This is a genomic window from Micromonospora endolithica, assembly GCF_003626595.1.
Classification (GTDB): Bacteria; Actinomycetota; Actinomycetes; order Mycobacteriales; family Micromonosporaceae; genus Micromonospora; species Micromonospora endolithica.
This window is the reverse complement of the sequence record NZ_RBAK01000014.1, coordinates 55,773-113,443: the sequence shown is the minus strand read 5'-3', so window position 1 is coordinate 113,443 and position 57,671 is coordinate 55,773. Positions and strand designations below refer to the sequence as shown.

Below are 57,671 nucleotides of genomic sequence, written 5' to 3'. Positions count from 1 at the left end.
CCGAACCGGAGCCCGACGAGGCCGTCGACGGCGAGGAACTCGGCTGGATCGACGACCTTCGGACGGCCAAGCAGGACCGCACCGACCTGGGTCCCGGTGGCGCGCCGCCGCCCGCCGGTCCGCCGTCGTCCGAGCGGTCCGGCCAGCGGGGTCCCGGTCCGGCGGCGTCGCCCTCGGTGCGCCGGGGCGACGGGGAGTCCCGCCCGCGCCCGGTCGACGGGCCGTGGCCCGGCGCCGCCGAGCCGTCCGGCCCGGTCGCCCGCCCGCCCGCGCCGCGCCCCGGACCGGCGGGTCCCCCGGCACCCGGCGCCGCCCCCGGCACGCGGCCCCGACCGACGCCGGCCGCCGGCTGGCCGCAGCCCGGCCCGGACGGCGTGGACCGTCGACCGGGACCGGTGTCCGGTCCGCCCGCCTCCCCACCGGCCCGCCCGCAACCCGGTCACCCGGCCGGCCCGCCCGCCGGGGCCGTCCCGCCCGTGCCCGCCGGCCCGCCCCGTGGCGCGGCACCCGGCGGCCCGCCGGTCGCACCCCCGCCGGCCCGCCGGGAAGCCCGCCCGCCGAGCCGGGGCGACCACCCCGATCCGACGGATCCCCGGTCCGGTGACCTGAGCGGTGCCGCGGGCCGCTTCCGGGTGCCGCAGCCGGGTGCCCAGCCGCCGCCCGCCGGCCCGGTCGACCGGGCCCCGACGGGCCGGCCGCGCCGCGCCCCGGCCGGTCCCGGCGTGCCCGACCAGACTCCGCCGCCGGCCGGCGCCGGCCCGGACCGACGTCCGCCGGCCGGCGCGCCGGACCCGGCCGGCCGTGGCCGGACCAGCGCCGGTCCCGGCGCCCGGCCGGACGGTCCTCCCGGCCGTCCGCCGGTGGCCGATGCCGGACCGCCGATCGTGCCGCGCAGCGGCAACGCGCCGCCGGTGCCCGGACCGGCCGACGTGGAGCCGGTGTCCGGCGCCGGGCGCCGCTGGGGGACCGGGGACCACCCGATGGTGCCGCGTGGCGACGCGCCCCCGGCCCCGGCCGGCCCGCCCCGGGGACGCCGGACGGCGCCGGACGGCGACGGACCCACCCGCGCCCGGCGAGCCGCGGACCCGACCGACCCGGGCGTGCGGGGCCGCCGCCCCCGCCCCGACGACCCGGTGACCGGGCCGCAGGGCCGCCCCGGGCGGCCGGCCGAGGCCGAACCACCCGGGCGGGGCCGCCGGTCCCGCCCCGACGACCCGCTGACCGGGCCGCAGGGCCGCCCGGGTCCGCCCGGCGCCGAGACCGAACCGCCCGCACGGGGCCGGCGTTCCGCCGAGGAAGGGGAGACGACCGGGCGGGTTCGCCGCGCGGCCGACGACGGCCCCTCCGGCCCGCAGCGGCGCCCCGCGCCCCCCGACGACCCGGGCGCGCCCCGGCGGGACCGGCCGGACCGCCCCGCCGACTGGCTGCGGCAAGCCGGCCGCGGCACCCACACCGACCCCGGCCTGCCGGTGGTGACCCGGCGCGGGAGCGCCGCGCCGACGACCGGCGCGCCGGCGGCACCCGGACCGGCGGGCCGGCCGGACACTCCCGGCGCGCCCCGTCGCGGCAACGCCGACCCGGCCGCCCGTCCACCCCAGCCCGGCGTCGACGCCGGCCGGCCACCGGCCGGCCGGGCCCGCCCCGCCGACGGCCCGCCCCGGCCGGGTGACGCGCCGACCGCGGTGCCTCCCGCGCCGCGCGGCGCCGCCCGACCGGTGCCGCCGCCCGGCCCGGCGCGCGACCCGCGTGCGCCCGGTCCGGGTCTGGACCCGCGGGTCGGCGGCCCCGGTGCCGATCCGCGTGCGGGCGGTCGGGTCCGCCCCGCTGGTCCGCCCGACGGGCCGCCCCGGGGTGCCGCCCGGCCGGACACCGGCCCGATCCGCGCGGGGGTGGCCCCACCCGGCGCCCCCCGCACCGACGGCGCGCCGGCCGGCCCGCCCGCCGGGTCCGCCCGGCCGGGCGACCCTCGCTCCGGCCCGCCCCGGCCGCAGGCGAACGAGTCGAGCGCCGGGGCCGGCCCCCGGCCGGCGCCACCCGGGCAGCCGGGCGTCGCCCGGGTGCCCGCGCCCGGTCCGCCGGTCGACCGACCGGCCGGACGCGCCGCGCCGCCGTCCCGCGAGGCGGGCCGGCCCGAACCGTCCGGGATCTCACCGGTCCCGCCCCCGGACCGCCCGAGCGAGCCGGCGGTGGCCCGGGCCGCCGTCGCGCCCGCCGGCGCGCCCCGCCCCGCCCCGCAGGCCGGTGACCCACCCGCGTTGCGCCGGGCCGCCGGTGCGGCCGCGCTGGACGACGACGGGCCCGCCGAGGGCGGCGCCCGCGACCAGCACCGGCGGGTACGCGAGCGGCAGCGGCTGCGGCTGGGCGTACTCGTCCTGGTCAGCGTGCTGCTGCTGGGCGCTGTCCCGGTCTTCTTCGGCCTGCGGACGTTCAGCCGCGACCCGGTGTTCGACACCCTCGACGCGCTGGACGTGCCCGGTTGGGCCGCGGCGAAGACGGTCGACGACGTCAGTGGCAGCCGCTGGTGTCTGCTGGACTGCCGGCTGCGCGAGCGGACGGTCACCTCGGAGCGGTCGCCGCAGGAGACCGCCCAGGCGTACGAGGCGGCGCTGGCCCGGGACGGGTGGCAGCGCTGGCAGGTGGCCCGGTGCCCGGAGAAGGAGGAGAAGGGCACCTACAACTGCTGGCGGCGCGACGAGCTGACCCTGGACCTCTGGGTACGGGCGCCGGCCTGCGTACCGCCGCCGGTGGACGGCGAACCGGCGGTGGTGCCGACGCCGGAGGAGTCGGCCGCAGCGCAGGAGTGCGCCGGCTCGTTGGTGTCGGTGAAGGTGCGCAACGCGATCGACGACGAGCGGACCCGACCACAACCGAGTACGGACCCGTCACTCACCGGTGAGGATCCCTACCCGACACTCAGCGGGGATCCGTTGGGTGAGTTGACACCCTCACCGTCGTGAGCCGGTTTCCATCACGGACGGTAGGGTCTGGTGCTGGCAGGCCCGCCTGCTCCCGCTGACCCGGTCCGGGTCGCCGAGCGGTGCCAGTGCACGACACGGTCACGTGATCCGGCAAGCCCGGTGGCGCGTGACTCTGCTTGAGGAGGACAGGCGTGGAGTTTGGAGAGGTCGCGGCGCTGATCGCGGCGATCGCGTTCGCGATGCTGGTGTTGATCCTGACGCTGCCCATCCTGCGGCTGCGGCACACGGTGGACGCCGCCACCCGCATGATCAACGACCTCAACGACCGCACCGCCCCGCTGCTCGGTGACGTCAACACCACGGTGAAGAACGTCAACGTCGCGCTGGAGCAGGTGCAGACCTCGCTGGACGGGGTGAACCTCCAGCTGGCCAAGGTCGACACCATGACCAGCCACGCGCAGAACGTCACCGCCAACGTCGCCAACCTGGCCACCGTCGTGTCGGCCGCCGCCGCGAACCCGCTGGTGAAGGTTGCCGCGTTCGGTTACGGCGTACGCCGTGCCGCCGCGTCCCGGAAGAACGCGGAGACCGAGCGCGAGGTCCGCGACACCATCAAGCAGCAGCGCCGGGCCGCCCGGCGCGGCAACCGCTGACCCGCGCGGCGAGCAGGAGGTACGACCATGAGGCGACTGTTCTGGCTCGGCATCGGGCTCGCGGCCGGTGTACTGGTGGTCCGCAAGGCGACCCGCACCGCGCAGTCGTACACCCCGGCCGGCATCGCCAGCACGGTCTCGCAATCCGCTGGCGGTCTGCTCGAGGAGCTGCGTAGCTTCGTGGAGGACGTCCGGATCGGGATGGCCGAGCGCGAGCAGGAGATCCATGCCGCGTTCGCCCAGGGCGAGGCGTTCGACGACCAGTTCGCCGAGCTGCGGGAGGACCCGCGCATCGGCGACCGAGAGATCTTTCCGGAGGAACACCAGCGATGAAGACGGCGGAGATCAAGCGGCGGTACCTCGCGCACTTCGAGGCGAACGGCCATGCCGTGGTGCCGTCCGCTCCGCTGCCCGCCATCAGCGACCCGAACCTGCTGTTCGTCAACGCCGGCATGGTGCAGTTCGTGCCCTACTTCCTGGGGCAGCAGACGCCGCCGTACCGCCGGGCGGTCAGCGTGCAGAAGTGCATCCGGACGCCCGACATCGACGAGGTGGGCAAGACCAGCCGCCACGGCACGTTCTTCCAGATGAACGGCAACTTCTCCTTCGGTGACTACTTCAAGGACGGGGCCATCCCGCTGGCCTGGGACCTGGTCACCAAGTCGCAGGACCAGGGCGGGTTCGGCCTGGACCCGGAGCGGATCTGGCCGACGGTCTACCTGGACGACGACGAGGCGTTCGAGATCTGGCGCTCCGTCGGGGTCCCGGCGGAGCGGATCGTCCGCCGGGGCAAGGCCGACAACTTCTGGTCGATGGGCATCCCGGGACCGTGCGGCCCGTGCTCCGAGCTGTTCTACGACCGGGGCCCGGAGTACGGCCGCGACGGTGGCCCGGCGGTCGACGAGGACCGCTTCATGGAGTTCTGGAACCTCGTCTTCATGCAGTTCGAGCGGGGTCCGGGCAGCGGCAAGGAGGACTACCCGATCCTGGGTGACCTGCCGGCGCAGAACATCGACACCGGCATGGGCCTGGAGCGGATGGCCTCCATCCTCCAGGGCGTCGACAACCTCTACGAGATCGACGAGGTGCGCCCGATCCTGGACCGGGCGGCGGAGCTGACCGGCAAGCGGTACGGGGCCCACTCCGGTCACGTGGCCAGCGAGTCGCACCCGGACGACGTCCGGCTGCGGGTGATCGCCGACCACGTGCGGACCGCGCTGATGCTGATCGGCGACGGGGTGACCCCGAGCAACGAGGGCCGTGGCTACGTGCTGCGCCGGATCATGCGGCGCGCGATCCGGTCGATCCGGCTGCTCGGCTGGCAGGAGCGGGCACTGCCCGAGCTGCTGCCGGTGGCCCGGGATTGCATGTCGCCGTCGTACCCGGAGCTGGCGACCGACTTCGACCGGATCGCCGACTACGCGTACGCGGAGGAGGACGCGTTCCTGTCCACGCTGCGCGCGGGCACCACGATCCTGGACACCGCGATCACCGAGACCCGCACCGCCGGAGGGCGGGCGCTCTCCGGCGAGAAGGCGTTCCAGCTGCACGACACGTACGGCTTCCCGATCGACCTGACCCTGGAGATCGCGGCCGAGCAGGGGCTGACGGTCGACTCCGAGGGCTTCCGGCGGCTGATGGCCGACCAGCGGGCCCGGGCCAAGGCCGACGCGCAGGCGCGCAAGACCGGGCACACCGACCTGTCGGCGTACCGGTCGGTGCTGGACGCCGGCGGCCCGGTGACCTTCACCGGCTACGGCGAGGTGTCCCGGGAGGCCACGGTGCGGGCGGTGCTGGGCACCGACGGCCCGCGTCCGGCGGCGGTCGAGGGTGACACCGTCGAGCTGGTGCTCGACGCCACCCCGTTCTACGCCGAGGGCGGTGGGCAGCAGCCCGACCTCGGCATGATCACCCTCGGCGGCGGGCAGGTCGAGGTCTTCGACGTGCAGCAGCCGGTGCCGGGGCTGATCGTGCACCGGGCCCGGGTGGTCCGGGGCGAGGTGCGCGCCGGCGAGACCGGTTATGCCGAGATCGACACCAGCCGCCGGCGGGCGATCTCCCGGTCGCACACGGCGACCCACCTGGTGCACCAGACCATGCGCAACTTCCTGGGCGAGTCCGCCACCCAGGCCGGTTCGCTGAACGCGCCGGGCCGGCTGCGGTTCGACTTCAACACCCCGACCGGGGTGTCGCCGACCGTGCTGCGGGACGTGGAGCAGCAGGTCAACGAGGTGCTCCTGGCCGACCTGGAGGTGCACGCCTTCATCACCTCGCTGGAGGAGGCGCGGCGGATCGGCGCGATGGCCCTCTTCGGCGAGAAGTACGGCGAGGAGGTGCGGGTCGTCGAGGTCGGGGACTACGCCCGCGAGCTGTGCGGTGGCACCCACGTGTCCCGTTCCGGCCAGCTCGGTCTGGTCAAGATCCTCTCCGAGGCGTCGATCGGTTCCGGGGTCCGTCGGGTCGAGGCCCTGGTCGGCATGGACGCGTTCAACTTCCTGGCCCGGGAGCACCTGCTGGTGTCCCGCCTCGCGGAGATGTACCGGGTGCCCAGCGAGCAGGTCGCCGACCGGGTCGAGCAGACGGTGACCCAGCTGCGGGACGCGGAGAAGGAGCTGGAGAAGCTGCGCGCCCAGCTGGTGCTCGGTGGCGCGTCCGCCCTCGCGGCGCAGGCCAAGGACGTGCGTGGGGTCGCGTACGTGGGCACCGAGGCGCCGGAGGGCGCGGCCGGCAACGACGTCCGGACCCTCGCGCAGGAGATCCGGGGTCGGATCGACCCGGCCCGGCCGGCGGTGGTCGCGGTGGCCGCCCGCGCCAACGGCAAGGCGTCGCTGGTGGTGGCCGTGAACCAGGCGGCCCGCGGCCGGGGCCTGGCCGCGTCGGACCTGGTGAAGGCGGCCTTCTCCGGGCGCGGCGGGGGCAGCCCCGACCTCGCCCAGGGCGGCGGCCTGCCGGCGGCGGAGGCACCCACCCTGCTGCTCACGGTCGAGAAGGCGATCGCCGAGGCGTGACGCGACGACGGCGGGAGACCAGGGCGGACCGCACGGTCCGCCCTGGTTCGTCATGGGGGGAGGTGACGGTGGGTGACTGAACCGTCCCACGGCGTGCGGCTCGGCGTCGACGTCGGCCAGGTGCGGGTCGGGGTGTCCCGGTCGGATCCGCACGGGGTGCTGGCCACCCCGCTGGTCACCCTGGCCCGGGATCTCACGGCGGCGCCGGACGCGGTGCCGACCGACCTTGCCCAGCTCGCGGCCCTGGTGGCCGAGCACGAGGCGGTCGAGGTGGTGGTCGGCCTTCCGGTCAACCTCGCCGGCAAACACGGTCCCGCGGCGGTCGGTGTGAAGGCGTACGCTGGCCAACTGGCCGATGTGATAGCGCCGGTTCCGGTGACGCTTACCGACGAGAGGATGTCCACGGTCGTGGCTTCTCGTAGGCTGGCCGAGCGAGGCGTCCGAGGACGACGACAACGTGCGGTGGTCGACCAGGCCGCCGCGGTGGAGATTCTGCAGAGCTGGCTGGACGCGCAGCGGAGGCGGACACGATGATCGACGAACTCGACCTGGGCTTCGACGAACAGGATCGGGGTGAGAAGGGCCGGCACCGGCGCGGCTACGTGCGCAAGCGCAACGGCGGCTCCGGTGGCGGCCGGGGCCGGACCGTGCTGGCCCTGCTGCTCGCCCTCGTCCTGCTGGGTGGCATCGGCGGTGGCGCCTTCTACGGCTTCGACCGGGTGCAGAGCTACTTCGTCACCCCCGACTACGACGGGACCGGCACCGAGCAGGTGCAGGTCGAGATCAAGGCCGGTGCCTTCGTCGCCGACATGGCCGTCACCCTCTACGAGGCCGACGTGGTGAAGAGCACCAAGGCGTTCCTGGAGGCCGCCGAGAAGGACTCCCGGGGTGAGAACATCCAGGCCGGGACGTACCGGTTGCGCAAGCAGATGAGCGCCGAGAGCGCCGTGGCCGCGCTGCTCGACCCGAAGAACAAGGTCACCAACGGGGTGACCATCCCCGAGGGGCGCACCGCGAAGAACATCTACAAGCTGCTCTCCGACTTCACCAAGATCCCGGTCAAGGACTTCGAGGCGGCGGCCAAGGATCCGCTCGCGTTGGGTGTTCCGGACTGGTGGTTCAAGCGCGACGACGGCAAGCAGGTCAAGCCGTCGATCGAGGGCTTCCTCTACCCGGACACCTACGAGATCCCGCCGAAGGCCACCGCCGAGTCGATCCTCAAGCAGATGGTGAACAACTTCCTCACCGTCGCCGGCGAGCTGAAGTTCGCCGACAAGGTGCAGAGCGACCTGGGCGGGGTGACCCCGTACGAGGCGTTGATCGTGGCGTCCCTGGCCCAGGCCGAGGCCGGCACCAAGAAGGACCTCGGCAAGGTCGCCCGGGTCGCCTACAACCGGGTCTTCAAGGGCAACTTCGACTGCGGCTGCCTGGAGATGGACGTCACCGTCAACTACTACCTGGAGCTGACCGGTCAGAAGACCAAGAGCTCCAAGGAGATGACGAACGCCGACCTGGACAACCCGAAGAACCCGTACAACCGCAAGCTGCGCGGCCTGGTGCCGACGCCGATCAACAACCCGGGCAAGGACGCGCTGGCCGGTGCGATGGCCCCGCCGAAGGGCGGCTGGCTCTTCTTCGTCGCGGTCGACCGGCAGGGCAACTCCGAGTTCGCCGAGACGTACGAGGAGCACCAGCGCAACGAGGACAAGGCCCGGGAGGCCGGGATCATCTGATGGTCGCGCACAGGGCGGCGGTGCTGGGCAAGCCGATCGCGCACTCGCTCTCCCCGGTGATCCACAACGCCGGCTACGCCGCGGCCGGCCTGACCGGCTGGTCGTACACCCGGATCGAGTGCGCCGCCGCGGAGCTGCCGGACCTGGTCGCCGGCCTCGGCCCGGAGTGGGCCGGGCTGTCGGTGACGATGCCGGGCAAGGAGGCGGCGCTCGCGGTGGCCGGGCAGGCGTCGCCGGTCGCCGCCGCCGTCGGCGCGGCCAACACGTTGGTACGCCGGCCGGACGGCTCCTGGTACGCCGACAACACCGACGTCGGCGGCATGGTCGAGGTGTTGACCGAGGCGGGCGTACGCCCGGGTGCCACGGTGACCGTGCTGGGTGCCGGCGGGACCGCGCGGGCGGCCGTGGCGGCGGCGGCGTCGCTGGGCGCCCGGGCGGTGACCGTGGTGGCCCGCCGTGCCGTGGCGGTCGACGAGTTGCGCCCGGTGGCCCGCGCGGTGGACGTGCCGCTGACCGGCGCCGGGTGGGACGAGGCGGTCGCGCACCTGCGCGCCGACGTGGTGGTGTCCACGGTGCCGAAGGGGGTCGCCGACTCCCTGGTGGACGCGGCACCGGGCTGGTCGCCGGCGACGGTGGTGTTCGACGCGCTCTACGACCCGTGGCCGACCCCGCTGGCCGCCTCGGCGCGGGCGGCCGGCTGCCGGATCGTCTCCGGCCTGGACCTGCTGCTGGCGCAGGCGGTCGGCCAGTTCACCCAGTTCACCGGGGTTCCCGCGCCCCGGGCGGCGATGGCCGCCGCCCTCGCCGCCGCCCGGGCCCGCTGATCGGCCGACCAGGCCGGGGCCGTCCTCAGTGGTCACTTCGGGCATCCTTAGGCGACGGTTAAGACGCGCTTAGGTCGGGCTGTCCTGCGCACGTCGGACCGCGTCCGTCGATACGCTGCCCACAGTTACCGCAGCAGACACAGGGAGTTTCCGTTGAGCAGGCACGGAGTGCACCGCCTCACCTGGTACCAGGGTCCACGGCGCAAGGCCGTGCTCCTCGGCGCCCTCGGCACGACCGTCGCGCTGGGCCTGGGGGCCACCGTGATGCCGCTGCTGGCCGCCGACGACCTGTCGATCCGCGCGACCGCGGACACCACCGCCACCACGGTGCCGCAGGACGGCGACAACGGCGCGAAGACCACCCTCGCCACCTGTCCCGCCCGGTGTGACGGCAACCCGCGCGGCGCGCGCGACGCGGTCGTCCAGTTCGCGGTGACCACGCTGCCGACCAGGGCGGTGAACATCCGGGCCACCCTGCGGGTGCACTCCTGGAAGAAGGTCGGCGCGACGGTGACGGCGCACGCGTCCACGGTCGACGCCACCGCCGCCCGCCCGGCCCCGGCGCCGGCCGGCGCCGCCCTGGCCTCGGTGAGCGAGGTGCGCGCGGGTTTCAACGAGTTCGACGTCTCGGCGCTGGTGAAGGGGAACGGCACCGTCACGGTGTCGCTGGCCCAGACCGGCCTGGAGACGCGGGTCTACTGGGCGTCGTCGGAGAACCGCAACACCGACCTGCGCCCGCGGCTGGAGATCAGCTACGACATGGGCAGTGCGCCGGCGGCACCGGCGACCCGTACGCCGGTGCCGACCCGGAGCGCGGCGCTGCCGTCCCCGCCGGCGCGGCCCACGCCGTCGCCGAGCGTCAGCCCCACCAAGGCGTCACCGCGCCCGTCGGCGAGCCCCAGCCCCAGCCCCAGCCGGCCGGCCGGCTGCGGCCAGGTGTCCGACCACCTGGTGCCCTCCTGCGGTGCCTGGTGGGGGATGTACGCCCCGTCCGGGGCGGGCGACGGCTGGGACCACGGCGCGGCGGTCGCCCGGGTGGAGGCGCAGGTCGGCCGGAAGTTCGACGTCGTGCACCGCTACCACGACTTCTCCAACGCCGGCAGCAACGGCGCCTTCCCCGACGCCTACCAGCAGCAGCAGATGCGCGAGGGACGGCTGATGTTCTTCGCCTGGGAGTCGCGGATCTTCTCCTCGGGCACGGTGCTGAAGTGGTCGGACGTCTACAGCGGCCGGCACGACGGCACCATCGACGCGGTGGCCGGCCGGATCCGCGCCACCGGGGTTCCGGTGTTCATGGGCTTCGACCACGAGCCGGAGGACGAGCCGGGCAAGGGCAGTGACGCCGAGTTCGTCCGGGCCTGGCGCCACGTGCACGACCGGTTCGCCGCGGCCGGCGCGCACAACGCTGTCTGGGTGTGGACGATGATGGGCTGGTCCGGCCACTACGACCGGTACGCGGGCCTGTACCCCGGGGACAAGTACGTCGACTGGGTGGGGTACGACCCGTACAACTTCCACGTCTGCAACGGCAGCACGGTGTGGAAGAGCCCGGCCACCACCGTCGGCGGGTTCTATCGGTGGCTCGACGAGAACGGCATCGGTGCCGGCAAGCCGCGGATGCTCGCCGAGTTCGGCACCAACTTCAACTCCGCCGACCCGGACGCGAAGCGACGGTGGTTCGAGGAGTTCCCGGCGGCGTTGAAGGCGCACCCGAAGATCAAGGCGGCGATCTACTTCAACTCGGCGGGAATGACCACCCGGACGAAGACCTGTGACATGACGATGAACCATGACGCCTCGGCGCTGGCCGGGTTCACCCGAGCGGGACAGGATCCCTACCTGCGCCAGCCCACCGGAGGCGCCAGCTGACCTGAGGTAGTCGAAAGGTGACGGTCGGTGGCCTCCGGGTCGGTCGGACATCCGACTCGGGGGCCGTTCCGTCACCGTCGGACGTGAGACCGCCCAATCGGCGGATGCGCCAAACAGGGTGGACAAGGCACGCTACGCGGGTTCTCATCCATCTTGGAGGCGTAGCGTGCCCGAAGTCTCGCTTTCTTGGCGATCCGCCGGTTTCCGCATCCGTGCGGCGGCAGTCACCCTCGTGACCGCCGCCACCGTGCTGGCCGTCCCGTCGGCGGCCTCCGCCGCCGTGGTCCCGGCCCCCGAGACGGCGACCCTGGTCTCGGCCAACCCCGCTGACAGCACCCCGCACGCCCGCGACGGCGAGACCCGCGCGTTCGCGCAGGTCGGCTCGACGGTGTACGTGGGCGGCAGCTTCACCCAGATCCGGCAGACCGCCACCGCGGCCTGGACGACGCAGCGTTACCTCTTCGGGTACGACCGGACCACCGGCACGATCTCCACGACCTTCCTGCCGGTGCTCGACGGCGCGGTCAACTCCCTCATCGCCGGCCCGAACAACACGCTGATCGTGGGCGGGGCGTTCAAGACGGTCAACGGGGTGAGCCGCAAGAACCTGGTGGCGCTCAACCCGAGCACCGGCGCGATCGTGGACAGCTGGGTCGGCCGCTCCGACGGCGGCACGGTTCGTGACCTCGCGCTGCACGGCAACTGGCTCTACGTGGGTGGCGCCTTCAGCTGGCTCAACGGCACCGCCCACACCGGGCTGGGCCGGCTCAACGCCACCACCGGCGCGATCGACCCGACGTTCAACATCAACGCCACCGTCGGCCGGCACACCACCTCGTCGTACGTCTGGACCATCGACGTCTCCCCGGACGGTGGCACCCTCGCCGTCGGCGGCAACTTCACGCTGGTCAACGACCTGGCCCGCAACCAGATGGCGCTGGTCGACCTCACCGGCACGCCGACCGTGCTGGACTGGAGCACCGAGAAGTTCGTCCCGCCGTGCGCCGCACCCGCGACGTTCGTCCACTACGTGCAGGACGTGAAGTTCGGCGGCGACGGCAGCTGGTTCGTCGTCGGCACCAACGGCGGCGGCGGCTGGCCGGCCGCGTACTGCGACGCGCTGGTCCGGTTCGAGACCGCCGCGCGGGGCACCGGGCAGCTGGGCACCTGGGTCGACTACACCGGTAACGACACCATCACCTCCGTCGAGGTGGCCGACAACGTCATCTACCTCGGCGGGCACTTCCGCTGGCTGAACAACCCGAACGCCAGCGACCGGGCGGGCAACGGGGCGGTCGACCGGCTCGGCGTCGCCGCCGTCACCCCGGCCACCGGCATGCCGGTCAACTGGAACCCACGGCGCAGCGGCAGCGCCTCGATGCCCGCCGGCACCAGCGGCTGGGGCTCCTCGGTGCCGGTGCTGTGGCGGGGCAGCGACGGCCTCTACTTCGGGCAGAACTCCGACGGCATGGGCAACGAGTACCACGGCCGGTTGGGCATGTTCCCGCTGTCCGGCGGACGGACCATCACCCCGAAGAACCCGCCGACCGAGACCACCGGCAACCTCTACCTCGGCACCACCGACGGCGAGGTGGCCAAGGTGCCGTTCGACGGCACGGCGCTGGGCACCCCGGCCACGGTGAGCCAGCCGGCCTACACCGGCGCCGGCGCCACCTGGCGGGTCGCCGACCGGATCTACTGGGCGCACACCGTCGCCGGCACCCCCTCCGGCAGCCGGATCGACATCTCGCTGTTCAACGGCGGCGCGATCGGCTCCCCATGGGAGGCGTCGGGCTACAACGACTGGTACAACGCGGCGAACCTGACCGGCGCGTTCTTCCTCGACGGCCGCCTCTACTACACCCGCACCGGCGCCAACGGTCTCTACTACCGGTACTTCGAGATCGACGGCAACTACCTCGGCGCCACCGAGTTCAGCCTGCCCACCACCGGGGTCACCTGGTCGGGCGTGCGTGGCATGGCCTGGGTCGGTGGCCGGATCGTCTACGGTTCCACCGACGGCACGCTGCGCAGCGTGCCGTTCGACCCGACGGCCGCTCCGGCGGTCAGCGGTGCCGACGCGACGGTCATCGCCCCGGCGACGCCCGATCTGTCCTGGTCCACCCCTCGGACGTTCTTCTCCGTGCAGTAGCGGTCAACCGCTCGTAACGGAACATCGGTAGATTGTTCACGTTGGGCCGGCGACGGATCCACTGTCGCCGGCCCCGTGACGTGGGGAGGGTTCGTTGGGCGGGATCCGCCGTGGCCTGGTGGTGCGCGCGGTCTTCGCGGCCAAACGCCACTGGTACCAGCTGCGTTACCCCGGGCTGACGCTCGGTGACGGAGTGGAGATCCGGGGTCGGATCCGGCTGCGCCGGGGCGTCCGGGTCACCATCGGCGACCGCACCCGGATCAACAAGCTGGTCCGGTTCGCCGGTCCCGGCGAGGTCCGGGTCGGCGCCGACTGCCTGCTGAACGCGACCTGGGTCGGCACCTGGACCTCGGTCACCATCGGCGACCGGTGCCTGCTGTCGGACTGCGAGCTGGTGGACAACGACTTCCACAACCTGCCCCCCGAGCAACGTCACGAACCCCCGGTCCCGGCCACCCGCGCCCCCATCGTCATCGAGGACAACGTGTGGATCGGGGCGCACGCCCTGGTGCTCAAGGGCGTGCGGATCGGCCGGGACAGTGTCGTGGGCGCCGCGACGGTGGTGCGGACGGACGTGCCGCCGCGGGTCGTGGTCGTCGGAAATCCCCAACAGACGGTGAAGAAGTTCCATGACTGACGCTACTCCCGGCCCCTGGCCCACCGACGCCGCCGCCTCCGGAGCCGGGGCTCCGGCCCGTACGGTCACCCTGATCGACCTGCTCCGGGTGCCGGTGCACCGGATCCGGCTGGTGACCGGGGTCGCCCTGGTCGGGTTGCTCGCCGCGCTGACCTACGTGCTCGCCGTGCCCAGCGCGGTCACCGCGAACGCGGTCGTCGCGGTCCGCCCGGTGGTCACCGACGCGTTCTCCCCGAGCGGGGGGAACGCCGACCGCGCGGTGAACATGAACGTGGAGAGCGGCATCGCCACCGGCACCGACGTCGTGCAGCGACTGGTCGACAAGACCGGCCAGGACCAGCGCGCGGTCCGCGACGCCCTTGAGGTCGAGGTGCCGACCGGCGGCCAGATCCTGCGCTTCCTCTACACCGCCGACTCGCCCGACGCGGCGGTGGAGGGGGTCAACCTCGCCGCGCAGGCATATCTGGACGTGCGCCGCGGCATGTACGAGCAGCAGCGGGGGGAGATGCTGCGCAAGTACGACGAGAGCATCGCCAAGGTCGCCGCGCAGCAGGCCGCCCTGCAACGGCGGATCGCCAACGCCGGGGACAACGCGGCGGACGCGGCGGTGGCCGAGCTGTCCGGGATCAACAACCAGCTGACCCAGCTCAGCGCCGCCCGCACCGAGATCGCCGCGGTCGACGTCAACCCGGGCTGGGTCACCCGGCAGGCGGCGCGGTCGCTGGTCAGCTCCGGCGGCGGCAGCATGCTCTACCTGCTCGCCGGCCTGCTCGGCGGCGCCCTGCTCGGCGTGGTCCTGGCCTACATCTGGGAGTCCGTGGACCGCCGGATCCGTTCGGTCGACGACGGTCGGGACGCCACCGGCCTGCCGCTGCTCGGCACGGTACGCAGCAAGGGCTTCCGCGGCTCCCGGCTCGCCGTGGACGCCGACATCCGGTACGTGGCGATGGCGATCGCCGAACGGGTCCGGGAACCGGCCCGGGTCGCGCTGCTGACCACCCGGGAGGACCAGACCGCGCTCACCGCCGGGCTGGCCGTGGCGCTCGCCGCCACCGGCCGGGACGTGTACGCGGCCGACGACAGCGGCCGGGTGGACCGGCTGCGCGGCATCGTGCTGACCGACCGGGGACGGCTGCCCGCGGTGGCCAACCCGGCCCGTCCGGTCGTGCCCAAGCCCCGGGAGGGTGGCAAGCCCCCGATCGACGACATCACCGAGCAGATCACCGTCCGCCGGCCGTCGCCCCACCCCACCACCACCGCCGCCCGCCCGTCGACCGACCCGGACGCCACCATGACGCTGCCCCGGGTGGCCGGCGGGGCACCGGCCAGCGGGAAGAGCGCCGTCCAGGACAGCGGCGACGAGGTGTCGGTGGGTGCCGGCAGCGTCCGGTTCGGGACGTGGCGGCTGCGCGCCTCGAAGGGTCTGGTGCTGTTCAACGCCCCGCCGGCGGAGGCCGACGAGCGGGGCGTGGCGGCGGCCCGGCAGGGCACCGCGGTGGTCGTGGTGGAGCAGGACCGCACCCGGCAGGGCGACCTGCGGAGGCTGACCGAGCGCCTGCGGGCCGCCGGGGTGACCCCGCTGGGCTTCGTGCTGACCCGCACCGGGCGGGGCTGAGGCGTGTCCGGCACCCGGGTCACGGCGACGGACTTCCCGGCCGGCGAGGACCCCTCGCCGGTGGGGCCGCCGCCCCCGCCGGCCCCACCGCCGCCCCGGCTGCCGGTCTGGCCGCTCGCGATGATGTTCGGCCTGGTGCCGTTGTGGTGGTTGGCCGGCGCGTTCTACCTGGGCTGGCCGTTGCTCGGCGCCCTGCTGATGGCGCTGCTGCTGATCCGGGGTCGGGTGCCGCTGCCGCCGGCCGCCGGGATCTGGCTGCTCTTCCTGGCCGCCGTGCTGGTCAGCGCCACCCAACTGGAGACGTTCGCGTCGGTGCTGACCTTCACGCTGCGGCTGGCGTTCTACGCGACCGCGCTCGTGGTCGGCGTCTACGTCTACCTGGTGGCCCGGGAACGCGCCGACCAGACCGTGGTGCTCGTCCCGCTCTGCGCGTTCTGGTTCGGCCTGGTGGCACTGGGTTGGCTGGGCGTGCTGGTGCCCCGGTTCGCCCTCACCACCCCGATGGAGATCCTGCTGCCCTCGGGGCTCGCCGGCAACCCGTTCATCAACGACATGGTGCACCTGTCCACCGCGGAATACAGCGCCCGCTCGCTGAACCCGATCTACCGCCCGGCGGCCCCTTACGCGTACACCAACAACTACGGCAGCGCGTACGCGATGACCCTGCCCTGCGTGGTCGCGTTCGCCATGCTGCGCCGGCGGGGTCTGCTGCGCTGGGCGCTGCTCGGCTCGCTGCCGCTGTCCCTGGCGCCGGCCTTCCTCACCCTGAACCGGGCGATGTTCCTCAGCCTGGGCGTGGGGTTCCTCTTCCTGGGGGTGCGGGCCAGTCTGCGCGGCAACATGAAGGTGGCCGGGTCGATCGTCGGCATCGTGCTGATCGGCGGTCTCACCACCCTGTTCATCCCGGTGACCGAGCTGATCGGCAACCGGGTCGAGTCCAGTGACACCAACACCGACCGGCTCTCCCTCTACTCGGAGGTCCTCGATCGGGTACGTGACTCGCCGTGGCTGGGCTACGGCGCGCCGGTCCAGGTCGACACGGTCTCCGCGGACGCGCCGATCGGCACCCAGGGGCAGCTGTGGATGGTGTTGTTCAGCCACGGGGTGCCCGCCCTGCTCTGCTTCCTGGCGTGGTTCGTGGTGGCCGCGTTGCTCTGCGGCCGGGCCGCCTCGGCGGCCGGGCAGTGGCTCTCCATCGTCCCGGTGGTGTGCCTGGTGCAGGTCCCCTTCTACGGCATGGCCAACCAGAACCTCGCGGTCGCGTTCTACGCGGTCACCTTCGCCCTGGCGCTGACCGAGCGGGAGGTGGCCGAGCGACGGCTCCCCCGCCTGCCGGTGCCCGGTCCACGGCCGGTGACCAGGTGACCGCCGCCATCCGGCCGCCGGTCGCTGCGGACGCGCCCGGCGCCGGGCCGGCCGACGCCGAGACGCGACGCAGTGCCCGCAGTGGTGCCGCGGGCCTGGTCGGCGCGGCGGTCAGCGGTCTGTTCGGTTTCCTGCTCGCGGTCGTCATCACCCGCGGCTACGGCACGGTCGGCTCGGGTGCGATCTTCGCCGCGATCGGTGTGGTGACGGTCGCCACCGCGGTGTGCACGCTGGGCGCGGAGACCGGTCTGATGTGGGCGCTGCCCCGGCGGCGGACCGGCCCGCGGGGCGACGCCGCCCGGGTCCTGCCGGTGGCGCTGCTCCCTCCGCTGGCCGTCGCGCTGGTGGTGGCCACGGCCGGTGTGCTCACCGCCGACGTGCTCGCCGTGCACCTGCTGGGCGACAGCGGCGTCGCGGGGGCGGCCCTGCTGACCGCCAGCTTCGCCGCGCTGCCGGTGGTGGTGGCGATGACCCTGCTGCTCGCGGCGCTGCGCTGCGTACGGCCGATCCGCTCGTACGTGGCGGTGCAGTTCCTGCTGCTGCCGGTGGCCCGGCCGGTGCTGGTCGGCGCGGCGGTGCTGGCCGGTGGCGGCCTGCTCGCCGGCATGACCGGTTGGCTGGTGCCGGCGGCGGTGGCGCTGCTGGTCTGCCTCACCCTGGTCGCCGGCCCGCTCGGGGTGGGCCGGGGCGCCCGGCTGCGGCCGGAGCCGGCGGACTGGTCGACGTTCTGGCGGTTCGCGCTGCCCCGGGCCGCCTCGGCGGCCATCGACGCCGGCAACATGTGGGTCGGCGTGCTGCTCACCTCGGTGCTGGCCGGGGCGGCCGACGCCGGTGTGTTCGGCGCGGTCGGCCGTTACATCCTCGCCGGCCAACTCGCCATGCAGGGCCTGCGGGTGGCGGTGTCACCGCAGCTGTCCCGGCTGCTCGGCCGGGGCGAGCGGGCCGCCGCGGCGGGCGTGCACCGGCAGCTGACCACCTGGGGCCTGGTGCTGTCCTGGCCGGTCTACCTGCTGCTGGCCGTCTTCGGGCTGGCGTTCCTGCAACTGTTCGGCGCGGGCTTCACCTCCGGTGCCACCGCGATGACCGTGCTGGCGGTGGCCATGCTGGTGAACACCGGCGTCGGCAACGTGCAGAGCATGCTGCTGATGGGTGGCCGCAGCGGGCTGCACCTGGCCGCCACCGTGGCCGGGCTGACCGTGACCGTGTCGCTGGGGGTCCTGCTGATCCCGTCGTACGGCGCGACCGGCGCGGCCGTGGGCTGGGCGGCCGGCATCGTCACGGAGAACCTGACGGCGGCGGTCTGCGCCCGGGTCGTCGTCGGCGAGCCGCTGGTCGACGCGCGGATGCTGCGGGCCGGTGCGGCCACCGTGGCGGGCGTCGGCGCCGCCGCCGCGGTCGGGGTGCTGGCCGGTGGCCGGGGGGTGACCGGCCTGGCGGTGGCGCTCGGTGTGCTCGCCGCCGGTTGCGTCGGCTTGTTGACGTTGCCCCGGGTGCGAAGCGGGATCCGGGTGACCATGATGCAGATCCGCGGACGGGGGGAGCCGGCGCCTGCCGCCGGACCCGACACCGCGCAGTCGAAGGGCAGGTGAGGACCGTCGTGTCGTCTCTCCGGGACCGGGCCAAGCAACTGGTGCCGACCCAGCTGACCGAGCGGGTGAAGGGTTCGCTGGTCGAGTACGGGGTCCGCACCAGCGACAAGCGACCCCTGCCGGACTTCCTGATCATCGGCACCAAGCGGGGCGGCACCACGTCGCTGTGGAACTACCTGATCCAGCACCCGCTGGTGCCGCGGCTCTTCCCGGCGTGGAACACCAAGTCCGCGCACTACTTCGAGGAGCACTGGCGGCGGGGCGAGGCGTGGTACCGGTCGCACTTCCCGACCGTCCGGCAGCGTGAGGCGTTGGAGAAGCGGCACGGCGGCCCGGTGCGGGTGGGCGAGGCGGCACCGCTCTACATGTTCCACCCGCTGGCCGCCCAGCGGGTCGCCGCGCTGATGCCGTCGGTGAAGCTGATCGTGCTGCTGCGCGACCCGGTGGAGCGGGCGTACTCGCACTGGAAGGAGCGCCGCACGCACGGCATCGAGCCGCTCGACTTCCCGGCCGCGCTCGCCGCCGAGCAGGAGCGTACGGCGGGGGAGCGGGAGCGGTTGATCGCCGAGCCGGAGTACTTCAGCGAGCCGTACGACTGGTACACCTACCGGGCCCGGGGGCGCTACCTGGAGCACCTGGAGCCGTGGCTGGAGCGTTTCGACTCCACCCAGTTCCTGTTCCTGCCCAGCGAGGACCTCTACCGCGACGCCCGTGGCACCTACCGTCGCACGCTGGACTTCCTCGGCCTGCCGCCGCACGACCTGCCGGACTTCAAGGTCTACAACGACCGCCGGTCGGCGCCCCTGGAGCCGGCGGTGCGCGCGGAGCTGACCGACTACTACCGGCCGCACAACGACGCCCTGCGGCGGCGGCTCGACCTGGACCTCGACTGGCCGGACCGGGTCGCGTGAGCGGGCCCGGCGAGCGGACCGTCACCTCCGGCGAGGCGCCGGCCCGCACCGACCTCCGGTCCCGCACCGACCCCCGGTCCCGCACCGACGGGCTGGGCTGGGTCACCCGGGCGGTCTTCGGGGACCGGCGGATCGCGCTGACCGTCGGCGAACCGCCGCCACCGGGGCACCAGGTGGTGGCCCGGTACGCGGTCGTGCCGTCGGTGCGGCGCGCCCGGTTCCTGCTCCCGCTGGGCGCGCCCCGGGCCACCGCGGCGGCGCTGCTGGCGTACAACGCGTTGCGCCCGCCGAAGATCCGCGCGGTACGGGCGGTGCTGGGCGGGTTGGCCCGCCTCGGCGTGCTCGACCTGGCGCCGTTGCCGACCCTGACCGTGTCGCTGCCGGACGGGGTGCCGGCGGCGGAGGCGCTGCTGGCCGACCGGCTCGCCGCCGGCCTGGGCGGGCAGCGGGTGTACGCCGCGTGCGGGGTCCGCCCGCCGGACCCGAACCACAAGCCGACCCTGCAACTGTTCGACGGCGCGGGCCGGCCGGTGGGTTACGCGAAGATCGGCTGGAACGGCGCCACCCGGGCCCTGGTCCGGGCCGAGGCGGCGGCGCTGGGCGACCTGCCCTCGGTGACCGGCGTGCCGGACCACCCGGCGGCGCCCCGGTTGCTGGCCGCCACCGAGGTCGCCGACTCGGTGATCGCGCTGGTCGAGCCACTGCCGCCGGCCGTCCGGGGGGTGCCGGTCGACGATCCGCCGCGGCTGCCGGCCCTGCTCGCGGTGGCCCGCCGGGGCCGCCCGCCGGCGCCGGCCCGGCCGCTGTCCGGGTCCTCCTTCCTGGCCCGGCTGGCCGCCGAGGCGGACCGGTCGGCCGCCGGCACGCCGGACGGCGCGCGGGCGGTGGCGGCGGTCGCCGCGCTGGCCGACCGGCACGCCGGCACGGCCGTCGAGTTCGGACACTGGCACGGCGACTGGGTGCCGTGGAACCTGGGCGTGCACGCCGGGCGGCTGGTCGCCTGGGACTGGGAGCACAGCGCGCCGGACGTACCGCTGGGTTTCGACCTCGCCCACGACGCCTTCCAGCGCGCCCTGGTGCTGCGGGGCGAGCCGGCGGCGTCGGCGGCCGCCGCGGTGGACGCGCAGCTCGACCGGTGCGGCGCCGGGCTGGGACTGGATCCGGCGCGGCGGCGGCTGGTCGCCGACGCGTACCTGCTGGAGATGTGGTTGCGCACGTGGCGTCTCGCGGACGCGGGGGCGGGCTGGAACGACGCGCTGCATCCCGCCCTGTTGGACGTGGTCGAGAAACGACATAGCGGCTGATCCGGGCGCATCCGATCGCCGAGTGTGACCGGAAAACTCCAGGTCGTGACGAACGTCGATGGCTGGCGACCGTCCCGGCGCACCACCCGACCAAGCCGAAAGATCTTCCGATCGCCTGATCGTCCCCTTCAGCGGGACGGTGAAATGTGATCTGCTTTCGCGTGGCCCTGACCGTACCTCCAAGCGAACTTGTGGGGAGTCGCGTGGACACCACCATCGAGGATCGGTCCGATCCTCCGCACCTGCTGCTGGTCGGGTCCAGCGGCGGGCACCTGGCGCAGTTGCTGGCCCTGCGGCCGTGGTACGAACGGTGGCCCCGGTGCTGGGTCACCTTCGACACGCCCGAGGCGCTCTCGCTGCTCGACGGCGAGGACCTGGTCCCGGCCCACCATCCGACCACCCGCAACGTGCCCAACCTGCTGCGCAACGCCGTGCTGGCCTGGCGGGTGCTGCGTCGCCGGCGGGTCGCCGCGGTGGTCACCACCGGCGCCGGGGTGGCCGTGCCGTTCGTCGTCCTGGCCCGGCTGCGCCGCATCCCGACGGTCTACATCGAGGTGTACGACCGGATCGACACCCCGACGCTGACCGCGCGGCTCTGCCGGCCCTTCCTCTCCGCGATGCTCGTGCAGTGGGAGGAACAGCGCCGGCAGTACCCGGAGGCGACCGTGGTGGGGACCCTGCTGTGACCGAGCGGCAGCACGCGACAGCGCCGGCGACGGACCGGTTGCCCCGGCAGCGGGACGCCGCCGACCTCGGCCGGACCCAGATCCTGGTCGCCGTCGGCACCGACAAGCACCCGTTCGACCGGCTGGTCGGCTGGCTGCGGGACTGGCACGGCGGTGTCGCCGACGCGGTACGCCTCACCGTCCAGCACGGACACACCGCCGCGCCGGGGCTGCCCGACGCGGTGCCGTTCCTCGGCCACGACGCGTTGCAGGCGGCGATGGCCACGGCCGACCTGGTGGTCTGTCACGGCGGCCCGGCCACCATCCTGGAGGCCCGGCGGCACGGCCACCTGCCGATCGTGGTCCCCCGGGACCCGACCCGGGGCGAACACGTCGACGACCACCAGCTGCTCTTCGCCCGTCGCCTGGGCGCGGCCGGCATGGTGGCGCTCTGCGAGACCCGGGAGGCGCTGACCGACGCGCTGACCGCCGGGCTGGCCGACCCGGCCCGGTTCACCGTCACCGCCGATCCCGACTCGGCGCGGGCGCAGGAGGCCGCCGTGCGGCGGGTCGGGCAGATCGTGGAGGAGCTGGTGGCGGCGTCCAACGCGCCGCGCCGGCGGACGTGGTGGCGGCCGTGGGTACGGCCGGACCGGGCGGGAGCGGACCGATGACGACACATCCGAGCGTGAGCGTGGTGGTGCCCACCCGCGACCGGCCGGAGCTGCTCCGGGCGGCGCTCCGGGCGATCCTCGACCAGGACTACCCCGGCCCGGTCGAGGTGGTGGTGGTCCACGACCGCGCCGAGCCCGACGCCACGCTGAGCGAGCTGTCCCGGCCCGACCGGACCGTCCGGGTCACCACCAACACGCGTACGCCCGGCCTGGCCGGCGCGCGCAACTCGGGCACCCTCGCCGCGGTGGGTGAGCTGATCGCGTTCTGCGACGACGACGACGAGTGGCTGCCCGGCAAGCTGCGCGCCCAGGTCGACGCGCTCGCCGCGCACCCGGAGGCCGAGTTCGTGTCCTGCGGGATCCGGGTGAGCTACGACGGGCACACCGTCGACCGCTCGCTGGACCGGGACACGGTGACGCTGGCCGACCTGCTGCGGGACCGGATGACCGAGCTGCACCCGTCCACCTTCGTGATCCGCGCCGCCGCCCTGCGCGACGGCTTCGGCCTGGTCGACGAGGAGATCCCGGGCAGCTACGCGGAGGACTACGAGTTCCTGCTGCGCGCCGCGCGCAGCGCCCCGCTGGTCAACCTGCGCACCCCGTACGTGCTGGTGCGGTGGCACAAGCGGTCGTACTTCGCGCAGCGGTGGGACACCATCTCCGAGGCGTTGCAGTGGCTGTTGCAGCGGTACCCGGAGTTCGGCACCCAGCCGGCCGGCGAGGCACGGGTCACCGGTCAGATCGCCTTCGCCCAGGCCGCCTCCGGCGACCGGCAGGGTGCGCTGCGCTGGGCGCGGCGGACCATCCGGCGCAACCCGCGGGAGCCGCGGGCCTATCTGGCGCTGGCCGTGGCCGGGCGGGTGGTCCGGGCCGACCGGGTGTTGCGCACGCTGCACAAACGCGGTCGGGGGATCTGACCGGCCGGGGCCCGGAGACGGGCCCCGGCCGTCCGGTCGACAATGATTGTGCCGCGACAAGTGACGCACTGCTACGCTTCCGACATCGGTCCACTGTTGACACACGCGCGGTGATCAATGGAAGACTCGGCGTCATGGCACTCCACTCGCTGAGATTCCGACTGGTCGACTCGCCGACGTCGTTGGGCGCGAAGCGGCGGGCCCGCCGCGCCGCCTGGCTCTCCGAGACGTTTCCGAAACTCGCCACCATGCGGGTACTCGACCTCGGTGGCCGGGTGCAGAGTTGGGCGAAGGTCCCGGTCCGTCCGGCCCACGTGCACGTGGTCAACCTGGAGCCCCTGCCGACCGACCTGCCCGACTGGGCCGAGGCCGACCACGCCGACGCCTGCGAACTTCCCGAGCACATCCTGGGTCGCCGCTACGACCTGGTGTTCAGCAACAGCGTGCTGGAGCACGTGGGCGGCTACGAGCGCCGCCGCCGGATGGCCGAGGCGATCCGGGACCTGGCCCCGGCGTACTGGGTGCAGACGCCGTACCGGTACTTCCCGATCGAGCCGCACTGGGTGGCGCCGGGCATGCAGTTCCTGCCGGTGCCCGCCCGGGTCGCGGTGGCCCGGAAGTGGCCGCTGGCCTACACGCCCGGCAAGTCGTACGACCTGGCGCTCAAGCAGGTGCTGACCACCGAGCTGGTCGGCCGGGCCGAGCTGCGCCACCTCTTCCCGGACGCCACGATCCGCAACGAACGGCTGCTGGGCCTCACCAAGTCCCTGATCGCGGTGCGCCAGCCGTGACACCGACGGGGGCCGCGATCGACGCGGCTCGTGGTCCCCTCTCCCGCCCGCCGGGTGGACAACGACGTCCGCTGGGCGGGACGGGTCGGGCACCGCCGCGCGGCGGGTGCCCGGCGTGACAGACTGACCGCTGTGTTGCGCTGGTTGACTGCAGGTGAGTCGCACGGTCCCGCCCTCGTCGCCCTCGTCGAGGGCGTACCCGCCGGGATCGAGGTGACCACCACCGAGATCGCCGGCGAGCTGGCCCGGCGCCGGCTCGGCTATGGCCGGGGTGCCCGGATGTCCTTCGAGCAGGACGAGATCGAGATCATCGGCGGCCTCCGGCACGGCCGCACCATCGGCAGCCCGGTCGCCATCCGGGTCGGCAACTCCGAGTGGCCCAAGTGGCAGACCGTCATGGCCGCCGACCCGGTCGACGCCGACGAACTCGCCGGCCAGGCGCGTAACGCCCCGCTGACCCGCCCCCGGCCCGGCCACGCCGACCTGGCCGGCATGCAGAAGTACGGCCACACCGACGCCCGCCCGATCCTGGAACGCGCCAGCGCCCGGGAGACCGCCGCCCGGGTGGCCGTCGGCACCGTCGCCAAGGCCCTGGTCAAGCAGGCGCTGGGCGTCGAGATCGTCTCGCACGTGGTGGAGCTGGGTCCGGTCGCCGCGAAGCCCGGCCTGCGGCCCCGACCGGAGGACGCGCAGCGCATCGACGCCGACCCGCTGCGCTGCCTCGACCCGGAGGCGAGCGCGCGGATGGTCGCCGAGGTGGACGCCGCGAAGAAGGCCGCCGACACACTCGGCGGCGTGGTCGAGGTCCTGGCCTACGGGGTGCCGCCGGGCCTCGGCAGCCACGTCCAGTGGGACCGCAAGCTCGACGCCCGGCTGGCCACCGCGCTGATGTCGATCCAGGCCATCAAGGGCGTGGAGATCGGCGACGGCTGGCAGCAGGCCCGCTCGCGGGGCTCCGAGGCGCACGACGAGATCCTGCCCACCGCCACCGGCGTCCGCCGGGTCACCGACCGGGCCGGCGGCCTGGAGGGCGGCATCACCACCGGCGAGCCGCTGCGGGTGAAGGCCGCGATGAAGCCGATCTCCTCGCTGAACCGGGCCCTGGCCACCGTCGACGTGACCACCGGGGAGCCGGCCACCGCGATCAACCAGCGCTCCGACGTGTGCGCGGTGCCGGCCGCCGCGGTGGTCGCCGAGGCGATGGTCGCGCTGGTGCTCGCCGAGGCCGCGGTGGAGAAGTTCGGCGGGGACTCGATCGCCGAGATGCGCCGCAACCTGGCCGGCTACCTCGACGCCCTGGTGATCCGCTGATGGCGCCGGTCTGCGTCCTGGTCGGGGCGCCCGGCTCCGGGAAGACCACCGTCGGGCAGGCGCTCGCCGAGCTGCTCGGCGTCGACTTCCGGGACACCGACACCGACATCGAGACGATGGCCGGCAAGCCGATCCCGGAGATCTTCGTCGACGAGGGGGAGGCGCACTTCCGTACCCTGGAACGGGCGGCCGTGGCGGCGGCGCTGGCCTCCTGCGCCGGCGTGCTCGCCCTCGGCGGCGGCGCGGTCCTCGCCGAGGAGAACCGCGCCGCGCTGATCGGCCACCAGGTCGTGCACCTCTCCGTCGAGCTGCCCGACGCGGTCAAGCGGATCGGCCTCGGTGCCGGCCGGCCGCTGCTGGCACTCAACCCGCGCGCCACCCTGAAGCACCTGATGGAGCAGCGTCGACCGTTGTACGCCGAGGTGGCCACCGCGACCGTGGTCACCGACGGCCGTGATCCCGCCGACCTGGCCGCCGAGATCGCCACCCTGCTGAAGCGGTGAGGAAGGGCCCCTCGTCAACGCCGGCGGTTGCGGAAGGGCCCCTCGTCAACGCCGGCGGTTGCGGAAGGGCCCCTTCCTAACGCGGGGCGCCGGCCGCGATCCGGTCGAGCACGTCGGCCAGCGCCTTCGGCTCGCTGAGCATCGGCCAGTGCCCGGTCGGCACCGCGTGCAGCTCGCCGCCGGCCAGGCCGGCGAAGAACGGGTGGCCCTGGGCGATCATCTGCTCCACCACGTCGAGCGGGAACGTGCTCGCCACCAGGGCGGTCGGAACCGGTCGCCCACCGCTGCGACGGACCGGATCGGTGGCCGCGCGCAGCGGGTGCGCGGTGGCGCGCTCGCGCAGCAGGGCCAGCGTGGCCTCGCCCAGCCCGGCCAGGTTCTGCGGATCGGCGGCCGGATCCCAGTCCGGCGCCGGCAGCAGGTGCCCGTCGCCGATCCGGGCGCGCAGCCGTTCCTGTTCCGCCGGCTCGTTGCTGTCGAACTGCGACATCCCGTCGGGCATCGGCCCGCTCTCCACATAGACGACCCGGCCGATCCGGTCCGGGACCCGGTCGGCCGCCTGCGTCACCGGCAACCCGCCTCCGGAGTGCCCGACCAGCAGCACGTCGCGCAGGTCCTCCACCTCCAGCAGCCGGACGAGGTCGAGGGTGTGCGTCTCCAACCCGACCTGCGGACCGGCGAGGTGGTCACGCTCCGCCACCCCGGTCAGCGTCACCGGGTACACCTCGTGGCCCCGCGCGCGCAGGTCCGCGGTGACCTCCCGCCATGCCCAGCCGCCCAACCAGAAGCCCGGCACCAGTACGAACGTCGCCATCGCGACCGCCTCCACTCGTCGTCGTCGCCCTGACCGTACGATCGAATCCGGGCAGGATCCGCCCGCTTTGAAGGAGTGTCCCGTGTCACACCCCGCCGGACGCGTGCTCGGCCTGCTGGAGTTGTTGCAGGGCCACCACCGGCTCACCGGGGCCGACCTGGCCGCCCGGCTCGGCGTCGACGAGCGCACCGTGCGCCGCTACGCCACCACCCTCGTCGAGCTGGGCATCCCGGTCACCGCCGACCGGGGCCGGTACGGCGGGTACCGGCTGCTCCCCGGCTACAAGCTGCCCCCGCTGATGCTCACCGACGACGAGGCGGTGGCTGTCCTGCTCGGCCTGCTCGCCGCCGAACGACTCGGCCTCGGCACCGAGCAGCCCGCCACCGCCACCGCCACCGCCAAGATCCGGCGGGTGCTGCCGGCGGCGCTCGCGGACCGGCTCACCGCGGTGGGCGAGCACCTCGGGTTCACCCTGCGCCGGACGCGGCCGGACGCCCGCCCGACCACCGACACCCTGCTCACCCTCGCCGAGGCGGCCCGCAACGGCCGGCGGGTACGGCTCGGGTACCGCTCCCGCGGCGGTGCCACCTCCGAACGGGACCTGGATCCGTACGGGTTGGTCTTCCACGCCGGCCGCTGGTACGTCACCGGGCACGACCACCGACGCGCGGAGGTCCGCACGTTCCGGCTGGACCGGATCGGGGCGGTCACCACGGCGGCGGCGACCTTCACCGCGCCGGAGGGCTTCGACCCGGTGGCCCAGGTGACCCGTTCGCTGGCCGCGGTGCCGTGGGCGCACGAGGTCGAGGTGCTCCTGGAGACCGATCTGGCCGCCGCCCGACGCCGGATCCCGCCCAGCGTCGCCGAGCTGACCGGCGTCGACGGCGGCGTGCTGCTACGGGGCCGCGCCGAACGGCTCGACGGGATGGCGCAGCTGCTCGCCGGGCTGGGCTGGCCGTTCACGGTCCGCCACCCGGCCGCGCTGCGCGAGGCGGTACGCGACCACGCCGGCCGGCTCGCCGTCTGGGCGGACCGCGCACCCGGCTGAGCCGTCCCGGCCGACCCGGCGCGGCGCCGGCCGCCACGTCGCCAGCAGCGCCAGCGCGAGCAGGATCTCGGCGAGATCGCCGCCGTAGTACATCACCGTGGCCGCGGTACGCAGCTCGTCGACCGGCACCGCCGCCTCGACCAGACCGGCGTACATGAGCTGGGCCAGCGTGGCGTGTCCGGCGACCGCGAGGCCCAGCACCACCAGCCGGACGGGCACCCGGGCCCGGCGCGGACCCGGGTCGGGCCCGGCGACGGCCCAGGTGAAGGCGTACCCGCTGACCAGGAAGTGGAGCAGCACCAGCGTGTGCAGCCACGGTCGGTCCAGCGACGCGCGGTACAGCGGCGTCAGGTGCAGCAGGTACAACCCGCCGACGGTGAGCACCAGGCCGGTGGCCGGGTGGGACACCGGCCCGAGCGCCGGATGGCGCAGGACGCGGACCAGCCGGCGGCCCCGACGGCGGGGCAACGCCCGCAGCGCGAGCGTGACCGGTGCGCCGAGCACCAGCCCGAGCGGGGCGAGCATGCCCACCAGCAGGTGCCGCCACATGTGCCCGACCAGGTCCTGGTCGGGAACCAGCGCGGCCGCCGCGAGCAGCGCGGCGCCCGCCCCGAAGCTCGCCGTACGCCAGTTGCTCCACCCGCCGCGGTCCCGTTCACGCAGCGCCGCGGCCAGATAGATCCAGAACAACACCGGCGGTACGAGCAGCAGCGGCCCGACCTCGCCGCCGTGGTGCGCACTCATCGCCGCTCGGCGCAGGTGTCCACCACCCTCGCCCGCCGTTGCACCGCCCAACCGGCGGCGATCAGCGCCACCCCGAGCAGCAGGAAGCCGACGTCCCAGGCGGTCTGGTGCGGTCCGGTCCGGACGTGGTGGATGCCGAGCAGGTGGTGGTCGATCAGCCCCTCGACGATGTTGAACAACCCCCAGCCGACCAGCGCCCAGCCCCACAGGGCCGGCGACCGCCAGAGCCGGCCCCGCGAGTGGGTGACCCGCGCGTAGAGCAGGGCCAGCCCGGTGAGCACCGCGACCCAGGTGACCACGTGGAACAGACCGTCCCAGAGGGTGTTCATCTCCAGTCCGGGCACGGTGTCCACCGGGTACTCCCGCACCCCGATGTTGTCGCTGCCGGTGCTGCTGAGCAGGTGGTGCCACTGGAGCACCTGGTGCAGCAGGATGCCGTCGACGAATCCGCCGAGGCCCACACCGAGGATGGTCGCGGGCAGCCGGATGTCGGCCGCGTCGGTGGTCGGGGGGGTGGCGCCGGTCATGGGAGGCCTCCGCGGGGACGTGGGGTGGTTCGGCACTGCCCGTGTGCCGATGGGCTAAACGTCGATGCACTCGACTACGATGCGCGCGATGGACGAGGTGACCCGGATCCCGGTCGGCGGCGAACGGCCGTACGACGTGCTGGTGGGACGTGACCTGCTCGACCGGCTGCCCGGCCTGCTGCCCGGCGCCGACCGGGTGGCGGTGCTGCACGCGCCCCCGCTCAAGGCCCTGGCCGACGCGCTCGGCGACGGCCTGCGCGCGGCCGGCGTCACGCCGCTGACGGTGGAGGTGCCGGACGCCGAGGCGGGCAAGCACGTCGACGTCGCCGCCGCCTGCTGGGACCGGCTGGGCGAGGCCGGTTTCACCCGTACCGACGCGGTGGTCGGCGTGGGCGGCGGCGCCGTCACCGACCTGGCCGGCTTCGTCGCGGCCTGCTGGCTGCGCGGGGTGCGGTGGGTGCCGGTGGCGACCTCGCTGCTGGGCATGGTCGACGCCGCGGTCGGCGGCAAGACCGGGATCAACACCGCGGCGGGGAAGAACCTGGTCGGTGCGTTCCACCCGCCGGTCGGCGTACTGGCCGATCTCGCCACCCTGGACAGCCTGCCCCCGGCGGACCTGGCCGCCGGGCTGGCCGAGGTGGTCAAGTGCGGCTTCATAGCCGACCCGGTGATCCTGGATCTGGTGGAGCGGGACCCGGCCGCCGCCGTCGACCCGACCGGCCCGGTGGCCCGTGAGCTGATCGAGCGGGCGATCCGGGTCAAGGCCGACGTGGTCTCCGGCGACCTGCGCGAGTCGGGTGTCCGCGAGGTGCTCAACTACGGACACACCCTGGCCCACGCGATCGAGAAGGTGGAGGGCTACCGCTGGCGGCACGGACACGCGGTCGCCGTCGGCCTGGTGTACGCGGCGGCCCTGGCCCGCCTCGCCGGCCGGCTCGACGAGGCCACCGCCCGGCGGCACCGGGACGCCGTCGCGGCGCTCGGTCTGCCCACCGCTTACCCGGCCGACGCCTGGCCGGAGTTGCTGGCGGCGATGCGGGTGGACAAGAAGGCCCGGGGCAACCGGCTGCGGTTCGTGGTGCTCGACGGGCTGGCCCGACCGGCGATGCTGGAGGGCCCGGACGACGAGCTGTTGTACGCCGCCTACCAGGAGGTCGCGGCGTGACCGCCGGTGGTGGTCGCCGGGTGTACGTGCTGAACGGTCCCAACCTCGGCCGGCTGGGCACCCGGCAGCCCGAGGTGTACGGCGTGACCACCTACGCCGACCTGGTGGCGCTCTGCGAGGCGACCGGACGCGAGCTGGGCCTGGCGGTGACCGTGCGGCAGACCGACGCCGAGCACGAACTGCTGGGCTGGCTGCACGCCGCGGCCGACGAGGAGGCCGCGGTGGTGTTGAACCCGGCCGCCTGGTCGCACTATTCGGTCGCCGTCCGGGACGCGTGCGCGATGCTGCGCGGGCCGCTGGTCGAGGTGCACATCTCCAACATCCACGCCCGGGAGGAGTTCCGGCACCACTCGGTGGTCTCGGCGGTGGCCACCGGCGTGATCTGCGGGCTGGGGGTCGACGGTTACCGCCTGGCGCTGCACCACCTGGCCCTGCACCACCTGGCCCGGCGCGACTGACCCCGCACGACAAGGGCTCCCGCCGCCCGGCGCGGTGCGGGCCGGCGGGCCTGCCGGGGCGACCTCACGCCCGCAGGCCCCTCGCCCGTGGCGGCACGGTCGGTCGTCACACTGCGCTTTTTCTCCCGGCCCCGTCCCCCTTCCCCCCGTCCCTTTGCTCTGCTTCAACCCGCGCACAGGGCCGCTGAACTGGGGTGATGTGTCCGCCGGGGTCTCCCCTCGTCGTCCGTATCCACTACCCGGGGTAACCGTTGCGTGGGTTGACGCAGAGCAAAGGGGTGGGGGTGGCTGGTGGGGGGCGGGTCGGTAAGCCGTACGGGACGGGGCCGCGCGCACCCTCTCGTGTGCGGTGGGTGACCGTCGGGGAGAGGCGCGGGCGCGGCGAGTAGACTTGCTCAGTCTGTCCGCCAATTGATGATCAAGGCAGGAAATGGCCACCACCAACGACCTGAAGAACGGCCTGGTACTCAACCTCGACGGAGATCTGTGGGCCGTCGTCGAGTTCCAGCACGTCAAGCCCGGTAAGGGTGGTGCGTTCGTGCGTACCACGCTGAAGAACGTGCTGTCCGGCAAGGTGGTCGACAAGACCTTCAACGCGGGCACCAAGGTCGAGACCGCGACCGTGGACAAGCGCACGATGCAGTACCTGTACGCCGACGGCGAGGACTACGTCTTCATGGATCTGGAGACGTTCGACCAGATCACCGTGCCCGGCGCCACCGTCGGTGACGCGGCCAACTACCTGCTGCCCGAGGCCGAGGCCACCGTCGCCACCCACGAGGGTGTCCCGCTCTACATCGAGCTGCCGACCTCCGTCGTGCTGGAGGTCACCTACACCGAGCCGGGCCTGCAGGGCGACCGGTCGACCGGCGGCAACAAGCCGGCCACCGTCGAGACCGACGCGACCGTGCAGGTGCCGCTCTTCATCACCACCGGCGAGAAGATCAAGGTCGACACCCGCGACGGCCGTTACCTCGGCCGCGCCTGATGGCCGAGGGTCCCAAGCAGCAGATGCCGGCGCGCCGCAAGGCGCGCAAGCGGGCGCTGGACGTGCTCTTCGAGGCCGACCTTCGGGACCGTCCGCCCGTCGACGTGCTCGCCGGATACATCGAGCGCATCGAGAAGCCCCGCCCCGAGCACCTGGGCTACACGGTCAGCCTGGTCGAGGGCGTGGCCGGTCACCTGGACCGGATCGACGAACTGATCGCCAGCTACGCCGAGGGGTGGACGCTGGACCGGATGCCGGCGGTGGACCGCAACCTCGCCCGGATCGCGGTCTACGAACTGCTCTACGTCGACGAGATCGACGACGCGGTGGCGATCAGCGAGGCCGTGGAACTGGCCCGGCAGATGTCCACCGACGACTCGCCGCGTTTCCTCAACGGCATCCTCGGCCGGATCGCGGAGTACGCCACCCGCTGATCCCGGACGTGACCAGAAACACCAGAGGGGCCCGCGCCACCGGCGCGGGCCCCTCTGGTCGGTGGTGGTCAGGAGGCGAAGAACGCCCGCGGATCGGCGACCAGCACGCCGTGCTCGGTCAGGCGCTCGATCAGGCCCGACGGCGAGGCGTCGTAGACGATCGCGAGGGCACGCAGGTCGTCGGCGCGGATGGAGAGCACCCGACCGTTGTAGTCGCCCCGCTGCTGCTGGATGGCGCGCGCGTACCGGGCCACGTAGGCCAGGTCCTCGGACGCCTCGTCGTAGAGCCGCTCCAGGTCCAGCACGATCTTGCTGGTGGGCTCGTGGCGGACACCACTGCCGTCGGGCAGCAGTTCCGAGACGGGAACTCGGTAGAAGTCGGCCAGCTCGGCCAGACGGGACACGGTGACGGCCCGGTCGCCGCGCTCGTACGAGCCGACCACCACCGCCTTCCACCGCCCGTTCGACTTCTCCTCCACGCCCTGCAGGGACAGGCCCTGCTGCTGGCGGATGGAGCGCAGGCGGGCGCCCAGAGACTTGGCGTATTCAGAGGGCATTCGGACACTCCCAGTGCTGCTCGGGGATCTCCCGTCGATCGCTACGGAGCGTGACGGTACGGGGATTGGGACACCGGGTCAAGTGGTCGTGACCTTACCGTTGGGCGGCCGTGGGCCGTTCGTCCATCTCCGGTGGGGCTGACCAGGGGATCAGTGGCCGGCGACGGTCGGCCCCTTGACCACTGGTAACGTGGCGTGAAGCCCCGGCCAGGGTCGCTCGCGACCCGCCGCCGGTGATCCGACGTCCTTTAACGACCCGTCCCGTGAGGCGGGGAAGGAGGTCCGCCGTGGCCTACCCATCGGCTGCCCAGTCGCCGCCCGCGCGACAACCCTCGGTGAAGGTGATCCTGGCCAGCGCCGACGTCCAGCGTGTGGTCGACCGCATCGCCCACCAGATTTTGGAGAAGACCCAGGGCGCCCAGCAGACCGTGCTGCTCGGCATCCCCACCCGCGGCGCCCCGCTGGCGAAGCGGCTCGCCGCCCGGATCTCCGCCTTCGAGGACGTCGCCGTACCGGTCGGTGTGCTCGACATCACCCTCTACCGTGACGACCTGCGCCGGCAGGCCACCCGCGCGGTCGGCCCGACCCAGCTCCCGCCGGGCGGCATCGACGGCAAGCGGGTCGTGCTCGTCGACGACGTGTTGTTCTCCGGTCGCACCGTCCGGGCCGCGCTCGACGCCCTCAACGACATCGGTCGCCCGGCGTCCGTGCAACTCGCCGTCCTGGTCGACCGGGGCCACCGCGAGCTGCCGATCCGCGCCGACTACGTCGGCAAGAACATTCCGACCTCACTCGCCGAGAGCGTCAAGGTCACCCTCGCCGAGACCGACGGCGCCGACGAGGTCCGGTTGTACGGCGAAGGGCCAGCACTGTGATCCGGCACCTGCTCTCCGGCGCGGACCTGGACGCCGCCACCGCCACCGAGATCCTGGACACCGCCGCGGAGATGGCCACCGTGGCCGGCCGCGAGGTCAAGAAACTGCCCGCGCTGCGCGGGCGGACCGTGGTGAACCTCTTCTACGAGGACTCCACCCGCACCCGGATCTCGTTCGAGGCGGCGGCGAAGCGGCTGTCCGCCGACGTGATCAACTTCTCCGCCAAGGGCTCCAGCGTCACCAAGGGCGAGAGCCTCAAGGACACCGCGCTCACCCTCCAGGCGATGGGCGCCGACGCGGTCGTGGTCCGGCACCCCGCCTCCGGCGCGCCGCACCGGCTCGCCGACTGGGTGGACGGGTCGGTGGTGAACGCCGGCGACGGCACCCACGAGCACCCGACCCAGGCGCTGCTCGACGCGTACACGATGCGCTCCCGGCTGGGCCGGCTGGCCGGCCTCTCGGTCGCGGTGGTCGGGGACGTGCTGCACAGCCGGGTGGCCCGCTCGAACGTCCTGCTGCTGTCCACCCTCGGCGCGAAGGTCACCCTGGTCGGCCCGCCGACGCTCATCCCGGTGGACATCGCGGCGGCGCTCGCGCCCGGCACCGACGTCTCCTACGACCTGGACGCGGTGCTGCCGCAGTCCGACGTGGTGATGATGCTGCGGGTGCAGCGGGAGCGGATGAACGACTCCTACTTCCCGTCCGCCCGCGAGTACGCCCGCCGCTACGGGCTGGACGGTTCGCGGATGCGCCGGTTGCCGGAGCACGCGATCGTCATGCACCCCGGTCCGATGAACCGGGGCATGGAGATCACGCCCGAGGTCGCCGACTCGGCCCGCTCCACCATCGTCGAACAGGTCGCCAACGGGGTCTCCGTGCGGATGGCCGTGCTCTACCTGCTGCTCGGAGGGAACAACCGGTGACCGCGTACCTGATCAAGAACGTGAGCGTCGTCGGCGCCGCGCCGACCGACCTGCTGATCCGCGACGGCGTCGTCGCCGAGACCGGCGCGGGGCTGACCGCGCCGGACGCCACCGTGGTCGACGCCACCGGCCTGGTCGCCCTGCCCGGCCTGGTCGACCTGCACACCCACCTGCGCGAGCCGGGCCGGGAGGACGCCGAGACGGTGGAGACCGGGTCCCGGGCGGCGGCGCTCGGTGGGTACACCGCGGTCTGCGCGATGGCCAACACCTCGCCGGTCGCCGACACCGCCGGCGTGGTCGAGCAGGTCTGGCGGCTGGGCCGGGAGGCCGGGCTGGTCGACGTTCAGCCGATCGGGGCGGTCACCGTCGGCCTGGCCGGCGAGCACCTCGCCGAGCTGGGCGCGATGGCCGACTCGGCGGCCCGGGTGCGGATCTTCTCCGACGACGGGCACTGCGTGGCCGACCCGAAGCTGATGCGCCGGGCGCTGGAGTACGTCAAGGCGTTCGACGGCATCATCGCCCAGCACGCCGAGGAGCCCCGGCTCACCGAGGGCGCCCAGATGCACGAGGGCGAGGTGTCCACCCGCCTCGGGCTGACCGGCTGGCCCGCGGTCGCCGAGGAGGCGATCATCGCCCGGGACGTGCTGCTCGCCGAGCACGTCGGCAGCCGCCTGCACGTCTGCCACGTCTCCACCGCCGGCAGCGTCGAGGTGCTGCGCCAGGCCAAGGCCCGGGGCGTACGGGTCACCGCCGAGGTGACTCCGCACCACCTGCTGCTCACCGACGCGCGCGCCGAGACGTACGACCCGGTCTTCAAGGTGAACCCGCCGCTGCGGACCGAGACCGACATCGCCGCGCTGCGCGCCGCGCTCGCCGACGGGGTCATCGACATCATCGCCACCGACCACGCCCCGCACGCGGTGGAGGACAAGGAGTGCGAGTGGGCGTACGCCCGGCCGGGCATGCTCGGCCTGGAGACGGCGCTGTCGATCGCGATCGACGTGTTCGGAGGTGACTGGGACCTGATCGCCGAGCGGATGTCCCGCACCCCCGCCCGGATCGCCGGTCTCGACGGGCACGGCGTCGACCCGGCGCCCGGCGTACCGGCGAACCTGACCCTGGTCGACCCGGCCGCCCGCCGGGTGGTCGAGCCCGCGGAGCTGGCCAGCCGCAGTCGCAACACCCCGTACGCCCGCATGACGCTGCCGGGTCGCATCGTGGCGACCTTCCTGCGCGGCGAGCCGACGGTCCTGGACGGAAAGGCTGTCAAGTGATCCGAGCGAGGAGTGCAGCGGAGCGGAGCCCCGCAGTCCGGACCGAAGGAGGCACAGCATGGTGAAGCGCAGGCCGGCGATCCTCGTTCTGGAGGACGGGCGCACGTTCCACGGCGAGGCGTACGGCAGCGTCGGGGAGACCTTCGGCGAGGCGGTCTTCAACACCGGCATGACCGGTTACCAGGAGACCCTGACCGACCCGTCCTACCACCGGCAGGTGGTGGTGCAGACCGCGCCGCACATCGGCAACACCGGCGTCAACGCCGACGACGACGAGTCCGGCCGGATCTGGGTCGCCGGGTACGTGGTGCGGGACCCGGCCCGGATCGGCTCGAACTGGCGCGCCACCGGCGGCCTGGAGGACCGGCTCGCCGCCGAGGGCGTGGTCGGCATCAGCGGCGTGGACACCCGGGCCCTGACCCGGCACCTGCGCGAGCGGGGCGCGATGCGGGTCGGCATCTCCAGCGTGGAGACCGACCCGCGGGCGCTGCTGGCCCGGGTCCGCCAGGCGCCGGAGATGGTCGGCGCGGACCTCTCCGCCGAGGTGAGCACCGCGGAGCCGTACGTCGTCCAGGCGCAGGGCACGCACCGGTTCACGGTCGCCGCCCTGGACCTGGGCATCAAGCGAAACGTGCCGCGCCGGCTCGCCGCGCGCGGGGTCACCACCCACGTGCTGCCGGCACACTCCACCGTCGAGGACCTGCTGGCCACCGGCGCGGACGCGGTCTTCCTCTCGCCCGGCCCGGGTGACCCGGCCACCGCCGACCGTCCGGTGGCCCTGGCCCGGGAGGTGCTCGGCCGTCGGGTGCCGCTGTTCGGCATCTGCTTCGGCAGTCAGATCCTCGGCCGGGCGCTGGGTTTCGGCACCTACAAGCTCGGCTACGGCCACCGGGGCATCAACCAGCCGGTGCTGGACCGGGTCACCGGCAAGGTCGAGGTGACCAGCCACAACCACGGCTTCGCGGTCGACGTGTCGGGCCGCGAACAGGAGCTCAGCGCGGTGCGGGCGCCGGGCCGGAGGCCCGGCGTGGTCGTGCCCGACCAGGTGATCGAGACCGAGTTCGGTGGCGTCCAGGTCTCGCACGTCTGCCTCAATGACAACGTGGTCGAGGGGCTGCGGGCGAAGGACGTGCCCGCCTTCACCGTCCAGTACCACCCGGAGGCGGCGGCCGGCCCGCACGACGCGGACTACCTGTTCGACCGCTTCGCCGAGCTGATCGAGGGCGGAAAGAATGCCTAAGCGCACAGATCTCAAGCACATCCTCGTCATCGGCTCCGGGCCGATCGTGATCGGGCAGGCCTGCGAGTTCGACTACTCCGGCACCCAGGCCTGCCGGGTGCTGCGCAGCGAGGGCATCCGGGTCAGCCTGGTCAACTCCAACCCGGCGACGATCATGACGGACCCGGAGTTCGCCGACGCCACGTACGTCGAGCCGATCACCCCGGAGTTCGTCGAGCTGGTCATCGCCAAGGAGCGTCCGGACGCGATCCTGCCCACCCTGGGTGGGCAGACGGCGCTGAACACGGCGGTCGCGCTGCACTCCGCGGGCGTCCTGGAGAAGTACGGCGTCGAGCTGATCGGCGCGAACATCGACGCGATCAACCGCGGCGAGGACCGGCAGCTGTTCAAGGACATCGTCGCCAAGGCCGGCGTACGGCTGGGCGTCGAGGACCCGACCGGCCTGGTGCCCCGCTCGCGGGTGTGCCACTCGATGGCCGAGGTCGAGGAGACCGTCGCCGAGCTGGGCCTGCCGGTGGTGATCCGGCCGTCGTTCACGATGGGCGGCCTGGGCTCCGGCATGGCGCACACGCCGGAGGAGCTGGCCCGCATCGCCGGTGACGGCCTGGCGGCGAGCCCGGTGCACGAGGTGCTCATCGAGGAGAGCGTGCTCGGTTGGAAGGAGTACGAACTCGAACTGATGCGGGACCGGCACGACAACGTGGTGGTGGTCTGCTCGATCGAGAACGTCGACCCGATGGGCGTGCACACCGGGGACAGCGTCACCGTGGCCCCGGCCATGACGCTGACCGACCGGGAGTACCAGCGCCTGCGCGACCTCGGCATCGCGGTGCTGCGCGAGGTCGGGGTGGACACCGGCGGCTGCAACATCCAGTTCGCGGTGAACCCGGCGGACGGCCGGATCGTGGTGATCGAGATGAACCCCCGGGTGTCGCGTTCCTCGGCCCTGGCGTCGAAGGCGACCGGCTTCCCGATCGCCAAGATCGCCGCCAAGCTGGCCATCGGCTACACGCTGGACGAGATCCCCAACGACATCACCCTCAAGACCCCGGCGGCGTTCGAGCCGACCCTGGACTACGTGGTGGTGAAGATTCCCCGGTTCGCGTTCGAGAAGTTCCCCGGTGCCGACCCGGAGCTGACCACCACGATGAAGTCGGTGGGCGAGGCGATGAGCCTGGGCCGTAACTTCACCGAGGCGCTGAACAAGGCGATGCGCTCGATGGAAACGAAGGCCGCGGGCTTCTGGACCACTCCGGACCCGGAGGGGGCCACCCGGGAGAACACCCTCGCGGCGCTGCGGATGCCGCACGACGGCCGGCTCTACACCGTGGAGCGGGCGCTGCGGCTCGGCGCGTCGATCGCCGAGGTCGCCGCCGCCTCCGGTGGCATCGACCCGTGGTTCCTGGACCAGATCGCCGCCCTGGTCGAGCTGCGCGCCGAGATCGTCGCCGCCCCGGTGCTCGACGCGGATCTGCTGCGCCAGGCGAAGCGGGCCGGCCTGTCCGACCGGCAGCTGGCCGCGCTGCGTCCCGAGCTGGCCGCCGAGGACGGCGTGCGTACGCTGCGCCACCGGCTGGACATCCGGCCGATCTACAAGACCGTGGACACCTGCGCGGCCGAGTTCGAGGCGACCACGCCGTACCACTACTCGTCCTACGACTCCGAGACCGAGGTCGCCGGCTCGGACCGGCCGAAGGTGCTGATCCTCGGCTCCGGGCCGAACCGGATCGGCCAGGGCATCGAGTTCGACTACTCGTGCGTGCACGCGGTGATGGCGCTGCGCGGCGCGCCGGTGGGCACCGCCGGGTCCGGTTCCGCCGGCGTCGGCTTCGAGACCGTCATGATCAATTGCAACCCGGAGACGGTCTCCACCGACTACGACACCGCCGACCGGCTCTACTTCGAGCCGCTCACCTTCGAGGACGTGCTGGAGGTGTGGCACGCCGAGGACACCTCCGGCCGGGCGGCCGGCGGTCCCGGGGTGGTCGGGGTGATCGTGCAGCTCGGCGGGCAGACGCCGCTGGGTCTGGCGCAGCGGCTCAAGAACGCCGGCGTGCCGGTGGTCGGCACCTCCCCGGAGTCGATCCACCTGGCCGAGGAGCGGGGCGCGTTCGGTGCGGTGCTCGCCCGGGCCGGGCTGCGCGCCCCGGCGCACGGCACCGCCACCTCGTACGACGACGCGAAGGCGATCGCCGACGAGATCGGCTACCCGGTGCTGGTGCGGCCCTCGTACGTGCTCGGTGGGCGGGGCATGGAGATCGTCTACGACGACGCCACGCTGCGCGACTACATCGGCCGGGCCACCGACATCAGCCCGGACCACCCGGTGCTGGTGGACCGCTTCCTGGACGACGCGATCGAGATCGACGTGGACGCGCTCTGCGACGCCGACGGCGAGGTCTACCTGGGCGGCGTGATGGAGCACATCGAGGAGGCCGGCATCCACTCCGGCGACTCGTCCTGCGCGCTGCCGCCGATCACCCTGGCCGGCTCGCACGTGGCGCAGGTGCGCCGCTACACCGAGGCGATCGCCCGCGGCGTCGGCGTCCGCGGCCTGCTCAACGTCCAGTACGCCCTCAAGGACGACATGCTGTACGTGCTGGAGGCGAACCCGCGCGCGTCGCGGACCGTCCCGTTCGTGTCCAAGGCCACGGCGGTGCCGCTGGCCAAGGCGGCGGCCCGGATCGCGCTCGGCGCCACGATCGCCGAGCTGCGCGCCGAGGGGCTGCTGCCGGCCACCGGGGACGGCGGCTCGTTGCCGGCCGACGCCCCGATCGCGGTCAAGGAGGCGGTGCTGCCGTTCAAGCGGTTCCGCACCCGCACCGGCAAGGGGGTGGACTCGCTGCTCGGCCCGGAGATGAAGTCGACCGGCGAGGTGATGGGCATCGACACCTCCTTCGGCCACGCGTTCGCCAAGTCGCAGTCCGCCGCGTACGGCTCGCTGCCGACCAGCGGGAAGATCTTCGTGTCGGTGGCCAACCGGGACAAGCGCGGCATGATCTTCCCGATCAAGCGGCTGGCCGACCTGGGCTTCGAGATCGTGGCGACCACCGGCACCGCCGAGGTGCTGCGCCGGCACGGCATCGCCTGCGAGCAGATCCGCAAGCACTACCAGTCCGGCGCGGGCGAGGACGCGGTGTCCCTGATCCTCGGCGGCGACGTCGCCCTGGTGGTGAACACCCCGCAGGGTTCCGGGGCGAGTGCCCGCTCGGACGGGTACGAGATCCGCAGCGCCGCCGTGACGGCGGACATCCCGTGCATCACCACGGTGCCCGGCGCGGCGGCCGCGGTGATGGGCATCGAGGCGCGGATCCGGGGCGACATGCAGGTCCGTCCCCTTCAGGACCTGCACGCCGCCCTGCGGGCCGCCCGGTGACCGCCCCCGCCGCGCCGGCACTGTCGTCGATCACGAGGTTGACCGGCGGGTCGATCTCCGGCGGACCGGCCAACCTCATGATCGACGCTGTCGGGCGGGGGAGTGGGGCGTGATTTTCGAGCGGGTGGTGCGGCCGGGGTTGTTCCGGGTCGGGGGTGGGGACGCGGAGGCGGCGCACGAGTGGACGCTGGGCCGGCTCGGCGCGCTGTCGCGCCGGCCGGCGGCGCTCGCCGCGCTGCGGGCCCGCTACCTGGTGCGCGCCCCACGCACCGTGTTCGGGGTGGAGTTCCCGAACCCGGTGGGGCTGGCCGCCGGGATGGACAAGGACGGCGCCGCGCTGCCGGCCTGGCCGGCGCTGGGCTTCGGCTTCGTCGAGGTCGGCACGGTCACCGCGCACGCCCAGCCGGGCAATCCCCGGCCGCGGCTGTTCCGGCTGCGGGACAGCGAGGCCGTGGTCAACCGGATGGGGTTCAACAACGCCGGGGCGCCGGCCCTCGCGGCGCGGCTGGCCGCGCTGCCCCGCCCGATCGGGGTCCCGCTGGGCATCTCGCTGGGCAAGTCGAAGGTGACGCCGCTGGAGGACGCCGTCGGCGACTACCTCACCGCGTACCGGGCGCTGCGCGGGCACGGCGACTACTTCGCGGTCAACGTGTCCTCGCCGAACACCCCCGGGCTGCGCGCGTTGCAGGACCGGGCCCACCTGGACGCGCTGCTCGCCGCGCTGGTGGGGGAGAAACCGGTACTGGTGAAGATCGCCCCGGACCTGACCGAGCCGGCCGTCGCCGAGCTGCTGGAGGTCTGCCTGGCCCGGGGCGCGGCCGGGGTGATCGCCACCAACACCACGCTGTCCCGCGACGGCCTCGCCCCGACCGACCGGGACCGTGGCGCGCAGACCGGCGGGTTGTCCGGCCGGCCGCTGGCGGCGCGCGCCCGGGAGGTGGTGTCGTTCGTGCACCGGGAGACCGGCGGCCGGCTGCCGATCATCGGGGTGGGTGGCATCGTGGACCCGGACGACGCGGCCCGGATGCTCGACGCCGGCGCCAGCCTGGTCCAGCTCTACACCGGCTTCATCTACCGCGGCCCGGCCCTGGTCCGGGCCGCCGCCCGGGCGGCGGCCACGGCCACACCGGTGGGGGTCGCTTCCCGGTGAGATCGTCGGGCGGTCGCGCCGGCGGGGCCCCGGTCCGGGGCGGCGGCGGTGACCGGTCGGGAGAGGAAGAGGCACCGATGACGGCCGAGGAGATCCTGGCCGGCGACCGGGCGCACGTGTGGCACCCGTACGCCGCGCTGCCACCGGCCTCGCCGCCGTACCTGGTGGACAGCGCCGAGGGCGTACGGCTGCGGCTGGCCGACGGCCGGGAACTGGTCGACGCGATGTCGTCCTGGTGGGCGGCCATCCACGGCTACCGGCACCCGGTGCTGGACGCGGCGGTGACCGGCCAGCTCGGCCGGATGAGCCACGTGATGTTCGGCGGGCTGACCCACGAGCCGGCGGTCACCCTGGCGCGCACGCTGGTGGAGCTGGCTCCGGACGGGCTGGAGCACGTCTTCCTGGCCGACTCCGGCTCGGTCTCGGTCGAGGTGGCGGTCAAGATGTGCCTGCAGTACCAGCGGGCCACCGGCCGGCCGGAGCGCCGCCGGCTGGGCACCTGGCGGGGCGGCTACCACGGCGACACGTTCCACCCGATGAGCGTCTGCGACCCCGAGGGCGGGATGCACCACCTGTGGGGCGACGTGCTGCCCCGGCAGGTCTTCGCCCCGGTGCCGCCCGCGGGTTTCGACACCGGGCCGGACGAGGCGTACTGCGCGGCGCTGGTGGCGGCGGTGGAGAGCCACGCGGACGAACTGGCCGCCGTGATCGTCGAGCCGGTGGTCCAGGGTGCCGGCGGGATGCGGTTCCACCACCCGCACTACCTGCGGGTGCTGCGCGAGGTGACGGCCGCCCACGGCGTCCTGCTGATCTTCGACGAGATCGCCACCGGCTTCGGTCGCACCGGCCGGATGTTCGCCGCCGAGCACGCCGGCGTCGCACCGGACGTGCTCTGCGTGGGCAAGGCGCTGACCGGGGGCTACCTGACCCTGGCGGCGGCGCTGTGCACCCCGGAGATCGCCCGGGGCATCTCCGCCGGTGGCGTGCTGGCGCACGGGCCGACGTTCATGGGCAACCCACTGGCCTGCGCGGTCGCCAACGCCTCTCTGGGGCTGCTGCGGGCCACCGACTGGGCGGGGCGGGTGTCCCGCCTCGAGGCGGGACTGCGGGCCGGCCTGGAGCCGCTGCGCGGCGCGCCGGGGGTGCGCGACGTGCGGGTGCTCGGCGGGATCGGCGTGGTGCAGCTCGACCACGAGGTGGACCTGCCGGCGGCCACCGCCGCCGCCGTCGGCGCGGGGGTCTGGCTGCGGCCCTTCCGGGACCTGGTCTACACCATGCCGCCGTACGTCACCGACGACGCGGACCTGGCCCGGATCGCCGCCGGGGTCGCGGCCGCGGTCGAGGCGGGCTGAGCGACCGGTCCCGCGGGGCCGGAGGTACGCGGGCGGCGCGCGCCGCCCGCGCGAGGAGTGCGCGCGGCGGGGGATCCGTCGGCGGTACGCGAAGAGGGAGGGCACTGCCATGGAGACCTTCGGCGCACGGCTGCACCGGGCTGTCCGCGAGCGGGGGCCGCTGTGCGTCGGCATCGACCCGCATCCGGGTCTGTTGGCCCGGTGGGGCCTGGCGGACGACGTCCGGGGACTTGACCGGTTCGTCGGGACAGTCGTGGACGCCCTCGGTGACCGGGTCGCGGTGGTCAAGCCCCAGTCGGCCTTTTTCGAGCGGTTCGGGTCCCGAGGGGTGGGGATTCTTGAGTCAACTATCCGACAGTTACGGGATGCCGGTTCGCTCGTTCTGCTGGACGTCAAGCGTGGCGACATCGGCTCGACCGTCGCCGCGTACGCCTCGGCCTATCTGGATCCATCGAGCCCGTTGTATGTCGACGCGGTGACCGCCAGTCCGTACCTGGGGGTCGGCTCGCTCGCCCCGATGTTCGAGCTGGCGACCGCGCACGGCGGCGGTGTCTTCGTGCTGGCGCTGACCTCGAACCCCGAGGGGGCCTCGGTGCAGCGCGCCGCGACGGCCGACGGGCGGACCGTCGCGCAGACCGTGATCGACGAGATTTCCCAGCTCAACGCGGGTGTGCAACCGCTGGGCAGCATGGGCCTCGTGGTCGGGGCGACGATCGGCGAGACCGGGCACGACCTGTCCCGGGTGAACGGGCCGCTGCTCGCTCCGGGTCTCGGCGCGCAGGGTGCCGCGGCCGCGGATCTCCGCGTCGTGTTCGGGTCCAGCCTGCCCTCGGTGCTGCCGTCGTACTCCCGGGAGGTGCTCGGTGCGGGCCCGGACCCGGCCGCCCTGCGGGCCGCGGCGGACCGTCTCCGGGACGAGTGCCGGGCCGTCCTGGCTGCCGGTTGACTGACTGACGGCTCGGTCACTTTCGCTTGCCCGGGGCGCGCCCACGTTGCCGAAAGCTCCGGCGACCGCTAGTTTTCCCCGCGCTGGGAACCACGGACCCCTTGGTTCACAGCGACACCACGTTTCACAGATGCGGCGGTGCGCCCCGCCCGTCGCGATAGGGACCTGAGGAGAACTGGTGCCGCTCCCGTCACTGACCCCCGAGCAGCGCGCGGCCGCGCTGGAGAAGGCCGCGGAGATCCGCAAGGCCCGTGCTGAGCTGAAGGAGCAGCTCAAGCAGGGCAAGACCACCCTCGGAGCCGTCCTCGAGCGGGCCGAGTCCGACGACGTCGTCGGCAAGCTCAAGGTGTCCGCCGTCCTCCAGGCGATGCCGGGCATCGGCAAGATCCGGGCCACCCAGATCATGGAGAAGCTCAAGATCGCCGACAGCCGCCGCCTGCGCGGTCTCGGCGAGCAGCAGCGCAAGGCACTGCTTGGAGAGTTCGCCGCCAACTGAGGCCGGCAGCAGGTAGAAACAAGCAGTGAGCACGGATGACGAGGCGCGCCCGGCGGCTCGGCTCACTGTCCTGACGGGACCCTCGGGTTCCGGCCGGGAGAGTGTCGTCGAGCGGGTTCGGGCGCGTTCTCCGTCCGTGTGGATCCCGGTGCCGGCCACCACCCGGCCCCGCCGCCCGCACGAGGTGGACGGGGCCGACCGGTTGTTCGTCACGCCGGCGGAGTTCGACCGCCGGGTCGCGGCGGGCGAGCTGCTGGAGTGGAGCCGGTTCGGCCCGCACCGCCGGGGCACCCCGTACCCCCCGCTGCGGGCCCGGCTGGACGCCGGTCACCCGGTGCTCCTCGCCCTGGACCTGGCCGGCGCGCTCGGCGTCCGGGCGACGCTGCCGGACGTCCGCCTGGTGCTGCTGCACCCGCCCGGTGTCCGCCCCGACCCGACCGTCCGCGCGGTGGCCGAACGCGCCGTCACGCACGACCTGACCGAACGGGTCGTCGACGAACTGGTAGGCTTGTTCGGTTCATCCTTTCTGACTCCGGCGCGACCGCGCGTGCGCGGTTGACCGCCAGCACCGCGCGCGGTGTGCACAGACGCAGAGGTTAATTCGTGGGATCCATCGCCAACCCCGAAGGCATCACCAACCCGCCGATCGACGAGCTCCTCGAGAAGACCACGTCGAAGTACGCGCTGGTCATCTTCGCGGCCAAGCGCGCGCGTCAGGTCAACGCCTACTACAGCCAGCTCGGCGAGGGCCTGCTGGAATACGTGGGCCCGCTGGTCGAGACGACCCCCCAGGAGAAGCCGCTCTCCATCGCGATGCGCGAGATCAACGCGGGCCTGCTCACCGCCGAGCCGACCGACCAGCCGTAATCCGCCCGGCACCGATGTCCCCCCGGATCGTCCTCGGGGTCGGTGGCGGCATCGCCGCCTACAAGGCGTGCGAGCTGCTGCGACTCCTCACCGAATCGGGTCACCAGGTCCGGGTCGTGCCGACCGCGTCGGCGCTCCGCTTCGTCGGGGCGCCGACCTGGGCGGCGCTCTCCGGCCAGCCGGTGGCCGACGACGTCTGGGCCGACGTGCACGAGGTGCCGCACGTGCGGCTCGGCCAGCAGGCCGACCTGGTCGTGGTCGCACCGGCCACCGCCGACCTGCTCGCCAAGGCCGCCCACGGTCTCGCCGACGACCTGCTGACCAACACGCTGCTCACCGCCCGCTGCCCGGTGGTGCTGGCTCCGGCCATGCACACCGAGATGTGGGAGCACCCGGCCACCGTGGCCAACGTCGCCACCCTGCGCTCCCGCGGCGTACGCGTCGTCGAGCCGGCGGTGGGCCGGCTCACCGGCGCCGACAGCGGCAAGGGCCGGCTGCCCGACCCGGCGGAGATCTTCGCCGTCGCCCGGCGGGCCCTGGCCCGAGGCGTCGACGCCCCCGCCGACCTGGCCGGCCGGCACGTGGTGGTCACCGCCGGCGGCACCCGGGAGCCACTGGACCCGGTGCGCTTCCTCGGCAACCGCTCCTCCGGCAAGCAGGGTTACGCCTTCGCCCGCTGCGCGGTGGCCCGGGGCGCCCGGGTGACCCTGATCGCCGCCAACGTCGCGCTGCGCGACCCGGCCGGGGTGGACCTGGTCCGCGTCGGCACGACCGCCGAGCTGCGCGAGGCCACCCTCACCGCCGCCGAGGACGCCGACGCGGTGGTGATGGCGGCCGCTCCGGCGGATTTCCGTCCGGCGGCCTACGCACCTGGCAAAATCAAGAAGTCGGACGACGGCGGCGCGCCCACCATCGAGCTGGTCACCAACCCGGACATCGCCGCCGAGCTGGGCCGGCGGCGTCGCCCCGGGCAGGTGCTGGTGGTGTTCGCCGCGGAGACCGGCGACGCGGAGGCCAACGGCCGGGCCAAGCTCGCCCGTAAGCGGGCCGACCTGGTCGTCGTCAACGAGGTCGGTGCGGACAAGGTCTTCGGCGCCGAGACCAACGCCGCGACCGTCATCGGCGCGGACGGCTCGGTCAGCCGGATGCCCGAGCGGTCCAAGGAGGACCTCGCCGACGGGGTGTGGGACCTCGTCGTGTCCCGGCTGGCGGAACGGTCCTGAACGCTGGGCGCCTCCGCGTTCCCGGAGTCACCCGCTGCGCCTGGTGACTAAACTGCCGCGGAGCGAACGTTCAAGAGTCTTCACATGCTTAGGAGTGCCGTGACACGTCTCTTCACGTCCGAATCGGTCACGGAAGGCCACCCGGACAAGATCGCCGACCAGATCAGCGACGGCATCCTCGACGCCCTGCTCGCGCAGGACCCGCACAGCCGGGTCGCGGTGGAAACCCTCATCACGACCGGCCAGGTGCACGTGGCCGGTGAGGTCACCACGAAGGCGTACGCCGACATCCCCACCATCGTGCGGGAGACCATCCTCGGCATCGGCTACGACTCGTCGAAGAAGGGCTTCGACGGGGCGTCCTGCGGCGTCAGCGTCTCCATCGGCGCGCAGTCGCCGGACATCGCCCAGGGCGTGGACAACGCCTTCGAGCTGCGCACCGGCGCCTCGGAGAGCGCGCTGGACGCGCAGGGCGCCGGCGACCAGGGCATGATGTTCGGCTTCGCCTGCTCGGAGACCCCCGAGCTGATGCCGCTGCCGATCGCCCTGGCGCACCGGCTGGCCCGCCGGCTGTCCGCGGTGCGCAAGGACGGGACGATCCCGTACCTGCGGCCGGACGGCAAGACCCAGGTCACCATCGAGTACGACGGCCTGCGGCCGGTCCGGCTGAACACCGTGGTGGTCTCCAGCCAGCACGCCGCGGACATCTCGCTGGACTCGCTGCTGACCCCGGACGTGCGGGACCACGTCATCGCCCCGGAGCTGGAAAGCCTGGGTCTGGACACCGAGGGCTACCGGCTGCTGGTGAACCCGACCGGCCGGTTCGAGATCGGCGGTCCGATGGGCGACGCCGGACTGACCGGTCGGAAGATCATCGTCGACACCTACGGCGGGTACGCCCGGCACGGCGGCGGCGCGTTCTCCGGCAAGGACCCGTCCAAGGTGGACCGGTCGGCCGCGTACGCGATGCGGTGGGTGGCGAAGAACGTCGTCGCGGCCGGCCTGGCCGAGCGGTGCGAGGCGCAGGTGGCGTACGCGATCGGCAAGGCGCACCCGGTGAGCCTGTTCATCGAGACCTTCGGCACGGAGACGGTGCCGGTGGCGTCGATCGAGAAGGCGGTGACCGAGATCTTCGACCTGCGCCCGGCCGCGATCATCCGGGACCTCAACCTGCTGCGGCCGATCTACGCCCAGACCGCCGCCTACGGCCACTTCGGCCGGGAGCTTCCCGACCTGACCTGGGAGAACACCGACCGGGCCGCCGACCTCAAGTCGGCCGCGGGAGCCTGACCGCCAGCCGGCACGGCGACCGGCGACCCGCCGACGGGTCGCCGGTCGCCCGGGTCTGCGTCGACGTGCCGCTGGCCCACCTGGACCGGCCGTTCGACTACCTGGTCCCCGCCGCCCTGGCCGCCGAGGCCGTGCCGGGCACCCGGGTGAAGGTCCGCTTCGCCGGCCAACTGGTCGACGGTTGGCTGCTGGAGCGCGCCGACGACAGCGGGCACACCGGGCGGCTGGCGTACCTGGAGAAGGTCGTCTCGCCGGAGCCGGTCCTCGCGCCGGAGGTGGTGACCCTGGCCCGTGCGGTCGCCGACCGGTACGCGGGCAGCCTCGCCGACGTGCTCCGCCTGGCCGTGCCGCCCCGGCACGCCCGGGTGGAGAAGGAGGCCCGCCCCACGCCTGACGGGGCAACGCCCGCCGACAGCGCCGCCGTGCCGGCCGACGGCACCTCTCCGGCCGGTGACACCGTGCCGGCCACCGTCACCGCGACCGCGCCGGATCCGGGATGGTGGCGGGACTATCCGGCCGGGTCGGCCCTGCTGCGCGCCCTGGCCGACGGCCGGCCCGCCCGGGCCGTCTGGTCCGCCCTGCCGAGCGAGGACTGGCCCGCCCGCTACGCCGAGGCGGTCGCCGCCACCGTCGCCGGTGACCGGGGTGCGGTGGTGGTGGTCGCCGACAACCGGGATCTGGACCGGCTCGACGCCGCACTGACCGCCGTGCTCGGCCCCGGCCGGCACGTGACCCTCTCCGCCGCGCTCGGGCCGGCCCGCCGCTACCGGGCGTTCCTGGCCGCCCGGCGCGGGGCGGTGCCGGTGGTGATCGGCACCCGGGCGGCGATGTTCGCCCCGGTTCGCCGGCTCGGCCTGGTGGCGATCTGGGACGACGGCGACGACCTGCACGCCGAGCCGCGGGCGCCCTACCCGCACGCCCGGGAGGTGCTGCTCACCCGCGCCCAGCTCACCGACGCCGCCGTCCTGGTCGGTGGGTTCGCCCGGACCGCCGAGGCGCAGCTGCTGGTGGAGACCGGCTGGGCGCGCGAGGTGGCGGCCGACCGGGCGACCGTACGGGCCCGGATGCCGGCGATCGCCCCCACCGGCGACGATCCCCAGCTCGCCCGGGACCCCGGTGCGGCCACCGCCCGGCTGCCCAGCCTGGCCTGGACCACCGCGCGCGCGGCGTTGCAGGCCGACCTGCCGGTGCTCGTGCAGGTGCCCCGGCGCGGCTACCTGCCGTCGGTGGCCTGCGCCGACTGCCGTACCCCGGCCCGCTGCCCGCACTGCGCCGGTCCACTCGCGCTGCCCTCGGCGCAGGGCACGCCGGCCTGCCGCTGGTGCGGCCGGGTCACGGCCGCGTACGCCTGCCCGCAGTGCGGTGGACGGCGACTGCGCGCCTCGATCACCGGTGCCCGGCGAACCGCCGAGGAGCTGGGCCGCGCGTTCCCGGGGGTGCCGGTGCGGACGTCCGGACGGGAGGAGGTCCTCGCCACCGTGCCCGGCGGGGCGGGCCTGGTGATCGCCACGCCCGGCGCCGAACCGGTCGCCGACGGCGGCTTCGGCGCGGTGCTGCTGCTCGACTCGTGGGCCCTGCTCACCCGCGCCGACCTGCGCGCGGGGGAAGAGGCGCTGCGCCGGTGGCTGTCCGCCGCCGCGCTGGCCCGCCCGGCGGCCGGCGGCGGTCGGGTGGTGGTGGTCGCCGACGGTGCGCTGGCCCCGGTGCAGGCGTTGCTGCGCTGGGACGCCGCCTGGTTCGCCGCCCGTGAGCTGGCCGAACGCCGGGAGCTGGGCTTTCCTCCGGCGGTCCGGATGGCCAGCGTCACCGGACCGGCCGCCGCGGTGGCCGACCTGCTGGCCGAGGCGCGGCTGCCGGCGGAGGCCGAGCTGCTCGGACCGGTGCCGGCCGACGGGGACCGGGAGCGGATGCTCGTGCGGGTGCCCCGGGCGCGGGCCGCCGCGCTGGCCGGGGCCCTGCACTCGGCCGCCGGGGTACGCACCGCCCGCAAGGCCGCCGACCCGGTCCGCCTCCAGGTGGACCCGCTGACCCTGTTCTGACGGGCCCGCGGGTCACCGGCGCGCCTATCCGGGGTCGGCGCCGGACAGCGGGAACGAGTGGTGCTCGTGGGTCACCACCCACCGGCGGGAGTCCCGGCGCAGCCCCAGGGTCAGTCGCAGCCGCCGCTCCGGGTCGGCCCGCAGGTCCTCCGGTGTGCCACAGCGCAGCAGGGCGTACGCGAAGGCGACGTCACCGCCGACGGTGACCGACAGCTCGTCGATGTCGAACGAGCTACCGCCGGCCTGCCACCGGAAGAACGGCGGCCAGGTCTCCCGGTACGCGTCGAGGCCCCGTACCCCCCGGTCCGGCGGTGGCACGTCGAACATGACGATGTCCTCGGCGTGGTCGGCGAGGACACCGGGCAGGTCGCCGGCGTGCACCGCCGCGGCCCACCGTTCGATCAGCGCGCGGATCTCGTTCTCGTCGTCGCTCGGCATGGTGGATCTCCCTCCGGCGGGCGTGTCACCGGTTCGCATCGGCCCCTCCCGGTTCGAGAGGTCGCCGCCAGGGTAGGACAGACACCGGACGGCACGGCCCGAAGCGGACGGGTCGCCGTCCGGTCCGGCGGTTCCTCCGTGGTACGGGTGTCGCGGTGCGTGATCGTCGCACCCCGTGTGCGGAAGAGCCCCACCGCAGCAGTGGTAGCATCGCCCGTCATGCCCGGGCGCACGACAGCCGCCGCTCACGGCGTGATCGTGGCGGTGACGGCGCGACGTCGACGAAGTCAATCAGCCGGTGATCAGGGGTGTACCAGTCGTGACCGACCGTAAATCGATCGTCTTCAACGGCGACCTCGGCAGCGGCAAGAGCACCGTCTCCGTGGAGATCGCCGAACGGCTGGGCCTGCGCCGGGTCAGCGTCGGCGACCTCTACCGCCAGATGGCGCAGGAGCGGCAGATGACCGCCCTCCAGCTCAACCTGCACGCCGAGCTGGACCAGGCCGTCGACGGGTACGTCGACCAGCTCCAGCGGGACATCGCCGCGTCCGGCGAGTCGCTGGTCATGGACTCCCGACTGGCCTGGCACTTCTTCACCGACGCGCTCAAGGTGCACATGATCACCGAGCCGGGCGAGGCCGCCCGCCGGGCGCTGCTGCGTCCCTCCGGGCCGGCGGAGAGCTACACCTCCCTGGAGGAGGCGAAGGCCAAGCTCCGGGAACGCAGCGACAGCGAGCGCAACCGGTTCATCGTCCGGTACGGGGTGGACAAGGCCCGGCTGCGCAACTACGACCTGGTCTGCGACAGCACCCGCGCCACCATCGCCGAGGTGATCGCGCACATCGTCGACGCGTACGAGGGACGGCTGGGCGCGGACGTGCTGCGCGACAACCCGCCGCTGCTGTTGCTCGACCCGGCCCGGGTGTACCCGACCGAGGACGTCGCCGGCCTGCGCGACCTGTGGGACTCCCGCTTCGTCGGCGAGGTGGCCGCTGGCGGCGACGGGGCCCTCGAACCGCTGCGGATCGGCTACACCGGCGAGTACTTCTTCGTGGTGGACGGCCACCGCCGGCTCAGCGCGGCGCTGCAGAACGGCTTCCACCTGGTGCCGGCCCTGCTGGTCGCCGAGGTGGACGAGCCGGTCGTCGGCGGGATGAGCGCGGTGGACTACTTCGCCGCCCAGGCCCGTCCCGGTCTCATCCACGACTGGGAGGCCGCGCACTCGATCACCCTGCCGCTGCCCGAGCACGCCCTGCTCGCCGCCGGGGACGCGGTGCTGGCCGGCGAGCCGGGCACCGTCGCCTGAGCCGCCCGGAACCGGGGTCGCGCCAGGTGCCCGCCACGCGCATGATGGAGCCCTCCGGCCCGATCGACGCGGGAGGCCCGCCATGGACGCCGCCGAGGCACTCGCCCTGCTGATGTCGCCCGAAGGACGGGCCGACCCCTACCCGACGTACGAGCGGCTGCGCGCGCACGGACCGGTGGTCCAGGCCGGGCCGGTCTTCTACGTGGTCACCGGCCACGACGAGGCCGACGCCATCCTGCGCGACCCCGGCTTCGGGGTGATGGACGACGTCCTGCGCGACCGGTTCCTGCCCGGCTGGCGGAACAGCCCGGCGGTCACCTCGATCTCCCGGTCGATGCTGCGCACCAACCCGCCCGACCACAGCCGGATGCGCCGGCTCGCCGCCGGGGCGTTCACCCCGCGCCGGATCGGCGCCATGCGGGACGTGGTGACGGCGCAGGCCGACGACCTGGTCGACACGATGGTCGCCCGCGCCGAGGGGGGCGAGCCGGTCGACTTCATGGCCGACTTCGCGTACCCGCTGCCGGTGGGCGTGATCTGCGCGCTGCTCGGCGTACCGGCGGCCGACCGGCCGCTGTTCCGCCGCTGGGCCGCCGACCTGACCGGCGTGCTGGAGCCGGAGATCACCGCCGACGAACTGGCCGTCGCCGACTCCGGCGCCACCGAGCTGCGGGACTACTTCACCGACCTGGTGGCCGCCCGCCGGCACACGCCGGCCGACGACCTGACCAGCGCCCTGGTGCGGGTGCACGACGCCGGCGACGAACGGCTCTCCGGGGACGAGCTGCTGGCCAACCTGGTGGTGCTGCTGGTCGCCGGCTTCGAGACGACCACCAACCTGCTCGGCAACGGCCTCGCCGTGCTGCTGGAGCACCCCCGCGAGGCCGGCGCGCTGCGCGACCACCCCGACCTCGCTCCGGCGTACGTCGACGAGCTGCTCCGCTTCGACTCCCCGGTGCAGCTCACCACCCGGGTCAGCGGCGTGGACACCCGGCACGGCGACGTCGACGTCCCCGCCGGAGCGTGGGCCCTGGTGCTGCTCGGCGCGGCCAACCGGGATCCCCGCCGCTACCCGGAGCCGGAACGTTTCGACCCATGGCGCGCGCAGCTCAACCCGCTGTCCTTCGGCGCCGGACCCCACTACTGCCTCGGCGCCGCGCTGGCCCGGCTGGAGGCGCAGGTGGCCTTCCCGCTGCTGCTGCGCCGGCTGCCCGGCCTGGCCCCGGCCGGCCGGCCCCGGCGCCGGACCCGGCTGACGCTGCGCGGCTACGACACCCTCCCGGTGACCATCGACACGCGCGCGGCGGCCCCGCATCGCGGTACGCCGGCCGGGGCGGCCCCGGCCACTCCGTAGACTGGTACGGCCAGCCCGTCCAGCCCACGAAGGAGCCACCCCGAGTGACCGTCCAGCCCATCCGTCTGTTCGGGGATCCGGTGCTGCGCACGCCGGCCGATCCGGTGGTCGACTTCGACGCCGAGCTGCGCCGGCTCGTCGCCGACCTCACCGACACGATGCGCGAGCAGAACGGCGCCGGTCTCGCCGCGCCGCAGCTCGGAGTGGGTCTGCGGGTGTTCACCTTCGACGTCGACGACGTGCTGGGCCACCTGGTCAACCCGGTGCTGGAGTTCCCGGACGCCGAGGAGCAGGACGGCCCCGAGGGGTGCCTGTCCATCCCGGGGCTCTACTTCGACACCAAGCGCCGGCAGAACGTGATCGCCAAGGGCTTCAACGGCTACGGCGACCCGGTGCAGATCGTCGGCACCGGCCTGATGGCGCGCTGCGTGCAGCACGAGACCGACCACCTCGACGGGGTGCTGTTCGTCGACCGGCTGGACCCGGCCGGCCGCAAGGAGGCGATGAAGGCGATCCGCCAGGCGGAGTGGTACGACGCCGCCGCCCCGCCCACGGTCAAGCTGAACCCGCACGCCGCCGGCAGCCCTTTCGGTCTGGGTCGGTGAGCCGGTGCGTGTGATCTTCGCCGGCACCCCGGCCGTCGCCGTACCCGCCCTGGCCGCCGTCGCCGCGTCCGGGCACGAGCTGGTCGCCGTGGTGACCCGCCCCGACGCCCCGGCCGGCCGGGGCCGTGGCCTGTCCCGCTCCCCGGTCGGCGCGTGGGCCGACGAGCACGGGGTCGAGGTGCTCACCCCGGCCCGCCCCCGGGAGCCGGAGTTCCTGGACCGCCTGCGCGAGCTGGCGCCGGACTGCGTGCCGGTGGTCGCGTACGGCGCGCTGGTGCCGCCGGCCGCGCTGGAGATCCCCCGGCACGGGTGGATCAACCTGCACTTCTCGCTGCTGCCGGCCTGGCGGGGCGCGGCCCCGGTGCAGCACGCGGTGCTGCACGGCGACGAGGTCACCGGCGCCAGCGTCTTCCAGCTGGAGGAGGGCCTCGACACCGGGCCGGTCTTCGGCACCCTGACCGACGAGATCCGCCCCGGTGACACCTCCGGCGACCTGCTGGAGCGGTTGGCCGACTCGGGCGCCGGCCTGCTGGTCGCCGTCCTGGACGCGCTCGACGCCGGCACCACCCGGGCCGAACCGCAGCCGGCCGACGGGGTGTCCCTGGCGCCGAAGCTGACCGTCGACGACGCCCGGGTCCGGTGGACCGACCCCGCCTTCGCGGTCGACCGGCGGATCCGCGCCTGCACCCCGGCGCCCGGCCCGTGGACCACGTTCCGCGACGAGCGGGTCAAACTCGGTCCGGTCACCCCGGAGCCGGACGGCCCGGAGCTGAAACCCGGCGAGCTACTGGTGGAGAAGTCCCGGGTGCTGGCCGGCACGGCCACCACCCCGGTGCGCCTGGGCGAGGTCCGGGCCGCCGGCAAGCGGGCCATGCCCGCCACCGACTGGGCGCGGGGCGCCCGGGTCACCGCCGGCGAGGTGCTCGCGTGAGCGCGAGGAGTGAGCCGGTGTTGCGAGCCCCGCAGTCGCGAACGAAGGGCGTTTCAGCGTGAGCGCGAGGAGTGAGCCGGTGTTGCGAGCCCCGCAGTCGCGAACGAAGGGCGGTTCAGCGTGACCGGGCCGACCGACCGGCCCGCGCGCTCCGAGCCGCGGTCCGACCAGGGCACGGGGCCGCGCCGGCCCTCCGGCGAGCGCCCGGACCGGCCGTACGCCGACCGGGGCGGGCGGCCCGCGCGCGGCGACGACCGCGGCCCGCGCGGCGGCACCGACCGGCGGGGTGGCCGACCGCCACGACCGGCGGTGGACCTGCCCCGGCACGCCGCGTACGAGGCGGTCGCGGCGGTGCACCGCGACGACGCGTACGCCAACCTGGTGCTGCCCGCGATCCTGCGCGATCTCGGGCTGTTCGGCCGGGACGCCGCGTTCGCCACCGAGCTGACCTACGGCACCCTGCGGCACCTCGGCACGCTGGACGCGATCCTGTCCGACGCGGCCGGCCGGGACGTGCAACGCATCGACCCGCCGGTGCGCGACGCGCTGCGGATCGGGGCGTACCAACTGCTGCACACCCGGGTGCCGGCGCACGCTGCGGTCTCCTCCACGGTCGACCTGGTGCGGTCGGTCGGTCCGGGCGCGACCGGGTTCGCCAACGCGGTGCTGCGCGAGGTGGCCGGCCGGGACGCCGACGCGTGGGTGGCGAAGCTGGCCCCGCCGGTCGAGACCGACCCGATCGGCCACCTGGCCGTGGCCTACAGCCACCCGCAGTGGATCGTGCGGGCGTTCAGCGAGGCGCTCGGCGGCGACCTGGGGGAGACCACCCGGCTGCTCATCGAGGACAACGAGCGCCCGCCGGTGCACCTGTGCGCCCGGCCCGGCCTGGCCGACCCGGTGGAGCTGGCCGACGAGGTCGGCGGCGTGCCCGGCGCCTTCTCCCCGTACGCGGTCTATCTCGGCGGCGGAGCGCCCGGCGACCTGGCGGCGCTGGCCGAGGGCCGGGCGCACGTGCAGGACGAGGGGTCGCAGCTGGTCGCCGACGCGCTCGCGGCCGCCCCGCTGGACGGGCCGGACGGCCGCTGGCTGGACCTGTGCGCCGGTCCCGGCGGCAAGGCGGGCCTGCTCGGCGCACTGGCGGCGCAGCGCGGGGCGCGGTTGACCGCCGTCGAGGTGTCCGAGCACCGTGCCCGGCTGGTCAGCCAGGCCACCCGGGGCCTGCCGGTCACCGTCGTGCACACCGACGGTCGCACCGTCGGCGCCGGGGAGAAGCTGCCCGAGGGGTACTTCGACCGGGTACTGGTCGACGCGCCGTGCACCGGGCTGGGTTCGCTGCGCCGGCGGCCGGAGTCCCGCTGGCGGCGTCAGCCGTCGGACCTGCCGCCGCTGACCCGGTTGCAGCGGGAACTGCTCGCCGCGGCGCTGAAGGCGGTCCGGCCCGGCGGGCTGGTGGCCTACGTGACCTGCTCGCCGCACACGGTGGAGACGCACGTGACGGTGACCGAGTCGGCCCGCCGCTCGGGTGTGCCGGTGGACTTCGTCGACGCCCGCCCGCTGCTGCCCGCCGGCATGCCCGGGCTCGGCGACGGCCCGACGGTGCAGCTCTGGCCGCACCGCCACGGCACCGACGCGATGTTCCTGGCCGTCCTCCGCCGCACCTGACCCCACCTCCTCGGCCACCCGTCCGCGGCGGGGGCGGGTGGCCGGGGTTCGGGGGTCAGGAGCGGGGGAGTGCCTTCGTGCCGGCGTTCTTGACCGAGCGGGTCAGGGTGCGGTCGTCGGCCCACAGGAAACACTGCACGCCGCGGTCGCCGTTGCGCCAGTCCTGCTCGTACGGCTGGAAGTAGATCGACCCGATGCGGAACTGGACGTCGCTCCGGGGCACCTTCGTGTAGCTCGCGACCAGCGACAGGCAGGCCCGGTGGGCCTTCGCCTCGGCCCGGTCGAAGGCCGCGTAGCTGGTGTCCGGGGCGACCCAGACGCCGACGAACTCGGCCCGGTGCCGGGACGTGCAGGCGACCGCCTTCATCTCGGTGACCGCGTCGCCCTTCATGACCGGGTCGTAGCACCCGTGCCGCAGCGGCGCCGCCCCGGTCAGGGCACCCTTCAGGCTGCCGGTGCGCAGCACCACGCTCGGGTCGTCCACCCCGCGCACCTCGGTGGCGTCGCAGCGGAACCAGCGGGACCCGCCGGTCCACGCCGCCGGCGACGGGTACACCACCGTGACGCCCACCCGGCCGGTACGCCAGTCCGCGCCCAGTGCCTTGTTCACCTCGCGGTGGCAGGCGGCGTACGCGGTGCGGGTACCGGCGGAGCCGGGCGCCGGGGGCTTGTCGGTCTGCGCGGCGGCGCCGGTCAGGGTGCCCACGTGCAGGGTCTCCACCCGGTGCGGGACGTCGCAGCCGATCGGCCCGTACGAGCTGAGGTAGCCGACGTCCTGGACCTGCGAGTGGCAGGTCCCCGCCTCGGGGGTGAACGCCGCCGGTGCGGCGATCGTGGTCCAGTCGTCGGTGAGGTCACCGTCGGTGCCGGCGGGCGGGTCGCCGCAGCCGCCCAGCGCCAGCGCCGTCGCGGCCCCCAGCACGACCCCGATGAGCCACCGTCGCATCCCCGTCGACCTCCCTCGTTCCCGTGGTCGGTGCCGAGCCTCGCCGGGCACCCGCCACGGTGCGGGAGCATACGGCACCGGTGCTCAGATGACGGGTAGTCCCTTCGGGCCGACACCCTTCATCGACCGGGTCAGCTTGCGGTCGTCGCTCCACAGGAAACAGCGCACGCCGCGGTCGCCCTCCTCCCACTCGCGTGGCGACGGCGGGTAGAAGATGGATCCGGTCCGGTACGGCAGGTCGCTGTTGTTGGGCACGTCGGCGAAGGCGGCGATCAGCGCCATGCACCGCTTGTGCGCCTGCTGGTCGGCCTTGACGAACTCCGCCCAGGTCATGTCCCGTTCCTCGTAGACGCCGACGAACTCGGCGCGGTGCGGCTCGGTGCACAGCACCGGGGCCATGTAGTTCAGGTTGTCCCCGATGAGTTTCGGGTCGAAGCAGCTGTGCACCAGCGCGGAGTCGCCGATCATCGCGCCGCGCAGGCTGCCGGTGCGGTTGACCGGTCGGGTGTTGTCGATGCTGCCGGTCTCGCTCAGGTCGCACCGGAACCAGCGTGCGCCGCCCCGCCAGGCGGGCACCGAGGGCAGGACGACGTTCAGGCTGAGTCGGGCGGAGTGCCAGTCGCCGCCGAGGACCTCGCGGGCCCGCTGGTCGCACTCGGACCGGGCGGTGCGCAGCGCCGCCGACCCCGGTTCCGGCCGCTCGGGCCGCCGGGCCACGGCGTCGGTGAAGGTGCCCACGTGGACGGCCTCGGCCACGTGGTTGCGGGCGCAGTCCACCGTCTCGTAGGTGCTTGCCTGGACGATCGCGGTGATCCGGGGCATGCAGACCCCGGAGACCGGGGTGAACGGCAGCGGCGCGGACAGCACCGGCCAGTCGTCGGTGAGGTCGCCGTCCGAGCCGCCCGGCCGTACGCAGCCGGGCAGCAGGGCCGCGCCCGCGACGGCCAGCGCCAACACCGCCGTCACACGCCCTCGCAACCGTCGCATCATCCGCCCTTCCCGGGAGCTGACGGCCGGTCCGCCCGCCGCCGCGGTGCCGCCCGCCGGCGTCGTACGGCCCACGTCACCGTCCCTGATGGAGTGTTGCCGGGTTTACGTCGTCCGGCCAGTTACCGATGGCTGTTCGTCCGGTTTCACCGGTCCGGGCCGGCTTATTCTGCACCACTGGTCACTGCTGGGTCACTTGGTGTCCCGGTTGGTGCCG

Annotated in this window: 50 protein-coding genes and 2 pseudogenes; 45 read left to right on the top strand and 7 right to left on the bottom strand. The window is 74.0% G+C overall.

Annotated features, from left to right (window positions below; all coding sequences use genetic code 11):
• The first annotated feature begins 2,282 nt into the window (after positions 1–2,282).
• The 21 genes from D7223_RS27100 (at position 2,283) to D7223_RS27000 (ending at position 25,439) form a co-directional block, all read left to right on the top strand.
• Positions 2,283–2,957 carry a hypothetical protein gene (locus D7223_RS27100; RefSeq protein WP_120731580.1) on the top strand — a complete coding sequence of 225 codons (675 nt, stop codon included), beginning with the start codon at positions 2,283–2,285 and terminating at the stop codon, positions 2,955–2,957.
• Positions 2,958–3,109: 152 nt separating this feature from the next.
• Positions 3,110–3,571 (top strand): DUF948 domain-containing protein, encoded by a 462-nt coding sequence (locus D7223_RS27095; protein WP_120731445.1) that lies wholly within the window; start codon positions 3,110–3,112, stop codon positions 3,569–3,571.
• A gap of 27 nt (positions 3,572–3,598) precedes the next feature.
• A complete protein-coding gene (locus tag D7223_RS27090; protein WP_120731443.1) occupies positions 3,599–3,904 on the top strand; it encodes a hypothetical protein in 306 nt (101 codons plus the stop codon).
• Positions 3,901–6,579, top strand: a complete 2,679-nt coding sequence (gene alaS, locus D7223_RS27085; protein ID WP_120731440.1) for an alanine--tRNA ligase — start codon at positions 3,901–3,903, stop codon at positions 6,577–6,579. The genes D7223_RS27090 and alaS overlap by 4 nt, the downstream gene beginning before the upstream one ends.
• Positions 6,580–6,651: 72 nt before the next feature.
• Complete coding sequence (gene ruvX / locus D7223_RS27080; RefSeq protein WP_120731439.1) at positions 6,652–7,113, top strand: Holliday junction resolvase RuvX; 462 nt, start codon at positions 6,652–6,654, stop codon at positions 7,111–7,113.
• Positions 7,110–8,312: an endolytic transglycosylase MltG gene (gene mltG / locus D7223_RS27075; RefSeq protein WP_120731437.1), complete on the top strand. Its 1,203-nt coding sequence runs from the start codon at positions 7,110–7,112 to the stop codon at positions 8,310–8,312. The genes ruvX and mltG overlap by 4 nt, the downstream gene beginning before the upstream one ends.
• Positions 8,312–9,136 carry a shikimate dehydrogenase gene (locus D7223_RS27070; RefSeq protein ID WP_120731435.1) on the top strand — a complete coding sequence of 275 codons (825 nt, stop codon included), beginning with the start codon at positions 8,312–8,314 and terminating at the stop codon, positions 9,134–9,136. Before mltG ends, D7223_RS27070 begins: the two co-directional genes overlap by 1 nt.
• A gap of 153 nt (positions 9,137–9,289) precedes the next feature.
• Positions 9,290–11,005, top strand: a complete 1,716-nt coding sequence (locus D7223_RS27065; RefSeq protein WP_120731433.1) for a CBM96 family carbohydrate-binding protein — start codon at positions 9,290–9,292, stop codon at positions 11,003–11,005.
• Between the two features lie 208 nt (positions 11,006–11,213).
• Positions 11,214–13,157 (top strand): hypothetical protein, encoded by a 1,944-nt coding sequence (locus D7223_RS27060; RefSeq protein WP_120731578.1) that lies wholly within the window; start codon positions 11,214–11,216, stop codon positions 13,155–13,157.
• Between the two features lie 94 nt (positions 13,158–13,251).
• Positions 13,252–13,794 carry an acyltransferase gene (locus D7223_RS27055; RefSeq protein ID WP_120731431.1) on the top strand — a complete coding sequence of 181 codons (543 nt, stop codon included), beginning with the start codon at positions 13,252–13,254 and terminating at the stop codon, positions 13,792–13,794.
• Positions 13,787–15,409, top strand: coding sequence for a lipopolysaccharide biosynthesis protein (locus tag D7223_RS27050; RefSeq protein WP_120731429.1), 1,623 nt, complete (start codon positions 13,787–13,789; stop codon positions 15,407–15,409). The genes D7223_RS27055 and D7223_RS27050 overlap by 8 nt, the downstream gene beginning before the upstream one ends.
• Before the next feature lie 3 nt (positions 15,410–15,412).
• Positions 15,413–16,774, top strand: coding sequence for an O-antigen ligase family protein (locus tag D7223_RS27045; protein WP_186832234.1), 1,362 nt, complete (start codon positions 15,413–15,415; stop codon positions 16,772–16,774).
• Entirely contained in the window at positions 16,771–18,363 is a 1,593-nt protein-coding gene (locus D7223_RS27040) for a lipopolysaccharide biosynthesis protein (RefSeq protein ID WP_420330348.1), read from the top strand. Before D7223_RS27045 ends, D7223_RS27040 begins: the two co-directional genes overlap by 4 nt.
• Before the next feature lie 8 nt (positions 18,364–18,371).
• Positions 18,372–19,274, top strand: coding sequence for a sulfotransferase domain-containing protein (locus tag D7223_RS27035; protein ID WP_120731427.1), 903 nt, complete (start codon positions 18,372–18,374; stop codon positions 19,272–19,274).
• A 92-nt stretch (positions 19,275–19,366) separates the two neighbouring features.
• Complete coding sequence (locus tag D7223_RS27030) at positions 19,367–20,578, top strand: hypothetical protein (RefSeq protein WP_120731571.1); 1,212 nt, start codon at positions 19,367–19,369, stop codon at positions 20,576–20,578.
• Positions 20,579–20,781: 203 nt separating this feature from the next.
• Positions 20,782–21,264, top strand: coding sequence for a UDP-N-acetylglucosamine--LPS N-acetylglucosamine transferase (locus D7223_RS27025; RefSeq protein ID WP_120731425.1), 483 nt, complete (start codon positions 20,782–20,784; stop codon positions 21,262–21,264).
• Positions 21,261–21,917 carry a glycosyltransferase gene (locus tag D7223_RS27020; protein WP_238162248.1) on the top strand — a complete coding sequence of 219 codons (657 nt, stop codon included), beginning with the start codon at positions 21,261–21,263 and terminating at the stop codon, positions 21,915–21,917. The genes D7223_RS27025 and D7223_RS27020 overlap by 4 nt, the downstream gene beginning before the upstream one ends.
• The gene (locus D7223_RS27015) at positions 21,914–22,834 is read left to right on the top strand and encodes a glycosyltransferase family 2 protein (RefSeq protein WP_120731569.1); all 921 of its coding nucleotides are present in this window, start codon (positions 21,914–21,916) and stop codon (positions 22,832–22,834) included. The genes D7223_RS27020 and D7223_RS27015 overlap by 4 nt, the downstream gene beginning before the upstream one ends.
• Before the next feature lie 134 nt (positions 22,835–22,968).
• Positions 22,969–23,625 (top strand): class I SAM-dependent methyltransferase, encoded by a 657-nt coding sequence (locus D7223_RS27010; RefSeq protein ID WP_120731421.1) that lies wholly within the window; start codon positions 22,969–22,971, stop codon positions 23,623–23,625.
• A gap of 132 nt (positions 23,626–23,757) precedes the next feature.
• Positions 23,758–24,936, top strand: a complete 1,179-nt coding sequence (aroC, locus tag D7223_RS27005; RefSeq protein WP_120731567.1) for a chorismate synthase — start codon at positions 23,758–23,760, stop codon at positions 24,934–24,936.
• The gene (locus tag D7223_RS27000; RefSeq protein ID WP_120731419.1) at positions 24,936–25,439 is read left to right on the top strand and encodes a shikimate kinase; all 504 of its coding nucleotides are present in this window, start codon (positions 24,936–24,938) and stop codon (positions 25,437–25,439) included. The genes aroC and D7223_RS27000 overlap by 1 nt, the downstream gene beginning before the upstream one ends.
• A 76-nt stretch (positions 25,440–25,515) precedes the next feature.
• Here D7223_RS27000 and D7223_RS26995 read toward each other — a convergent pair whose 3' ends face one another.
• Positions 25,516–26,253 carry an alpha/beta fold hydrolase gene (locus tag D7223_RS26995; protein ID WP_120731565.1) on the bottom strand — a complete coding sequence of 246 codons (738 nt, stop codon included), beginning with the start codon at positions 26,251–26,253 and terminating at the stop codon, positions 25,516–25,518.
• Positions 26,254–26,335: 82 nt separating this feature from the next.
• Between D7223_RS26995 and D7223_RS26990 the strand changes: the two genes are divergently transcribed.
• Positions 26,336–27,301: a helix-turn-helix transcriptional regulator gene (locus D7223_RS26990; protein WP_120731417.1), complete on the top strand. Its 966-nt coding sequence runs from the start codon at positions 26,336–26,338 to the stop codon at positions 27,299–27,301.
• A gap of 42 nt (positions 27,302–27,343) precedes the next feature.
• Here the strand turns inward: D7223_RS26990 and D7223_RS26985 are convergent.
• Together D7223_RS26985 and D7223_RS26980 are read right to left on the bottom strand one after the other, a co-directional pair.
• A pseudogene (locus D7223_RS26985) lies at positions 27,344–28,045 on the bottom strand (cytochrome c oxidase assembly protein); the annotation flags it as partial.
• Positions 28,042–28,572: a DUF2243 domain-containing protein gene (locus D7223_RS26980; RefSeq protein ID WP_120731414.1), complete on the bottom strand. Its 531-nt coding sequence runs from the start codon at positions 28,570–28,572 to the stop codon at positions 28,042–28,044. The gene D7223_RS26980 and the pseudogene D7223_RS26985, both read right to left, overlap by 4 nt.
• Before the next feature lie 88 nt (positions 28,573–28,660).
• Here D7223_RS26980 and aroB point away from each other — a divergent pair, with 88 nt between their 5' ends.
• From aroB to nusB, 4 genes are all read left to right on the top strand, one after another.
• Entirely contained in the window at positions 28,661–29,737 is a 1,077-nt protein-coding gene (aroB, locus tag D7223_RS26975) for a 3-dehydroquinate synthase (protein ID WP_120731563.1), read from the top strand.
• Positions 29,734–30,195 (top strand): type II 3-dehydroquinate dehydratase, encoded by a 462-nt coding sequence (gene aroQ, locus D7223_RS26970; RefSeq protein ID WP_120731412.1) that lies wholly within the window; start codon positions 29,734–29,736, stop codon positions 30,193–30,195. Before aroB ends, aroQ begins: the two co-directional genes overlap by 4 nt.
• 430 nt (positions 30,196–30,625) lie before the next feature.
• Positions 30,626–31,183 (top strand): elongation factor P, encoded by a 558-nt coding sequence (gene efp, locus D7223_RS26965; protein WP_120731410.1) that lies wholly within the window; start codon positions 30,626–30,628, stop codon positions 31,181–31,183.
• A 23-nt stretch (positions 31,184–31,206) separates the two neighbouring features.
• Positions 31,207–31,617 (top strand): transcription antitermination factor NusB, encoded by a 411-nt coding sequence (gene nusB, locus D7223_RS26960; protein WP_186832410.1) that lies wholly within the window; start codon positions 31,207–31,209, stop codon positions 31,615–31,617.
• 68 nt (positions 31,618–31,685) lie between these two features.
• On the opposite strand, the gene bldD is transcribed toward nusB, so the two are convergent.
• Positions 31,686–32,174 carry a transcriptional regulator BldD gene (bldD, locus tag D7223_RS26955; protein ID WP_013285505.1) on the bottom strand — a complete coding sequence of 163 codons (489 nt, stop codon included), beginning with the start codon at positions 32,172–32,174 and terminating at the stop codon, positions 31,686–31,688.
• 287 nt (positions 32,175–32,461) lie between these two features.
• Here bldD and pyrR point away from each other — a divergent pair, with 287 nt between their 5' ends.
• The 14 genes from pyrR to D7223_RS26885 all read left to right on the top strand — a co-directional run bounded on the left by pyrR (position 32,462) and on the right by D7223_RS26885 (position 49,225).
• Entirely contained in the window at positions 32,462–33,049 is a 588-nt protein-coding gene (gene pyrR, locus D7223_RS26950) for a bifunctional pyr operon transcriptional regulator/uracil phosphoribosyltransferase PyrR (protein WP_120731408.1), read from the top strand.
• Entirely contained in the window at positions 33,046–33,972 is a 927-nt protein-coding gene (locus D7223_RS26945; protein ID WP_120731407.1) for an aspartate carbamoyltransferase catalytic subunit, read from the top strand. Before pyrR ends, D7223_RS26945 begins: the two co-directional genes overlap by 4 nt.
• Positions 33,969–35,246: a dihydroorotase gene (locus D7223_RS26940; protein ID WP_120731406.1), complete on the top strand. Its 1,278-nt coding sequence runs from the start codon at positions 33,969–33,971 to the stop codon at positions 35,244–35,246. Before D7223_RS26945 ends, D7223_RS26940 begins: the two co-directional genes overlap by 4 nt.
• Positions 35,247–35,307: 61 nt before the next feature.
• Entirely contained in the window at positions 35,308–36,486 is a 1,179-nt protein-coding gene (gene carA / locus D7223_RS26935; protein WP_186832409.1) for a glutamine-hydrolyzing carbamoyl-phosphate synthase small subunit, read from the top strand.
• On the top strand, positions 36,479–39,862 hold the full coding sequence (carB, locus tag D7223_RS26930; protein ID WP_120731404.1) for a carbamoyl-phosphate synthase large subunit: 3,384 nt from the start codon (positions 36,479–36,481) through the stop codon (positions 39,860–39,862). Before carA ends, carB begins: the two co-directional genes overlap by 8 nt.
• 109 nt (positions 39,863–39,971) lie before the next feature.
• Positions 39,972–41,012, top strand: coding sequence for a quinone-dependent dihydroorotate dehydrogenase (locus D7223_RS26925; protein WP_120731402.1), 1,041 nt, complete (start codon positions 39,972–39,974; stop codon positions 41,010–41,012).
• A 77-nt stretch (positions 41,013–41,089) separates the two neighbouring features.
• The gene (locus tag D7223_RS26920) at positions 41,090–42,364 is read left to right on the top strand and encodes an adenosylmethionine--8-amino-7-oxononanoate transaminase (RefSeq protein WP_120731400.1); all 1,275 of its coding nucleotides are present in this window, start codon (positions 41,090–41,092) and stop codon (positions 42,362–42,364) included.
• Between the two features lie 109 nt (positions 42,365–42,473).
• Complete coding sequence (pyrF, locus tag D7223_RS26915) at positions 42,474–43,310, top strand: orotidine-5'-phosphate decarboxylase (protein ID WP_120731398.1); 837 nt, start codon at positions 42,474–42,476, stop codon at positions 43,308–43,310.
• Positions 43,311–43,488: 178 nt separating this feature from the next.
• Positions 43,489–43,806, top strand: coding sequence for an integration host factor, actinobacterial type (mihF, locus tag D7223_RS26910; RefSeq protein ID WP_007458370.1), 318 nt, complete (start codon positions 43,489–43,491; stop codon positions 43,804–43,806).
• Between the two features lie 25 nt (positions 43,807–43,831).
• The gene (locus D7223_RS26905; protein WP_120731396.1) at positions 43,832–44,365 is read left to right on the top strand and encodes a nucleoside/nucleotide kinase family protein; all 534 of its coding nucleotides are present in this window, start codon (positions 43,832–43,834) and stop codon (positions 44,363–44,365) included.
• Between the two features lie 44 nt (positions 44,366–44,409).
• A complete protein-coding gene (rpoZ, locus tag D7223_RS26900) occupies positions 44,410–44,673 on the top strand; it encodes a DNA-directed RNA polymerase subunit omega (RefSeq protein ID WP_007075826.1) in 264 nt (87 codons plus the stop codon).
• Between the two features lie 14 nt (positions 44,674–44,687).
• Positions 44,688–45,896 (top strand): bifunctional phosphopantothenoylcysteine decarboxylase/phosphopantothenate--cysteine ligase CoaBC, encoded by a 1,209-nt coding sequence (gene coaBC, locus D7223_RS26895; protein ID WP_120731394.1) that lies wholly within the window; start codon positions 44,688–44,690, stop codon positions 45,894–45,896.
• Positions 45,897–45,995: 99 nt separating this feature from the next.
• Complete coding sequence (gene metK / locus D7223_RS26890) at positions 45,996–47,186, top strand: methionine adenosyltransferase (RefSeq protein WP_238162247.1); 1,191 nt, start codon at positions 45,996–45,998, stop codon at positions 47,184–47,186.
• Positions 47,183–49,225 (top strand): primosomal protein N', encoded by a 2,043-nt coding sequence (locus tag D7223_RS26885; RefSeq protein WP_120731561.1) that lies wholly within the window; start codon positions 47,183–47,185, stop codon positions 49,223–49,225. Before metK ends, D7223_RS26885 begins: the two co-directional genes overlap by 4 nt.
• A gap of 33 nt (positions 49,226–49,258) precedes the next feature.
• On the opposite strand, the pseudogene D7223_RS26880 reads toward D7223_RS26885, so the two are convergent.
• A pseudogene (locus D7223_RS26880) lies at positions 49,259–49,663 on the bottom strand (YybH family protein); the annotation flags it as partial.
• Positions 49,664–49,982: 319 nt separating this feature from the next.
• On the opposite strand from D7223_RS26880, the gene D7223_RS26875 reads away from it, so the two are divergent.
• The 5 genes from D7223_RS26875 to D7223_RS26855 all read left to right on the top strand — a co-directional run bounded on the left by D7223_RS26875 (position 49,983) and on the right by D7223_RS26855 (position 55,521).
• A complete protein-coding gene (locus D7223_RS26875; RefSeq protein WP_120731388.1) occupies positions 49,983–50,969 on the top strand; it encodes an AAA family ATPase in 987 nt (328 codons plus the stop codon).
• Between the two features lie 82 nt (positions 50,970–51,051).
• Positions 51,052–52,323, top strand: a complete 1,272-nt coding sequence (locus D7223_RS26870; protein ID WP_120731387.1) for a cytochrome P450 — start codon at positions 51,052–51,054, stop codon at positions 52,321–52,323.
• Positions 52,324–52,367: 44 nt separating this feature from the next.
• Positions 52,368–52,928, top strand: coding sequence for a peptide deformylase (gene def, locus D7223_RS26865; RefSeq protein WP_120731385.1), 561 nt, complete (start codon positions 52,368–52,370; stop codon positions 52,926–52,928).
• A 4-nt stretch (positions 52,929–52,932) separates the two neighbouring features.
• A complete protein-coding gene (gene fmt / locus D7223_RS26860; protein ID WP_120731383.1) occupies positions 52,933–53,859 on the top strand; it encodes a methionyl-tRNA formyltransferase in 927 nt (308 codons plus the stop codon).
• A 120-nt stretch (positions 53,860–53,979) separates the two neighbouring features.
• A complete protein-coding gene (locus D7223_RS26855; protein WP_120731381.1) occupies positions 53,980–55,521 on the top strand; it encodes an RsmB/NOP family class I SAM-dependent RNA methyltransferase in 1,542 nt (513 codons plus the stop codon).
• A gap of 55 nt (positions 55,522–55,576) precedes the next feature.
• Here D7223_RS26855 and D7223_RS26850 read toward each other — a convergent pair whose 3' ends face one another.
• Both D7223_RS26850 and D7223_RS26845 read right to left on the bottom strand, forming a co-directional pair.
• Entirely contained in the window at positions 55,577–56,467 is an 891-nt protein-coding gene (locus tag D7223_RS26850) for a septum formation family protein (protein WP_120731379.1), read from the bottom strand.
• 84 nt (positions 56,468–56,551) lie between these two features.
• Positions 56,552–57,454, bottom strand: coding sequence for a septum formation family protein (locus D7223_RS26845; protein WP_120731559.1), 903 nt, complete (start codon positions 57,452–57,454; stop codon positions 56,552–56,554).
• Positions 57,455–57,671: the final 217 nt, after the last annotated feature.

What these genes read in the sequence shown, in the direction of transcription:
- carB (WP_120731404.1), top strand. Translation starts at nt 36,479, where the DNA reads ATGCCTAAGCGCACAGATCTCAAGCACATCCTCGTCATCGGCTCCGGG.
- mltG (WP_120731437.1), top strand. Translation starts at nt 7,110, where the DNA reads ATGATCGACGAACTCGACCTGGGCTTCGACGAACAGGATCGGGGTGAG.
- bldD (WP_013285505.1), bottom strand. Translation starts at nt 32,174, where the DNA reads ATGCCCTCTGAATACGCCAAGTCTCTGGGCGCCCGCCTGCGCTCCATC.
- D7223_RS27070 (WP_120731435.1), top strand. Translation starts at nt 8,312, where the DNA reads ATGGTCGCGCACAGGGCGGCGGTGCTGGGCAAGCCGATCGCGCACTCG.
- nusB (WP_186832410.1), top strand. Translation starts at nt 31,207, where the DNA reads ATGCCGGCGCGCCGCAAGGCGCGCAAGCGGGCGCTGGACGTGCTCTTC.
- D7223_RS27090 (WP_120731443.1), top strand. Translation starts at nt 3,599, where the DNA reads ATGAGGCGACTGTTCTGGCTCGGCATCGGGCTCGCGGCCGGTGTACTG.
- D7223_RS26850 (WP_120731379.1), bottom strand. Translation starts at nt 56,467, where the DNA reads ATGCGACGGTGGCTCATCGGGGTCGTGCTGGGGGCCGCGACGGCGCTG.
- D7223_RS27000 (WP_120731419.1), top strand. Translation starts at nt 24,936, where the DNA reads ATGGCGCCGGTCTGCGTCCTGGTCGGGGCGCCCGGCTCCGGGAAGACC.
- coaBC (WP_120731394.1), top strand. Translation starts at nt 44,688, where the DNA reads ATGTCCCCCCGGATCGTCCTCGGGGTCGGTGGCGGCATCGCCGCCTAC.
- efp (WP_120731410.1), top strand. Translation starts at nt 30,626, where the DNA reads ATGGCCACCACCAACGACCTGAAGAACGGCCTGGTACTCAACCTCGAC.
- D7223_RS26995 (WP_120731565.1), bottom strand. Translation starts at nt 26,253, where the DNA reads ATGGCGACGTTCGTACTGGTGCCGGGCTTCTGGTTGGGCGGCTGGGCA.
- D7223_RS26870 (WP_120731387.1), top strand. Translation starts at nt 51,052, where the DNA reads ATGGACGCCGCCGAGGCACTCGCCCTGCTGATGTCGCCCGAAGGACGG.
- D7223_RS26980 (WP_120731414.1), bottom strand. Translation starts at nt 28,572, where the DNA reads ATGACCGGCGCCACCCCCCCGACCACCGACGCGGCCGACATCCGGCTG.
- aroB (WP_120731563.1), top strand. Translation starts at nt 28,661, where the DNA reads ATGGACGAGGTGACCCGGATCCCGGTCGGCGGCGAACGGCCGTACGAC.
- D7223_RS26845 (WP_120731559.1), bottom strand. Translation starts at nt 57,454, where the DNA reads ATGCGACGGTTGCGAGGGCGTGTGACGGCGGTGTTGGCGCTGGCCGTC.
- pyrF (WP_120731398.1), top strand. Translation starts at nt 42,474, where the DNA reads ATGGAGACCTTCGGCGCACGGCTGCACCGGGCTGTCCGCGAGCGGGGG.
- D7223_RS27010 (WP_120731421.1), top strand. Translation starts at nt 22,969, where the DNA reads ATGGCACTCCACTCGCTGAGATTCCGACTGGTCGACTCGCCGACGTCG.
- D7223_RS26920 (WP_120731400.1), top strand. Translation starts at nt 41,090, where the DNA reads ATGACGGCCGAGGAGATCCTGGCCGGCGACCGGGCGCACGTGTGGCAC.
- D7223_RS27015 (WP_120731569.1), top strand. Translation starts at nt 21,914, where the DNA reads ATGACGACACATCCGAGCGTGAGCGTGGTGGTGCCCACCCGCGACCGG.
- alaS (WP_120731440.1), top strand. Translation starts at nt 3,901, where the DNA reads ATGAAGACGGCGGAGATCAAGCGGCGGTACCTCGCGCACTTCGAGGCG.
- D7223_RS27050 (WP_120731429.1), top strand. Translation starts at nt 13,787, where the DNA reads ATGACTGACGCTACTCCCGGCCCCTGGCCCACCGACGCCGCCGCCTCC.